General features: G+C 34.2%; 62 protein-coding genes, 6 tRNA genes, 2 pseudogenes and 2 riboswitches. Of the genes and pseudogenes, 51 read left to right on the top strand and 19 right to left on the bottom strand.

Annotated elements, in window-relative coordinates; all coding sequences use genetic code 11:
* The first annotated feature begins 28 nt into the window (after positions 1–28).
* Together CS937_RS11160 and CS937_RS11155 are read left to right on the top strand one after the other, a co-directional pair.
* A complete protein-coding gene (locus CS937_RS11160; protein ID WP_099158526.1) occupies positions 29–1,345 on the top strand; it encodes a DEAD/DEAH box helicase in 1,317 nt (438 codons plus the stop codon).
* A 53-nt stretch (positions 1,346–1,398) separates the two neighbouring features.
* A complete protein-coding gene (locus CS937_RS11155) occupies positions 1,399–2,292 on the top strand; it encodes a deoxyribonuclease IV (RefSeq protein ID WP_099158525.1) in 894 nt (297 codons plus the stop codon).
* Positions 2,293–2,392: 100 nt separating this feature from the next.
* On the opposite strand, the gene CS937_RS11150 is transcribed toward CS937_RS11155, so the two are convergent.
* Positions 2,393–2,677, bottom strand: coding sequence for a DUF2624 domain-containing protein (locus CS937_RS11150; protein WP_099158524.1), 285 nt, complete (start codon positions 2,675–2,677; stop codon positions 2,393–2,395).
* A 184-nt stretch (positions 2,678–2,861) separates the two neighbouring features.
* Between CS937_RS11150 and CS937_RS11145 the strand changes: the two genes are divergently transcribed.
* On the top strand, positions 2,862–3,272 hold the full coding sequence (locus tag CS937_RS11145; RefSeq protein WP_099158523.1) for a DUF4190 domain-containing protein: 411 nt from the start codon (positions 2,862–2,864) through the stop codon (positions 3,270–3,272).
* A gap of 32 nt (positions 3,273–3,304) precedes the next feature.
* Here the strand turns inward: CS937_RS11145 and CS937_RS11140 are convergent, their stop codons facing one another.
* Positions 3,305–3,628, bottom strand: coding sequence for a hypothetical protein (locus CS937_RS11140; protein ID WP_099158522.1), 324 nt, complete (start codon positions 3,626–3,628; stop codon positions 3,305–3,307).
* A 79-nt stretch (positions 3,629–3,707) separates the two neighbouring features.
* On the opposite strand from CS937_RS11140, the gene CS937_RS11135 reads away from it, so the two are divergent.
* The 16 genes from CS937_RS11135 (at position 3,708) to phoU (ending at position 16,214) form a co-directional block, all read left to right on the top strand.
* A complete protein-coding gene (locus CS937_RS11135; RefSeq protein ID WP_099158521.1) occupies positions 3,708–4,364 on the top strand; it encodes an NfeD family protein in 657 nt (218 codons plus the stop codon).
* 476 nt (positions 4,365–4,840) lie between these two features.
* Entirely contained in the window at positions 4,841–6,466 is a 1,626-nt protein-coding gene (locus CS937_RS11130) for a Na/Pi cotransporter family protein (protein ID WP_099158520.1), read from the top strand.
* Between the two features lie 243 nt (positions 6,467–6,709).
* Positions 6,710–6,784, top strand: a tRNA-Asn gene (locus tag CS937_RS11125).
* 3 nt (positions 6,785–6,787) lie between these two features.
* Positions 6,788–6,864, top strand: a tRNA-Met gene (locus tag CS937_RS11120).
* Positions 6,865–6,892: 28 nt separating this feature from the next.
* Positions 6,893–6,968 (top strand) — tRNA-His (locus CS937_RS11115).
* A gap of 13 nt (positions 6,969–6,981) precedes the next feature.
* A tRNA-Ile gene (locus tag CS937_RS11110) sits at positions 6,982–7,058 on the top strand.
* Between the two features lie 10 nt (positions 7,059–7,068).
* Positions 7,069–7,161, top strand: a tRNA-Ser gene (locus CS937_RS11105).
* Between the two features lie 43 nt (positions 7,162–7,204).
* Positions 7,205–7,277: transfer RNA gene (locus CS937_RS11100), tRNA-Phe, on the top strand.
* A gap of 182 nt (positions 7,278–7,459) precedes the next feature.
* The gene (locus CS937_RS11095) at positions 7,460–8,071 is read left to right on the top strand and encodes a superoxide dismutase (protein WP_099158519.1); all 612 of its coding nucleotides are present in this window, start codon (positions 7,460–7,462) and stop codon (positions 8,069–8,071) included.
* A 116-nt stretch (positions 8,072–8,187) separates the two neighbouring features.
* A complete protein-coding gene (locus tag CS937_RS11090) occupies positions 8,188–9,459 on the top strand; it encodes an MFS transporter (protein ID WP_099158518.1) in 1,272 nt (423 codons plus the stop codon).
* A 73-nt stretch (positions 9,460–9,532) separates the two neighbouring features.
* The gene (locus tag CS937_RS11085) at positions 9,533–11,647 is read left to right on the top strand and encodes a peptidoglycan D,D-transpeptidase FtsI family protein (RefSeq protein WP_342748202.1); all 2,115 of its coding nucleotides are present in this window, start codon (positions 9,533–9,535) and stop codon (positions 11,645–11,647) included.
* Between the two features lie 212 nt (positions 11,648–11,859).
* Positions 11,860–12,804, top strand: a complete 945-nt coding sequence (locus tag CS937_RS11080) for a PstS family phosphate ABC transporter substrate-binding protein (protein ID WP_099158516.1) — start codon at positions 11,860–11,862, stop codon at positions 12,802–12,804.
* Positions 12,805–12,899: 95 nt separating this feature from the next.
* Entirely contained in the window at positions 12,900–13,829 is a 930-nt protein-coding gene (pstC, locus tag CS937_RS11075; protein WP_099158515.1) for a phosphate ABC transporter permease subunit PstC, read from the top strand.
* 1 nt (position 13,830) lies between these two features.
* Complete coding sequence (pstA, locus tag CS937_RS11070) at positions 13,831–14,709, top strand: phosphate ABC transporter permease PstA (protein WP_099158514.1); 879 nt, start codon at positions 13,831–13,833, stop codon at positions 14,707–14,709.
* Between the two features lie 41 nt (positions 14,710–14,750).
* Positions 14,751–15,533 (top strand): phosphate ABC transporter ATP-binding protein PstB, encoded by a 783-nt coding sequence (gene pstB, locus CS937_RS11065; RefSeq protein WP_099158862.1) that lies wholly within the window; start codon positions 14,751–14,753, stop codon positions 15,531–15,533.
* A 24-nt stretch (positions 15,534–15,557) separates the two neighbouring features.
* The gene (gene phoU, locus CS937_RS11060) at positions 15,558–16,214 is read left to right on the top strand and encodes a phosphate signaling complex protein PhoU (protein ID WP_099158513.1); all 657 of its coding nucleotides are present in this window, start codon (positions 15,558–15,560) and stop codon (positions 16,212–16,214) included.
* A 48-nt stretch (positions 16,215–16,262) separates the two neighbouring features.
* On the opposite strand, the gene CS937_RS11055 is transcribed toward phoU, so the two are convergent.
* Together CS937_RS11055 and CS937_RS11050 are read right to left on the bottom strand one after the other, a co-directional pair.
* The gene (locus tag CS937_RS11055; protein ID WP_099158512.1) at positions 16,263–16,799 is read right to left on the bottom strand and encodes an endolytic transglycosylase MltG; all 537 of its coding nucleotides are present in this window, start codon (positions 16,797–16,799) and stop codon (positions 16,263–16,265) included.
* 19 nt (positions 16,800–16,818) lie between these two features.
* Positions 16,819–17,037 (bottom strand): hypothetical protein, encoded by a 219-nt coding sequence (locus tag CS937_RS11050; protein ID WP_099158511.1) that lies wholly within the window; start codon positions 17,035–17,037, stop codon positions 16,819–16,821.
* A 313-nt stretch (positions 17,038–17,350) separates the two neighbouring features.
* Here CS937_RS11050 and rpmG point away from each other — a divergent pair, with 313 nt between their 5' ends.
* The 4 genes from rpmG (at position 17,351) to CS937_RS11025 (ending at position 21,317) form a co-directional block, all read left to right on the top strand.
* Entirely contained in the window at positions 17,351–17,500 is a 150-nt protein-coding gene (rpmG, locus tag CS937_RS11045; RefSeq protein ID WP_099158510.1) for a 50S ribosomal protein L33, read from the top strand.
* A gap of 321 nt (positions 17,501–17,821) precedes the next feature.
* Positions 17,822–18,379 (top strand): 5-formyltetrahydrofolate cyclo-ligase, encoded by a 558-nt coding sequence (locus CS937_RS11040; RefSeq protein WP_099158509.1) that lies wholly within the window; start codon positions 17,822–17,824, stop codon positions 18,377–18,379.
* Between the two features lie 15 nt (positions 18,380–18,394).
* Positions 18,395–19,408, top strand: a complete 1,014-nt coding sequence (locus CS937_RS11035; protein ID WP_099158508.1) for a ThiF family adenylyltransferase — start codon at positions 18,395–18,397, stop codon at positions 19,406–19,408.
* A 355-nt stretch (positions 19,409–19,763) separates the two neighbouring features.
* Positions 19,764–21,317, top strand: a complete 1,554-nt coding sequence (locus CS937_RS11025) for a rhomboid family intramembrane serine protease (RefSeq protein ID WP_099158506.1) — start codon at positions 19,764–19,766, stop codon at positions 21,315–21,317.
* 43 nt (positions 21,318–21,360) lie between these two features.
* Here the strand turns inward: CS937_RS11025 and CS937_RS11020 are convergent, their stop codons facing one another.
* Positions 21,361–22,212: a hypothetical protein gene (locus tag CS937_RS11020; RefSeq protein WP_099158505.1), complete on the bottom strand. Its 852-nt coding sequence runs from the start codon at positions 22,210–22,212 to the stop codon at positions 21,361–21,363.
* Positions 22,213–22,340: 128 nt separating this feature from the next.
* Here CS937_RS11020 and CS937_RS11015 point away from each other — a divergent pair, with 128 nt between their 5' ends.
* The 3 genes from CS937_RS11015 to CS937_RS11005 all read left to right on the top strand — a co-directional run bounded on the left by CS937_RS11015 (position 22,341) and on the right by CS937_RS11005 (position 26,202).
* Positions 22,341–23,798, top strand: coding sequence for a spore germination protein (locus CS937_RS11015; protein ID WP_099158504.1), 1,458 nt, complete (start codon positions 22,341–22,343; stop codon positions 23,796–23,798).
* A gap of 82 nt (positions 23,799–23,880) precedes the next feature.
* Positions 23,881–24,081 (top strand): YqgQ family protein, encoded by a 201-nt coding sequence (locus CS937_RS11010; protein WP_099158503.1) that lies wholly within the window; start codon positions 23,881–23,883, stop codon positions 24,079–24,081.
* 231 nt (positions 24,082–24,312) lie between these two features.
* A complete protein-coding gene (locus CS937_RS11005; RefSeq protein ID WP_099158502.1) occupies positions 24,313–26,202 on the top strand; it encodes an LTA synthase family protein in 1,890 nt (629 codons plus the stop codon).
* 98 nt (positions 26,203–26,300) lie between these two features.
* Here the strand turns inward: CS937_RS11005 and CS937_RS11000 are convergent, their stop codons facing one another.
* Positions 26,301–26,471, bottom strand: a complete 171-nt coding sequence (locus CS937_RS11000) for a DUF2759 family protein (RefSeq protein WP_099158501.1) — start codon at positions 26,469–26,471, stop codon at positions 26,301–26,303.
* A 171-nt stretch (positions 26,472–26,642) separates the two neighbouring features.
* Between CS937_RS11000 and CS937_RS10995 the strand changes: the two genes are divergently transcribed.
* Positions 26,643–27,263, top strand: coding sequence for an MBL fold metallo-hydrolase (locus CS937_RS10995; RefSeq protein WP_176555819.1), 621 nt, complete (start codon positions 26,643–26,645; stop codon positions 27,261–27,263).
* A 195-nt stretch (positions 27,264–27,458) separates the two neighbouring features.
* On the opposite strand, the gene CS937_RS10990 is transcribed toward CS937_RS10995, so the two are convergent.
* The 9 genes from CS937_RS10990 to comGA form a co-directional block, all read right to left on the bottom strand.
* Positions 27,459–27,698, bottom strand: a complete 240-nt coding sequence (locus CS937_RS10990; RefSeq protein WP_099158500.1) for a DUF2626 domain-containing protein — start codon at positions 27,696–27,698, stop codon at positions 27,459–27,461.
* A gap of 84 nt (positions 27,699–27,782) precedes the next feature.
* On the bottom strand, positions 27,783–28,481 hold the full coding sequence (locus CS937_RS10985) for a helix-turn-helix transcriptional regulator (protein WP_099158499.1): 699 nt from the start codon (positions 28,479–28,481) through the stop codon (positions 27,783–27,785).
* Positions 28,482–28,624: 143 nt separating this feature from the next.
* Positions 28,625–28,996, bottom strand: coding sequence for a hypothetical protein (locus CS937_RS10980; protein ID WP_099158498.1), 372 nt, complete (start codon positions 28,994–28,996; stop codon positions 28,625–28,627).
* A complete protein-coding gene (locus tag CS937_RS10975) occupies positions 28,968–29,384 on the bottom strand; it encodes a competence type IV pilus minor pilin ComGF (protein WP_176555818.1) in 417 nt (138 codons plus the stop codon). Before CS937_RS10975 ends, CS937_RS10980 begins: the two co-directional genes overlap by 29 nt.
* Positions 29,365–29,706 (bottom strand): type IV pilus modification PilV family protein, encoded by a 342-nt coding sequence (locus CS937_RS10970; RefSeq protein WP_099158496.1) that lies wholly within the window; start codon positions 29,704–29,706, stop codon positions 29,365–29,367. The genes CS937_RS10975 and CS937_RS10970 overlap by 20 nt, the downstream gene beginning before the upstream one ends.
* On the bottom strand, positions 29,693–30,127 hold the full coding sequence (gene comGD / locus CS937_RS10965; protein WP_099158495.1) for a competence type IV pilus minor pilin ComGD: 435 nt from the start codon (positions 30,125–30,127) through the stop codon (positions 29,693–29,695). Before comGD ends, CS937_RS10970 begins: the two co-directional genes overlap by 14 nt.
* 8 nt (positions 30,128–30,135) lie before the next feature.
* On the bottom strand, positions 30,136–30,450 hold the full coding sequence (comGC, locus tag CS937_RS10960) for a competence type IV pilus major pilin ComGC (RefSeq protein WP_099158494.1): 315 nt from the start codon (positions 30,448–30,450) through the stop codon (positions 30,136–30,138).
* Between the two features lie 12 nt (positions 30,451–30,462).
* Entirely contained in the window at positions 30,463–31,518 is a 1,056-nt protein-coding gene (comGB, locus tag CS937_RS10955; RefSeq protein ID WP_099158493.1) for a competence type IV pilus assembly protein ComGB, read from the bottom strand.
* Positions 31,481–32,488 carry a competence type IV pilus ATPase ComGA gene (gene comGA / locus CS937_RS10950; RefSeq protein ID WP_099158492.1) on the bottom strand — a complete coding sequence of 336 codons (1,008 nt, stop codon included), beginning with the start codon at positions 32,486–32,488 and terminating at the stop codon, positions 31,481–31,483. The genes comGB and comGA overlap by 38 nt, the downstream gene beginning before the upstream one ends.
* A gap of 121 nt (positions 32,489–32,609) precedes the next feature.
* Here comGA and CS937_RS10945 point away from each other — a divergent pair, with 121 nt between their 5' ends.
* Positions 32,610–33,101: a shikimate kinase gene (locus CS937_RS10945; protein WP_099158491.1), complete on the top strand. Its 492-nt coding sequence runs from the start codon at positions 32,610–32,612 to the stop codon at positions 33,099–33,101.
* A 65-nt stretch (positions 33,102–33,166) separates the two neighbouring features.
* Entirely contained in the window at positions 33,167–33,346 is a 180-nt protein-coding gene (locus tag CS937_RS10940; RefSeq protein WP_099158860.1) for a YqzE family protein, read from the top strand.
* A gap of 26 nt (positions 33,347–33,372) precedes the next feature.
* Here the strand turns inward: CS937_RS10940 and CS937_RS10935 are convergent, their stop codons facing one another.
* Entirely contained in the window at positions 33,373–34,176 is an 804-nt protein-coding gene (locus CS937_RS10935; RefSeq protein ID WP_099158490.1) for a YqhG family protein, read from the bottom strand.
* Positions 34,166–35,827: a DEAD/DEAH box helicase gene (locus CS937_RS10930; RefSeq protein WP_099158489.1), complete on the bottom strand. Its 1,662-nt coding sequence runs from the start codon at positions 35,825–35,827 to the stop codon at positions 34,166–34,168. Before CS937_RS10930 ends, CS937_RS10935 begins: the two co-directional genes overlap by 11 nt.
* A 178-nt stretch (positions 35,828–36,005) precedes the next feature.
* A riboswitch (glycine riboswitch) is annotated at positions 36,006–36,107 on the top strand.
* A 3-nt stretch (positions 36,108–36,110) separates the two neighbouring features.
* A riboswitch (glycine riboswitch) is annotated at positions 36,111–36,222 on the top strand.
* Between the two features lie 67 nt (positions 36,223–36,289).
* Here CS937_RS10930 and gcvT point away from each other — a divergent pair.
* The 3 genes from gcvT to gcvPB are packed head-to-tail and all read left to right on the top strand — an operon-like array spanning position 36,290 to position 40,208.
* Positions 36,290–37,396 (top strand): glycine cleavage system aminomethyltransferase GcvT, encoded by a 1,107-nt coding sequence (gcvT, locus tag CS937_RS10925; protein ID WP_099158488.1) that lies wholly within the window; start codon positions 36,290–36,292, stop codon positions 37,394–37,396.
* A gap of 12 nt (positions 37,397–37,408) precedes the next feature.
* Positions 37,409–38,758 (top strand): aminomethyl-transferring glycine dehydrogenase subunit GcvPA, encoded by a 1,350-nt coding sequence (gcvPA, locus tag CS937_RS10920; protein WP_099158487.1) that lies wholly within the window; start codon positions 37,409–37,411, stop codon positions 38,756–38,758.
* On the top strand, positions 38,751–40,208 hold the full coding sequence (gcvPB, locus tag CS937_RS10915; RefSeq protein ID WP_099158486.1) for an aminomethyl-transferring glycine dehydrogenase subunit GcvPB: 1,458 nt from the start codon (positions 38,751–38,753) through the stop codon (positions 40,206–40,208). The genes gcvPA and gcvPB overlap by 8 nt, the downstream gene beginning before the upstream one ends.
* A 55-nt stretch (positions 40,209–40,263) precedes the next feature.
* On the opposite strand, the gene CS937_RS10910 is transcribed toward gcvPB, so the two are convergent.
* A complete protein-coding gene (locus CS937_RS10910) occupies positions 40,264–40,635 on the bottom strand; it encodes a rhodanese-like domain-containing protein (protein WP_099158485.1) in 372 nt (123 codons plus the stop codon).
* Positions 40,636–41,052: 417 nt separating this feature from the next.
* Between CS937_RS10910 and CS937_RS10905 the strand changes: the two are divergent.
* The 4 genes and pseudogenes from CS937_RS10905 to CS937_RS10890 all read left to right on the top strand — a co-directional run.
* Positions 41,053–41,853, top strand: a pseudogene (locus CS937_RS10905) (ribonucleotide reductase N-terminal alpha domain-containing protein); the annotation flags it as partial.
* A gap of 316 nt (positions 41,854–42,169) precedes the next feature.
* Positions 42,170–43,936 (top strand): annotated as a pseudogene (locus CS937_RS10900) (vitamin B12-dependent ribonucleotide reductase); the annotation flags it as partial.
* A 155-nt stretch (positions 43,937–44,091) separates the two neighbouring features.
* A complete protein-coding gene (gene mntR / locus CS937_RS10895; RefSeq protein ID WP_099158484.1) occupies positions 44,092–44,505 on the top strand; it encodes a transcriptional regulator MntR in 414 nt (137 codons plus the stop codon).
* 114 nt (positions 44,506–44,619) lie between these two features.
* On the top strand, positions 44,620–45,510 hold the full coding sequence (locus tag CS937_RS10890; protein ID WP_099158483.1) for a patatin-like phospholipase family protein: 891 nt from the start codon (positions 44,620–44,622) through the stop codon (positions 45,508–45,510).
* A gap of 58 nt (positions 45,511–45,568) precedes the next feature.
* Here CS937_RS10890 and CS937_RS10885 read toward each other — a convergent pair whose 3' ends face one another.
* Positions 45,569–45,943, bottom strand: a complete 375-nt coding sequence (locus CS937_RS10885) for an SA1362 family protein (RefSeq protein ID WP_099158482.1) — start codon at positions 45,941–45,943, stop codon at positions 45,569–45,571.
* Positions 45,944–46,268: 325 nt separating this feature from the next.
* Between CS937_RS10885 and CS937_RS10880 the strand changes: the two genes are divergently transcribed.
* The 15 genes from CS937_RS10880 to CS937_RS10810 all read left to right on the top strand — a co-directional run bounded on the left by CS937_RS10880 (position 46,269) and on the right by CS937_RS10810 (position 56,850).
* Positions 46,269–46,778, top strand: coding sequence for a YqhR family membrane protein (locus CS937_RS10880; RefSeq protein WP_099158481.1), 510 nt, complete (start codon positions 46,269–46,271; stop codon positions 46,776–46,778).
* A gap of 80 nt (positions 46,779–46,858) precedes the next feature.
* Positions 46,859–47,290 carry a type II 3-dehydroquinate dehydratase gene (aroQ, locus tag CS937_RS10875; protein ID WP_099158480.1) on the top strand — a complete coding sequence of 144 codons (432 nt, stop codon included), beginning with the start codon at positions 46,859–46,861 and terminating at the stop codon, positions 47,288–47,290.
* A 16-nt stretch (positions 47,291–47,306) separates the two neighbouring features.
* On the top strand, positions 47,307–48,368 hold the full coding sequence (locus CS937_RS10870) for a M24 family metallopeptidase (protein ID WP_099158479.1): 1,062 nt from the start codon (positions 47,307–47,309) through the stop codon (positions 48,366–48,368).
* A 103-nt stretch (positions 48,369–48,471) separates the two neighbouring features.
* A complete protein-coding gene (efp, locus tag CS937_RS10865) occupies positions 48,472–49,029 on the top strand; it encodes an elongation factor P (protein WP_099158478.1) in 558 nt (185 codons plus the stop codon).
* Between the two features lie 159 nt (positions 49,030–49,188).
* A complete protein-coding gene (spoIIIAA, locus tag CS937_RS10860) occupies positions 49,189–50,169 on the top strand; it encodes a stage III sporulation protein AA (protein ID WP_099158477.1) in 981 nt (326 codons plus the stop codon).
* Positions 50,114–50,626: a stage III sporulation protein SpoIIIAB gene (gene spoIIIAB, locus CS937_RS10855; protein WP_099158476.1), complete on the top strand. Its 513-nt coding sequence runs from the start codon at positions 50,114–50,116 to the stop codon at positions 50,624–50,626. The genes spoIIIAA and spoIIIAB overlap by 56 nt, the downstream gene beginning before the upstream one ends.
* 27 nt (positions 50,627–50,653) lie before the next feature.
* Positions 50,654–50,860, top strand: a complete 207-nt coding sequence (gene spoIIIAC, locus CS937_RS10850; RefSeq protein ID WP_099158475.1) for a stage III sporulation protein AC — start codon at positions 50,654–50,656, stop codon at positions 50,858–50,860.
* A 6-nt stretch (positions 50,861–50,866) separates the two neighbouring features.
* A complete protein-coding gene (gene spoIIIAD / locus CS937_RS10845) occupies positions 50,867–51,259 on the top strand; it encodes a stage III sporulation protein AD (RefSeq protein ID WP_099158474.1) in 393 nt (130 codons plus the stop codon).
* Positions 51,260–51,295: 36 nt separating this feature from the next.
* Complete coding sequence (gene spoIIIAE / locus CS937_RS10840) at positions 51,296–52,477, top strand: stage III sporulation protein AE (RefSeq protein WP_099158473.1); 1,182 nt, start codon at positions 51,296–51,298, stop codon at positions 52,475–52,477.
* 11 nt (positions 52,478–52,488) lie between these two features.
* Positions 52,489–53,109, top strand: a complete 621-nt coding sequence (gene spoIIIAF, locus CS937_RS10835; protein WP_099158472.1) for a stage III sporulation protein AF — start codon at positions 52,489–52,491, stop codon at positions 53,107–53,109.
* A complete protein-coding gene (spoIIIAG, locus tag CS937_RS10830) occupies positions 53,106–53,747 on the top strand; it encodes a stage III sporulation protein AG (RefSeq protein ID WP_245835732.1) in 642 nt (213 codons plus the stop codon). The genes spoIIIAF and spoIIIAG overlap by 4 nt, the downstream gene beginning before the upstream one ends.
* Before the next feature lie 13 nt (positions 53,748–53,760).
* Complete coding sequence (locus CS937_RS10825; protein WP_099158470.1) at positions 53,761–54,321, top strand: SpoIIIAH-like family protein; 561 nt, start codon at positions 53,761–53,763, stop codon at positions 54,319–54,321.
* Between the two features lie 243 nt (positions 54,322–54,564).
* Positions 54,565–55,065 carry an acetyl-CoA carboxylase biotin carboxyl carrier protein gene (gene accB, locus CS937_RS10820; protein ID WP_099158469.1) on the top strand — a complete coding sequence of 167 codons (501 nt, stop codon included), beginning with the start codon at positions 54,565–54,567 and terminating at the stop codon, positions 55,063–55,065.
* 12 nt (positions 55,066–55,077) lie between these two features.
* A complete protein-coding gene (gene accC / locus CS937_RS10815; protein WP_099158468.1) occupies positions 55,078–56,436 on the top strand; it encodes an acetyl-CoA carboxylase biotin carboxylase subunit in 1,359 nt (452 codons plus the stop codon).
* A gap of 15 nt (positions 56,437–56,451) precedes the next feature.
* Entirely contained in the window at positions 56,452–56,850 is a 399-nt protein-coding gene (locus tag CS937_RS10810) for an Asp23/Gls24 family envelope stress response protein (protein WP_099158467.1), read from the top strand.
* The last annotated feature ends 16 nt before the right edge of the window (positions 56,851–56,866 follow it).

The raw sequence follows: 56,866 nt of genomic DNA, 5'->3' as shown, positions 1-56,866 counted from the left end.
CACTATTCAAAAAAAGGAGTATTTTAATATGGAAAACAATAACTTTAGTCAGTTCTCTTTCCACCCGATTTTAAAGGATGTAATTGAACGACTGCAATTTTATAACCCGACTGCGATACAGCAAGAAATAATTCCAGCTATTTTAAATGGTCAAAGTGTAATAGGGCAGTCTCATACCGGATCTGGTAAAACACATGCATATTTGTTGCCATTGTTTAATCAAATTGATGCTAGCAAACGGGAAGTGCAATTTGTTATTACAGCACCTACCAGGGAGCTTGCAATGCAAATTCATGAAGAAGTAAAGAAAATCATTCATTATGCTGATAAGGATCAAAAATGGATTTCCAAACTATTAGTCGGTGGAACTGATAAGCAAAAAATGATGGAAAAATTGAAAGAACCGCCACATATTATTGTTGGCACACCAGGAAGGATATTGGATTTGGTTAAAGAGGAAGCTATTTCTATTTATTCGGCCAAGTCTTTTGTCATTGACGAAGCTGATCTCATGTTAGATTTAGGATTTATCAATGAGGTTGATCAATTACTGGTTCGTTCTAGAAAAAATATTCAATTACTCGTCTTTTCCGCAACAATTCCACAGCGATTGGAACATTTCTTTAGAAAATATTTAGAAAATCCGTTACATGTAAAAATTGATGACAAGCTTTCTCCAGAAACAATGGAACACCGATTAATTGCATTAAAACATCGTAAGGAATCTGATATTATTGTTGAAATTTCAAAGTCCATTCAACCTTATTTGGCAATTATTTTTACCAATGGAAAACAAATTGCTAATGAATTAGCTGCTGAGTTACAACAAAAAGGAATGGATGTAGGATTAATCCACGGCGGATTATCTCCGAGAGAGCGAAAACGTGTATTAAAGGACATTCAAAACTTACGATATCAATATATCGTGGCAACCGATTTGGCTTCGAGAGGAATTGATATAAAAGGAGTAAGCCATGTTATAAACGCGCAACTGCCGAAAGAAGAAGAGTTTTACATTCATCGTGTAGGGAGAACAGCACGTGCTGGAATGGAAGGTACTGCCATTAGTTTGTATGATGAACAGGATATTAAACTTATTGAGAAATTAGAACAAAAAGGATTAGAGTTTACTTATTATGATGTTAAGAATAATGAATGGCAAGAGGTAAAAGCCTGGAATGAAAGAACTTTAAGGGCAAAAACGGAAACAAACATTGAAAAAGAAGCTTGGAAACAGGTTAAAAAAACTAAAAAGGTAAAGCCTGGTTATAAGAAAAAAATGATAAGACAGAAAGATGCAATTAAAAAACAACTTTCAAAAAAGGAAAAGTATAAGAAGAAATAATCGCCCATATATGATAACATCACAGTAGTTGTAGTTTAGAGAGGGGAAAGAATATGTTGAAAATAGGATCACATGTATCAATGAGTGGAAAAAAAATGCTTTTAGGATCAAGTGAAGAAGCTGTTTCTTATGGTTCCAACGTATTTATGATTTATACTGGTGCTCCGCAAAACACTCGCAGAAAACCGATTGAAGAGCTTAATATAGCAGCAGGAATTGAGCATATGGATAAAAATGGAATTGTTGATGTTGTCGTTCATGCTCCTTATATAATTAACATCGGGAACTCAGTAAAAAATGCAACCTTTGAATTAGGGGTGAACTTTTTACGCAATGAAATAGAACGTACGGAAGCTTTAGGTGCTAAGCAAATTGTACTTCATCCAGGTGCACATGTTGGAGCTGGGGCAAGTGACGGAATTGAAAAGATTATTGAAGGTTTAAACGAAGTGTTGGAAAAGGATCAAAATGTTCAAATTGCTCTCGAAACAATGGCAGGAAAAGGTTCTGAAATTGGTCGTACATTTGATGAATTAGCGAAAATCTTCGATGGTGTAACACTCAATGAAAAGTTATCAGTATGTCTTGATACGTGTCATATTCATGATGCGGGATATGATGTTGTAAATGATTTTGATGGTGTATTAAATCAATTTGATAAAATTATCGGTCTTGATCGTTTAAAAGTAATTCACGTTAATGATAGTAAAAATGAACGTGGGGCTCATAAGGATCGTCATGAAAACATCGGATTTGGTCATATTGGATACAAAGCTCTTCGTTATGTCATTCATCACCCGCAATTGCAAGAGCTTCCAAAAATATTGGAGACTCCATATGTTGGTGAAGATAAGAAAAACAAAAAACCGCCATACAAATTTGAAATTGAAATGATAAAAGGCGATACCTTTGACGAGGATTTAAAAGAAAAAATTGTAAATCAATAAAATAAAAGGAATAACGTCCACTATCGTCGTTATTCCTTTTATTTTAATAAAGGAATACGATTTTCCATTTGAAAAAGCAACAATCTTCTAGAAAACAGTTTTAATAAAAAAGGTGCTCTAAACCATAGGATTTAATAATTTCCTCAAATAATTTTTGTGCTTTTTTTGCAGTTTGAAGATCAGTAATACGAGCTAATTCTTTTAACATTATTACTCGATCTTGAGCACTGAATGGGTTAATTTGGTTGTTTTTTAAGTATTTAGTGATATTCTGTGCTTCATTTTTGGATAAGTTAAAACCATATTTCTTACTATAATGAAGTAGCTCGTCTGGAGAAAGTTGCTTCATTTTTTTACCTATCATTTCTTTTATGAAAGTAGACATTCATCATTCCCCTTTAATTCCATTACTGATTTATTCTATGCTGTAATGGATTAAAAAGAAGCTTGGACAGGTGAAAAAAAACAGTACAACATTGTGTTTTTCCATAAAATAACACCGTTATTATAGAAAAGTATCCATAAACTATAAACGCACCTCAATTAAATGGGAAGAGAGGTATCTGTTTATGGATGAATATGGACGTACTACGAACAATGTTAACAGGCCAACATCCAAAAGTGAAAATGACACACAAGATTTTGCTGCAACAAATTTAAATGGACAGCGAGATTCGACTATACAACCATCGAGGTTAAACGATGAAGAAACAGCTGCCGAAATGACTGCTGATGATTTCGATCGACCGGTAACAATGGAAGATGATGATTCAAATACACATGCAAACAGTACGTTTGGATGGATTGCTTTAGCATTATCCATTGTATCATTTTTCGTATGGCCGATCGTTCTTGGTGGAGCAGGGATTATTGTAGGTTTCATTGCTAAAAGCCGCGATGCAGACACGCTAGGTAATACTGCTATTATCGCAGGTGCTGTATCCATTATCATTACACTCTTTATATTGCCATTTGTATAAAAATAGAGAGGCTGACTATTTTGTTAGCCTCTCTATTTATATAGTGGAAAGTAGTAATAATTACCAACTTTTAATTCGTGTGGACTAACCTCATTGTTAATTGCCTTAAAATCAGACAATATTTTAGTTATATCCAATGTTTTGTTATTGTTATTTACCTCTTCCATAATTGATAAAACTGTATCCCCTGATTGTACTTTAACCTTAACCACCTTATATTTTTTAGATGTTTGCTCTATTTCAATTGGTTTATTAAGTTCAAGACTTTCTTGTGTTCCACTTGTTAAATCTTTATAAACGCTTATTATTAACAATAGAATTACTAAGAAAATTCCACATTTTTGTAAAAAGTTCATATTATTTTCTCCTTTTAATGAAACTCTGAACAGTATTAATGCGTATAACTAAATAAGTAAAGGGTGAAGGAGGGGGATTATGGATATATTGTCTACTGATTGGATAGGTTTTATCATAACTGGGTTTGGAACGCTATTTCTAATTGGAGAAATATTAGTGAATATGCGTGGATTTTTTGCTCTTATTGGAATTGGTTTTATTACAGTATATTTTTCCGCATATTTAGAAGGCTCCTTTATCATTATGATTATTATTTATTTTATAGGTTTATTACTCATAATCATTGACGGAAAATTGTTAAATGATGGAACACTTGCAACGCTTGGTTTAGCGAGTATGTTACTATCAGTGGCTTTAGCAGCACCAAATATTTATGCAGGTATTTATGCCGTGATTGGTGTATTAATTGGTGGCTTTTCTGCATTCTTTTTCTTGAAGGTTTTTAAACGTCGTGATATGTGGTCAAAATTAACGTTAAGAGATCAATTAACGGAAGAAGCCGGCTACAACTCCATGAACAACGAATATAAAAAATTGGTAAACGAGACCGGAAAAACGTTAAATGATTTGCGTCCAGTCGGTACTGTTTGTATTAATAATAAAGATTATAGCGCATTATCAAACGGTCGCTGGATTCCTAAAGGTAGTCTGGTTCGAGTGGTACAGGTAGACGGTACAAAAATACTTGTAGAAGAAATAAACGATAAACAACAAGGCAATACTCTTGAAACGTAAAAGACAATCAAGAGTATTGTTTTTTTGGGACGGCTGTTCTCTAAAAAATACACATGCTTAATCTTTTTACATAGTTGATATAATCGAAGTAAGTACTATATTGATTTCGCACTTTCGATTTCCCCGCAGCCCGTATACACTATACTTTTCGGGGCGGATGGAGAGCTCTCGCCCTAGGAGTATCCGTGTATACGGACTGCTTGTAACAGGGTGCGTGTAGTATTTTCCCGTAGCGGTCGCAGCGTATCAAATATGATTTTGTGTTATGTCGCAGTTTCTGGCGAACAAGACTTTGTAAAAACAAACAATGTATGAGATTAATTATTGGGTAGAGAATATATTACAGAACGCTTTTATGATCAATTGTAAATTTAATGTTAAGAATGTTATACATACCTTTACAAAATGTTTATATGTAATTAATAATGAAAAAGTATACGACAGAATTCTACACAGATGAAGGGATGGTATAATCATTGGATATTGATATACAGAAGCTGATTTTTGAGTTTATTGGGGGCTTAGGTATATTCCTCATAGGTATAAAATTCATGGGGGAAGGCTTGCAGAAGTCAGCTGGCGATCGACTAAGAGAAATTTTGGATAGATTTACAAGCAATCCCTTTTTAGGTGTACTTGCAGGTATGATTGTGACCATACTTATTCAAAGTAGTTCAGGCACAACGGTGTTAACTGTAGGTCTAGTAAATGCCGGGTTTATGACATTAAGACAAGCTATCGGCGTCATTATGGGTGCAAATATTGGTACGACGGTTACCGCATTTATTATAGGTATTGATTTAGGCGAATATGCGTTACCAATCATTGCAATTGGCTGTTTCTTAATATTTTTCTTCAAAAATCAAAAAGTTACTTCTTTAGGTCAAGCTATCTTTGGTTTTGGTGCACTATTTTTTGGCTTAGAATTGATGAGTAGTGGTATGTCTCCACTTAGAGAATTAGAATCATTCCATGAACTTACTTTAAACATGAGTTCAAATCCAGTATTAGGTGTTGTAATTGGTACTTTGTTTACTGTGATTGTCCAAAGTTCTAGTGCAACAATTGGTATCCTTCAAGGGCTGTTTTCAGAGGGAGCAATTGATATCAGAGCGGCGGTACCAGTATTGTTTGGGGACAATATTGGTACAACAATAACTGCAGTTTTAGCTGCGATAGGTACTAGTGTCGCGGCAAAAAGAGCAGCATTTACTCATGTCATTTTTAATCTTGTCGGTACAACTATTTTTCTAATCTTGTTAGGTTTGTTTACAAGATATGTTTCCTTTTTACAAGCCCAGTTTAACTTAAATGCAGAAATGACTATTGCGTTTGCGCATGGCAGTTTTAATTTAGCAAACACTATTATTCAATTTCCGTTTATTGGAGCATTGGCATGGATTGTTACGAAAATAATTCCGGGTGAAGATGCCATTGTAGAATATAAACCAAAACATTTAGACCCAATTTTTATTCAACAATCTTCTACCTTAGCCTTAGACCAAGCCAAGGCAGAAATTATTCGTATGGGTGAGTATGCAGTTAAAGGACTAGAGGAAACAAATCTTTATTTAACTACGCAGCAACAAAAGCATTCAGAAGTAGCTACACAGGTTGAGGGTGCTTTAAATAATTTAGACAGAAAAATTACCGAGTATTTAGTAGAGGTTTCTGGTGGGTCAATGTCAGAATTAGAAAGTGTTAAGCATACCGCACTTATGGATTCTGTTCGTGATATTGAACGGATTGGTGATCATTTTGAAAATATTATAGAGTTAATTGATTACAAAATATCCAATAAAGTATATTTAACAGATCAAGCTAAAGAAGATTTAAATAATATGTTTGATTTGACCATATTAACTGTAAAACAAGCTGTTAAAGCCTTAGATAAAATGGATAGAGAAGAGGCCCTGGCAGTTATTCAAAAAGAGGACCAAATTGATAAAATGGAACGAAACTATCGGAAAAAACATATTATTCGTATGAATGAAGGGTTATGTGATGGATCAGCCGGAATTGTATTTGTTGATATCATCAGCAACCTGGAACGTATTGGAGACCACGCTGTAAATATAGCGGAGGAAGTTTTGGGTGATTAATTAGTAAAAATTATGGTCTTTTCTCGGATTTTGACGAGGGAAGACCATTTTTGATTTTTATGTAAATTATATTTTTGATATTTTTTATTGAAATCTATTAAGGAAGATGCTATAGTATTTATTGTTGTTTCATTTACATAACGTTTTCGAAAAATTGATTGCAAAAAGTTATTGACATTTGTTGTCAGACATGATAAATTATATTTCGTCGCTTGTTAATAATAAATCATTTTAAATCACTATTCCACAGTAGCTCAGTGGTAGAGCTATCGGCTGTTAACCGATCGGTCGTAGGTTCGAATCCTACCTGTGGAGCCATATGGCGGTGTAGCTCAGCTGGCGAGAGCGTACGGTTCATACCCGTGAGGTCGGGGGTTCGATCCCCTCCGCCGCTACCATACTTAATTTTAAATAAACAATATAATGGCGGTCGTGGCGAAGTGGTTAACGCACCGGATTGTGGCTCCGGCACTCGTGGGTTCGATCCCCACCGGTCGCCCCATAAAAATATTGAAGGACCCTTAGCTCAGTTGGTTAGAGCTATCGGCTCATAACCGATCGGTCGCAGGTTCGAGTCCTGCAGGGTCCACCATTAAAAACTCGGAGGAATACCCAAGTCTGGCTGAAGGGATCGGTCTTGAAAACCGACAGGGGTGTCAAAGCCCGCGGGGGTTCGAATCCCTCTTCCTCCTCCATACATAATAGATGTCAGTGTAAAATTACTAACGAATATATTACGGCTCTGTAGCTCAGTCGGTAGAGCAAAGGACTGAAAATCCTTGTGTCGGCGGTTCGATTCCGTCCGGAGCCACTTTCATTTGAACAAGCGAATGCTTGTTTTTTTTATTATCGGAAATATAATTATGATTTTCACTGTTCTTACTGTAAAAAAATGCATATAATTTGCAAGTATAATAAAGCTCTGATAATCTTGCTTTAAAAGGGGAAATGCTATACCCTTTTAATCTTATTTTTTAAGGGAGGAAGTTTAAAATGGCAAAATTTGAATTACCAGAATTACCATACGCATATGATGCTTTAGAACCATCAGTGGACAAAGAAACAATGAATATTCACCATACGAAGCATCACAATACTTATGTAACAAAACTTAACGGTGCACTTGAAGGACATGCAGACCTTCAAAGTAAATCTCTTGAGGATCTTGTGAGTAATTTAGATGCAGTGCCTGAAAATATTCGTACAGCTGTACGCAATAATGGTGGCGGACATGCGAACCACAGCTTATTCTGGAAAGTTCTTTCACCTAATGGTGGCGGCGAACCATCTGGAGAATTAGCTGATAAAATAAACGGTAAATTTGGTAGCTTTGATAAATTCAAAGAAGAATTTGAAGCTGCTGCAACTGGACGTTTTGGATCTGGTTGGGCATGGTTAGTTGTAAACAATGGAGAACTTGAAGTAACAAGCACTCCTAACCAAGACACTCCTTTAATGGAAGGTAAAACACCTATCTTAGGACTTGACGTTTGGGAACATGCTTATTATCTTAAATACCAAAACAAACGTCCTGAATATGTTTCAGCTTTCTGGAATGTAGTTAACTGGGATGAAGTGACAAAAAATTATAATAATGCAAAATAAATAATGATTTTAAAAGCGTATGGGCATTGCTCATGCGCTTATTTTGTTTTAAAAAGCTTCCGTATATCTTATGATGATTTGCCAACACTAAAGTTATACAGAAGGGGAGCTTAATAATGGGAAAAGGAATAGAATACATAACTGGAAAAGTTGATATAACAAGAGATTTGGTTTTTTTATTAGTGATTGGAGGACTCTATTCATTAGGGATTTTTCTATCCAATACATTTGTAAATATTTATTTATGGAAACAGTCTGGTGACTATATTACGATTGCAATGTACAATTTAGGTATATTTTTGTTTCAACCAATTACGTTTATTCTCGCTGGTAAAATAGCGAAGAGGATTGATCGAGTAATCGTACTGCGCTTAGGGGTAATATTTTTATCTCTATTTTTTTTGAGTGTTTTAATCATTGCTGACAAAGCTTCAACTTATAATTTTGTGCTAGGAAGTCTTCTTGGCGTAGGATATGGATTCTATTGGCTTGCATTTAATGTCTTAACCTTTGAGATAACTGAACCCGAAACGAGAGATTTTTTTAATGGATTTTTGGGGATTTTACAATCATTTGGCGGTATGGTTGGTCCACTATTAGCAGGGATTATTATAGCTAACATGTCCGAAAACTTTGGGTATAAAACAATTTTCACCGTTTCCTTTATATTATTTATAGGTGCTGTTGCCTGTAGCTTTTTACTAAAAAGACGCCAAGCTGAAGGGGGCTTTCATTTTAAGCGAATTCTGATAGAGCGTCATCACAATAAAAATTGGAGAAAAATCCTTCATGCACATATTTTTCAAGGATTACGAGAAGGGATTTTCGGATTTATCATTGCTATTTGGGTCTTCTTGGTTACAAAAAGTGAATTTGCTTTAGGTATGTTTAATTTATTCTTGTCAGGTCTTTCGTTTGTGTTTTACTTTGCAGTTACAAAATTTATTAAACCATATAGAAGAAAGAAGGCAATATTGGCGGGAGCATTAATTCTTTACTTTTCCATTTATATTATTTTGTTTCATATAAGCTATGCGAACCTAATTTTTTACGCTATTCTAATTGGTATTGCCTATCCAATAATAAATGTTCCGTATGCATCACTTACATACGATGTTATTGGAAAGGGCTGGAAGGCAAAAGAATTACGTGTGGAATACATTGTTGTTAGAGAATTGTTTGTTAATATTGGTCGTGTTTCATCTATTCTTATCTTTCTTATTACAGTATCTCTATTTCAAGCTGAAAAGGTTATTCCTATTTTATTGGTAACATTAGGCACAGGTCATTTGTTTATTTACTTTTTCATTAGAAATATTTATTTAGGAAGCTCTCCCAAAAAAGAAGTAATGATAAAGGAACAAATGACTGACGAAAAAAATCGCTAAAATCTGTTAGAATTTATGATAATACATGATATAATAGGAGGTAATGTGCGTACTGAATGGGGGGAGATTCTTGGTGAATAATAAGAAAAAGAAGAAAAAGGCACAGCTTCCCTTTCGTTTAAACATATTATTTTTTGTGGTCTTTTTGTTATTTTCTGTTTTAGTACTTCAATTAGGAGTTGTCCAAATCCTAAATGGGGAAGGCTTTCAAAAAGAAATCGATCGAACAATTAAAGATACGACAAAAATTCCTGTACCTCGTGGAAAAATGTATGACCGAAATGGAAATGTGGTAGTGGACAATAAACCATTGTATGCCATAACTTATACGCCAGCTAAGGGCGTTGATGCAACGAAACGATTGGAAGTTGCTGAAAAATTGTCAGAATATATTTCCATGTACAATAAAGAGAATAAAGAAGAGGTACTAGAAACTATCACAGAACGGAATAAGAAAGAATATTGGTATCTGCTACATCAGGAAGAAGCAAAAGATCGTTTATCTGCAAAAGAAGCAGAAGGTATGGAACCAGCTGAACAATACAATACAATTTTAGACCGAATCACTAAGGAAGAAATTAGCAACTTTTCAGATAAGGATAAAGAGATTATGCTTATCAAAAAGGAACTTGATAAGGCACAAACGCTTACACCTCAAGTTGTAAAGAATGAAAATGTCACACCAGAAGAATATGCCCGCGTCGCTGAGCATTTAAGTGAACTTGAGGGAATTAATGCAACGACAGATTGGGATCGTATATATCCGTTTGATGAAACCTTTAGTAATTTCTTCGGTACAATAACATCACAAGAACAAGGGATATTAGCTGAAAAAGAAGAATACTATTTATCCCATGGATACAAACCGAATGATCGGGTTGGGAAGAGCGGTTTAGAAGAGCAGTACGAAAATGTATTAAGAGGTAGAAAAGAGCAAATCCTGTATACAACAAATAAGGAAGGTAAGATAATTGATTCCGAAGTAGCTGTTGAGGGTGAGCGTGGAAAAGATTTAGTTTTAACGGTTGATATGGAACTGCAAAAACGGATTGATAAAATTGTTCTTGATGTTTTAAAAAATGAAAAATCGGAACATCCATACGGAAATAGACATTTAAATGATGCGATGGTAGTTATGATGCGACCACAGACAGGAGAAATTTTAGCAGTTTCAGGAAAGTATTATGATGAAGAGGATAAAGAGTATAAGAATGCTGCATTAAGAACATTGTATTCTTCCCATCGTCCTGGTTCAGCAATAAAGGGTGCTACTGTGTTGGCAGGTCTACAGTCTGGAGTAATAAAGCCTAATAAAACCTTTGTTGATAAGCCAATTTATATTGGTAAAAATTCGGACGGAAAAACGTCATGGACAGGTAACTTAGGGGCAGTAAATGATATTACAGCACTACAAAAATCATCTAACGTATATATGTTCTACATTGCCATGCGTATGGGCGGTGACTTTAATTATGTTCCATATGACAATCTATCGTTTGATTGGGAATCCAAGCCGTTTCAAAGATTACGTAATTACTATAGCCAGTTTGGTCTAGGAGTGAAAACGGGAATTGATTTTCCATATGAAGCTTCTGGATACAAAGGGGTTAATCCACAAGCAGGTAATTTTTTGGACTTTGCGATTGGGCAGTATGATACATTTACAGCTATGCAGTTGGCGCAATACGTTTCAACAATTGCTAACGATGGATATCGAGTGCGCCCGCATTTAGTGAAGGAAATTCGAATGCCTACACCTTATGAAAATAATTTAGGTCCTGTTTATAAAAGTATAAATACCGATGTGTTAAATCGGATTGACATGAAACAAAGTTATATTGAGCGTGTCCAGGAAGGATTTCGCAGAGCTTTTCAGGAACCTGGTGGAACAGCATATAGCTGGTTCAGTGATAAGGATTATAATCCAGCTGGAAAAACAGGTACAGCAGAGAATAGTGCGGAAGGCGACTATACAGAAAATTTAACACTAGTTGGGTATGCACCATTTGATAAACCGGAGATTGCATTTTCTGTTATTGTACCGAACACTGGAGGAAGTAAGTATGGTCATCCTAATGATGATATAGGTGAAAGAATACTAGATGCATATTTTGATTTAAAAGAAGAACGTGCAAAATCAAGTGACAATGATAATAGTGACAAAAAAGATGAAAAAACGGAAGAATAAAAATTATAAATTTGCCAAAACCTTTTGTATAAATAGGTTTTGGCTTTTTTTGTGTGTAAATATGCTATATGTTGATTCAACCATCTTTCTTTAACTTTACGTTATCTTTACATGTAGTTAATAGGTAGTTAATACTAGTAAGCTACTATTGGGTTGTAGAGGGGAAGAGATAGTCCCTTTTCTAACAATCAAAACATTTGGGGGTAATTATTTTGAAGAAAACAAAGCTATTTGTATTAACAGCATTAATGCTGCTATCACTTGGAGTTCTTGCTGCATGTGGTAATGGAGATGGAAGTAGCAGTGCTGAAGAAGAACAAAAAGTTGAAGTTGACGGATCATCTACTGTTTTTCCAATTATGGAGGCTGTTGCTGAAGAATATTCAGCTGAGAACCCAGATGTGAAAGTTCCAATTGGTGTGTCAGGAACAGGTGGAGGCTTTGAAAAGTTTATCGCTGGTGAGACCGATATTTCTAACGCATCACGTCCTATCAAGGAAGAAGAAAAGAAATTGTTAGAAGAAGAAGGAATTGATTACACAGAATTTAAGGTAGCTCTTGATGGTTTATCCGTAGTTGTAAATAAAGAAAATGATTGGGTAGACCAACTTACTGTGGAAGAATTAAAAAAAATGTGGACTGAAGGAGAAGGCGTAAAAACGTGGGCAGATGTTCGAGAAGGTTGGCCGGAAGAAAAAATTGAATTTTTCAGTCCAGGATCTGACTCAGGAACATTTGATTATTTTGACGAAGTAATTTTAGACGGTGCACAAATTCGAAAAGACGCCTCATTGTCAGAGGATGACAATGTACTTGTACAAGGTATCTCAGGAACGAAAAATGGAATAGGCTACTTTGGTTATGCCTATTATTTAGAAAATAAAGATACACTAAAAGTAGTACCGATTGTTAATAGTAAGGGAGATGCAATTACACCGAATCAAGATACGATTCAGTCTGGTGAATATGAACCATTATCTCGACCATTGTTTATCTATGTGAAACATGGATCATTGAAAAATGATACAGTATATGATTTTACAAAGTATACACTTGAAAATGCTGGTTCTATGGCTGAGGCTGTTGGTTATGTAGCGTTACCAGATAGCGCATATGAAGAGGCATTGAAAAAGATTGAGGAAATAGCAGGGAAGTAACTTTTAATTGTAGTTTAATAGTAAATGGATTACTGAGGAGAGTTCATGTTGGGCTTCTCCTCAAATTCCTGTTTTTTTACTATAGGAGGAAAATTATGTCAAAAACTATCCGCGATATGATTAAAGAAAATAAGAAAAGAAGTTTTTTGCCAAAATACTCGGAAAAGGTAGCGCCTATTATTTTTGGAATTTGTGCTGTGATTTCTGTTTTTACAACGATAGGTATAATTTTCACGTTAGTAATAGAAACAGTTACTTTTTTTAACCGTGTATCTTTTATGGAATTTATAACAAGTACTGAATGGTATCCTTTTAGCGAGAATGATTCAAGTTACGGTATTATTTCATTAGTATCTGGAACGTTATTAATAACGGTTATAGCAATGCTTGTTGCGATACCAATTGGAATTTCCTCCGCAATTTATTTAAGTGAATATGCAAGTGAAAGAACAAGAAGGGTAATTAAACCAATTTTAGAAGTGCTTGCTGGTGTACCAACTATTGTTTATGGATTTTTTGCATTAACATTTGTCACACCTCTATTAAAAGCAATTATTCCTGGCCTTTCCATTTTTAATGCGTTAAGTCCAGGTATTGTAGTCGGGATTATGATTATCCCAATGATTGCTTCTCTTTCAGAGGATGCCATGAGTTCTGTGCCAAATTCGATGCGTGAAGGTGCTTTAGCAATGGGGGCTACCAAATTGGAAGTTGCATTAAAAGTCGTTCTTCCAGCAGCACTTTCAGGTATTATTGCATCTTTTGTCCTGGGAATATCCCGAGCAATTGGAGAAACGATGATTGTTGCAGTGGCAGCTGGTTCCACGCCAAATTTGACGCTGGATGTGACAGATTCGATTCAGACAATGACAGCATATATTGTCCAGGTAAGTTTAGGAGATGCTTCCTATGGATCAACTATTTACTATAGTATTTATGCTGTTGGGATGACATTGTTTGTATTCACATTGCTTATGAATCTATTGGCACAGTATATCTCTCGCCGTTTTAGGGAGGAATATTAAAATGAATTTAATTGATAAACAACTTGTTAAAAATAAAATGGGGCGGCGTTTAATCAGCAATAAGCTAATTAAGCAGTTATTTTTGATAGCTACGTTATTCGGCATTGTAATTTTAGGTACACTGTTATACCGCGTTTTTACACAAGGGGTCGGATATCTAAATTGGAGATTTTTCATTAACTTTGCTTCTAGATTCCCAGAAGAGGCGGGTATTAAAGCTGCGATTGTTGGTTCACTCTGGTTAATGGTCATTACAGCACCTGTATCATTAATATTAGGTGTTGGTACAGCTATCTATTTAGAAGAGTATGCAACAAAAAATAAGTGGACACAGTTTATTCAAATGAATATATCAAATCTAGCAGGTGTCCCTTCGATTGTTTTTGGGTTGCTCGGTCTTACTGTTTTTGTAAGATTACTAGAAATGGGAAGGAGTATTATAGCTGGTGGTTTGACGATGAGTTTGTTGATTTTGCCAATCATCGTTGTTGCTTCACAAGAGGCTATTCGGGCGGTACCCAAAGAGCAATATGAAGCATCATTTGCTATGGGTGCATCTAAATGGCAAACAATTAGAAGAGTAGTATTACCAGCAGCAATTCCTGGTATATTAACTGGTGGAATTTTAGCCTTATCAAGAGCGATTGGTGAAACTGCTCCATTGTTAATGATTGGTGCATTAACGTTTATTGCTTATTTACCAGAAAATATTTGGTCTGGGTTCACAGTAATGCCCATTCAATTATTTAATTGGACTTCTAGACCGCAAGAAGAATTTCATTTTGTTGCGGCCGCGGGTATTATCGTTTTATTAGTTATGTTGTTAATTATGAATTCAGTAGCAGTATTCATACGAAATAAATATTCAAAGCGTTATTAATAAAGGGGGATATTGTTTTGATTACTGTCAAGGAAAGACCGATGACTAGTAAGTTTGGAATGAAGGAAGATAAGACTATTTATTCTGTTGATAATTTTAATTTATGGTATGGTGAAGACCAGGCACTAAACGAGATTTGTATGGATATACCAACAAATAAAGTAACTGCCATAATTGGACCATCTGGTTGTGGAAAATCTACTTTCATCAAAGCACTTAACCGTATGGTGGAATTAATTCCATCTGTGAAAATGACGGGAAGTATTGATTATAATGAACAAAATATTTTTAATCCGAAATATAATGTTGAAGAATTAAGAACGAGTGTCGGAATGGTATTTCAAAAACCAAATCCATTCCCAAAATCTATCTATGAAAATGTTGTTTATGGACCTAAAATACACGGAGTTAAAAAGAAAAGTATTCTGGATGAGGTGGTAGAAAAGAGTCTTCGGGGTGCAGCACTTTGGGATGAGGTGAAGGATAGATTGCATGAAAATGCTTTTGGGTTATCCGGTGGACAACAGCAACGACTTTGTATTGCAAGGTGTTTAGCGATAGAGCCTGAAGTAATTTTAATGGATGAGCCAACATCGGCACTTGATCCGATATCAACGTTAAAGGTTGAGGAATTAGTACAAACGTTAAAGAAAGATTACAGTATTGTCATTGTAACACACAACATGCAGCAAGCAGCCAGAATTTCAGATAAAACAGCTTTTTTCCTTAATGGGGAAGTTATTGAATATAACGATACAGATCAAATCTTCTCAAATCCTGCAGATAAACGAACAGAGGATTATATCACAGGTCGATTTGGATAAATAAAAGCGAAGAGGAGGATTCTGATGGTTGCCAGAGAACAATTTCAACTAGATTTAAAAAGTATAAAAGATGAGATAATCCAATTAGCAATGCTAACGGAGGATGCTTTAATCAAAGCTGTGGATGCTCTATACAATCAAGATATTACTTTAGCAAATCAAATTATTGCGAATGATAAACTTGTCGATAAAAGAGAGCTAGATATTAATAACAAGGCTGTATTACTCATAGCTAAACAACAACCAGTCGCAAAAGATTTGCGCAGGTTAATTATTGCTTTAAAAATTACTACTGATCTTGAGCGGATGGGGGATCATGCAAAAAATATCGCTGAAGCTACCATAGAACTTGGTGAACACTATCTATTAACTGTCCATCCTGCTGTAAAAGAAATGCGTGACATTGCTATTGAAATGGTTAGAGTCGCAATTAATGCAATTAAATACGAAGATATATCAGTTGCCAGAAAACTGTCAAAGATGGATGATAGTATGGATGAATTATACGAGACTATCATTAGAGAAATGCTTGAAGAAACTGCAACAAACCCGGAAAAAGTTCAATATGTAATGCAGATGGCATTTAGTGCAAGGTATATCGAACGTTTTGCGGATCATATCACTAATATCGGGGAAAGCATTTTGTTTTTGGTTAAAGGTGAATCATTCGATCTAAATTAAAAAAGCTGTATTGTAGTAGTGATCTCACTACTACAATACAGCTTTTTGTTATTTTGTAAGTTCTTCAGCAATTTCAAAACTACTCATAGAGCTTGTCAATTCAAACTCACCAAGCTGAATTTTTGTGCTATACCCTTCATCTTCTAAATACTGAGTAAATTCATTTGCATCCTTAATGATGCCATTTTCAGCTAAACGAGAACTGATTGTTGAAGATGCCATACCTGACTCAATTTTAAGCGTATATTTTTTCACTGCTTCATTTTCAGCAGGAGTTTCCTCTTCTTTTTCATTTTCCTTTTCCTTTTCAGAGGTTGCATCCTCTTTTTGATCAGTGTTTGCGTCTTTTTCTTGTTTTTCGGTTGATTCTTTGTTATCTTTTATTTCTTTTTTGTCATTTACTGAAAGTGAAATATATTCCGATTCAGTAATTACACGATAGCCATCTTCTTCAATAGCAGTTATCATCTCATCTGTATTCATTTCATTTGATTTAGCCTTGGAGTCTTCAAAAAAATAAAATACCAGTAAAATGATACTAGTTGCGAATACGCCAATTGAAAATAAACGAACAGGTTGTTTCATTGATTGTACTCCTCATTTGTTAATTTTGGTTTTTTTCATGTGTTGGAAGGATATCTTCTGTTAATAATTCCTCTTCCAAAATCTTAATTTTCTTCTTCATTTGATATGTATCCTGCATGGTTGAGATTGAAAATTGTTCTAATTGATTTTCTATTTCCTCAAATTTATCATTCATAAAGAACGATAGTACAAACAATACGATAGCAACAGCAATTAATGTGATTAAAACATATATCATAGTTTTACCTCCAATTCATTTTACACATTAATAGTTATAACATAGAATAATAGTAAAAACCATTGTCAAAAATAGGCTTCATTATTTTACTAACTATTTAATTCATCAATTAATATCATTCGATAGATTCTTTATCATTATGGGGGGCGTATTCGAAAAGTATAAATATGGTTAGATAATAAATGGATAAATCCAATTGGTTATTTTTTTACGGTATTTCTTGATTGAATGCTAAAGATCTGCTATTATAATTAAGTCTGAAGTGAAATTATTATGCTAACAAAGCAGTTTTCATAGTTTGGAGGGAAAAATCATGCGCGTAAACATTACATTAGCTTGTACTGAAACTGGTGATCGTAATTATATTACTACAAAAAACAAGCGTACTAATCCTGAGCGAATTGAGCTTAAGAAATATTGTCCACGATTGAAAAGACATACTTTACATCGTGAAACAAAATAATCGAAATGGGATAAAACTCTTATCAATTAATTGGTAAGGGTTTTATTTTTTTTAAAAGGCTCTTTTCGCCTAGTTTGTTGCTATTCATAGAAAATACGACATTATTTTAGCTTGGACTACCGTTTCGGAAATACACTACATGCACCAAAGGCTCGCCAGCCGCCTAAGGTGCGCGACTGCCCGGAGCGGAAATCACGTTGCTGTTTCATCGCAGTTTATGTTAACTAGTAAATAAGAAATTCAGCATGAAAAAGTAAAAATCTTATAGAAAACTTACTTTTAAAATGGAATATTTGCTACTATTATTATAGGGGGCGATGAATGTTGGACAAATTACAATTACGTAAATCAGCAATAGCTAAACTAAAAAAAATAAAAGAAAATGAAAAACGAGCAATAGAACAAAAATTAAAACATTATTTAACAACATCTGCTGCATGGGAAAATGCAACTACTATCGGAATCACCGTTTCACAAGGATTCGAGTGGAACACTAAACCATTAATTGAGGAAGCTTGGGAACAAGGAAAAATAGTGTGTGTACCAAAATGTGAACCGAAAGAAAAGCTACTTACATTTTATCAATTGAAATCATATGATCAATTAGAAATTGTTTATTATAATTTATTAGAGCCAAAACCTAAAGAAACTAAAAAAGTGGACAAGAATGACATCGACTTACTAGTTGTACCCGGTTTAGTTTTTGCTAAAAATGGAATTCGAATCGGCTTTGGTGGTGGGTATTATGATAGATACTTAACTAATTTTCTAAATCAAACCATTTCCTTGGCAAGTATACATCAACTTGTTGATTCGTTGCCATTTGAATCGTTTGATATTCCAGTGAATCAGTTGGTAACAGAAAATGGAATTATATAGGAGGAGGCTATTATAATGAACCGGGAGCGTTATTCACGACAAATGTTATTTTCACCGATAAAAGAATCAGGTCAGGAATTACTAGCAAATTGTACGGTGCTTGTTGTTGGTGTTGGAGCTCTAGGAACGGTGATATGCAATCATCTTGTTCGGTCTGGTATAGGTAGACTTCGAATTGTTGATCGGGACTATGTTGAATTAAGTAATTTACAACGACAAATGTTATTTGACGAAAATGATGTTCGTGATGCATTACCGAAAGCAATTGCTGCCAAGAGGAAATTAAGTAAAACGAATCGTGATGTTCATATCGAAGCACTTGTTGATAATGTTACATATGAAAATATTGAAGAACTTACAGAAGGCATCGATTTAGTATTGGATGGGACAGATAATTTTACAACACGATATCTGTTGAACGACATTTGTTTCAAGAAAAATATCCCTTTTTCTTATGGTGGAGTGGTTGGTTCGAGAGGGATGACGGCATTGTTTATTCCGAATGAAACACCTTGTTTACGTTGTATTGCCAAACCAGGATCAGATGATGGACAAACCTGTGATACAGTAGGGGTTATTTCTCCAGCAGTTGATATTGTTTCATCTATGCAGGTTGTGGAAGCATTGAAATACTTAACGAATAATAAACAAAACTTAAGAGGAACTTTAAAAACGTTTGATGTATGGTTTAATAACCAATATGACATGAAGTTTCCGAAGCCAGATTCAAATTGCCCAACCTGTCAGACAAAAGAGTACCCGGCATTAAAGAAAAGTTTACAGGATCAAGAAACGGTTTTATGCGGTCGGAATACGGTGCAAATCCATCAAAAGGAAAAAATGGAGCTTACGAGGCTGGAAAATCAATTAACGAATATTGCTAGTATTCAACGTACACCATTTTTATTAAAAGCAAGAATAAATGAAGATATTACATTTGTAATATTTCCGGATGGTCGAGTTCTAGTTCAGGGCACGGAGGACAAAATAAATGCTCGTTCACTTTACGATCGGTATATTGGGTCTTAATGTATAAATATAAGCTTTTAGAAAATAACTAATAACATCACTTTTAATAGAAAAGGGTGTTAGTATGCGGTTCATTTTAATTGTTACATTTATAATAACGGCAATATCGGTAATTTACAAATGGAGGTATCGGGTGGTAAATACCATTTTAGCAATTAGTTTTCTCCGTAGAATTGTTGTCTCTATAACAATGAACATGCCAAAAATCAAAAAAAACATAATACCAAATCTGTTCAATAGTCAAACAAGTCATTAACATACAAAAAAGAAGTTGTCGTTGGCAACTTCTTTTTTGTTGTCTTTTTCAAGAAATTATCCCACTGTTTTGTTATGATGTTGGTAGGGAGGAAAGTACATGTATTTATCTGAGCAATATCTGATGTATAGAACTGCATATCTGTTAGTAAAAAATCATCATTTTGAAGTTTTACATATAAATAATCAAGAAGAGGAGATATGGTTAGAAAAATTCGAGAATAAGACCTCACATATTGTTAGACTAGTTCATAATGGATTTAGTTGGACAAATCATTTAAAAAAGGACATTGCGTTGGTCTTCCAAAAAACGAAAGCCATGGTACGATATCTGCAAGGTAAACATATAGAAATACATAATGTTTATGTTTCATCACATGCACCAGTCGATGATTGGGAATTACTAAAAAAGCCGTTGCAGTTAAACGAAAAGAATCCTATTAAAATGAACGTTTATTATCTTGAGGAGAATGAAATAGAAAACGAAAGATCAAGATTATTTAAATCATTAGATTTTTCCGCTACGACTGATTCTGAGAATATAACGGATAGTGAAAAAGAACAAAAAATAATTGAATATAAGAATGAATTAGGTAATAATTTTTATCATAAACAAAAAGAAGCAGAGACCGTATTTTCATTTGGTAAACCATTTCTTACTTATTTGTTGTTACTAATAAATATAGTAATGTTTATCATGCTTGAAATGAAAGCAGGTGGGAGTCAATCAACGGAGAACTTGGTGAATTTTGGAGCAAAATATAATCCGGCTATTATTGATGGTGAATGGTGGCGGATTATTACATCAATGTTCTTACATATTGGACTTTTACATTTATTTATGAACATGCTTGCAGTATATTATTTAGGGAATACGTCAGAACGAATCTACGGATCATGGCGGTTTCTTGTTATATATTTTTTGGCGGGTATTGGCGGGGGACTTGCTAGCTTTGCATTTACATTTAATGTATCAGCTGGCGCTTCGGGTGCCTTATTTGGATTATTCGGTGCGTTACTTTATTTTGGTCTATTATATAAGAAAATTTTTCTTCAAACGATGGGGAAAGGATTGCTTATTTTGATTGGAATTAATATCGTGTTTGGATTTTCTTTTCCTCAAATTGATAATGGTGCACATATTGGTGGGCTAATCACAGGTTTTGTTGCATCAGCAATTGTTGGGTTGCCGAAAAAAAGAAAAATGTTCACACAAATTTGCGCGTTTGTTTTATATGTTTTGATTACTGGCGGATTAATTATTTTTGGTGTACATAATAATATAAATAGTGCGAACTACCAATTAGTTAAAATCGATGAACTACTACAACAAGAAAATTATGAGGGTGTAGTTGAAAGAGCGACAAAAGGTCTCGAGCATCCGGAGGAACTTGAAGCCCAATTGTTATTTCAACGTTCATATGCATATATTGAATTGAATAAAACTAATTTGGCGATAGAGGATCTTGAACATGTCGTTGAAATTAAAAATGACATGCCTGAAGCCTATTACAATCTTGCAATATTGTACTCAAACCGCGGTGATAAACAATTAGCTAAAGAAGCGGTGGAAAAAGCATATCAATTAAAGCCTAATGATGATGAATATATTCGCTTTTATGAGCAGATCACGGGTGAAAAACCAAAAAGTTAAACCAAGATCGAGTCTGTTGTTCTTGCTTTCAAATGAGACAGACTCAATATTGTTGGATAAGTCGTTCTTTTTTACCATTTACTTCATATAAAACCAGTAAATGTGTATTCTTTTTATCAAACAAAACAATTGGAATATAACTTGATAATTTATTATCAGCTGGCGATGTAGCTGGCAAAATGTAGTTTTTATATAGTCCTTCCCATAACTGACCAATGATTTGATCTGTTTGTTCAGCCGTCATATTAGGCAAATTTTCCTCGTTATATTTGTATAAATTTGTTAATGGAATCGTGATATAATCTTCTTTGTTTATGTCAAAGTGATTCATAAGCTTGTTCCAGTGGTAAATCAATTGCTGTTTTGTTGTAAGGTCTAATAGGTTCTTCCATTCAGTTTCAAATTCGCTTTTAGGTATTTTAAACGATTCAAGCGGTGTGGTAGGTGAATCAACTACGTACAATTCATCATATGACATTTGGTGGATACTTTTAATTTTGTCGTCAGGGTAATGAACTTCCCCGTGATGAAAGGAAATTGCCTGAAAGTAGCTGCTGTCTTCATTTGAAAGTTTCTGATTTAATTGAATTGTATCCTCGTTTTGCTTCCATTTACTTAATACTCCTTTTAGTCTTCCGTTGTCAAATAGTAAAGAAGCGTCCTGTCTTAAATAAACTTTTTTATCGCTTTTGGAATTACTTGTCCACGAAATATCATAGGAGTTGTTGCCTTGCTGTGAATAGAATTCTATATTTGTAGTTGTATCGACGAAGGTAGTTTCTTGATCAATAGGAAAGTATGTTATAGCAGGAACAGAACTTAATTTCCCTATATAAAAAAATCCAGCTAGTACTACAAATGTTATAAGTATAAAAATGAATAATTTTTTATTCATTATTTGTCCATCCTTTTTAAATCTCGACTTAATTAAGATTTATGACAGTATACAAGTCTTTATGAATAGATTTCATGCTACTCGAACAAACTATTTTTGTATACAAGTCGAAATAACAGGTGACGATAATGAATAAAGAGAAAAAACCTTTGTTTTCTTCGTACGATAAAAATGTTGAATACATGAAAGATAGACTAGCTGTCGATAAAAGTTTTGATGTTATTAATTTAGACTTAGAATATGCTGGGCGCAAAATGGCTATGTTTATGATTGATGGCTTTGCTAAAGATGATATTATGCACTATATTATGAAACTTTTAGCAAAGCTTGAACCGGAACAACTGGAGCCAGATCCGTTAACAAAATTGTTTAAAACCTATATTCCTTACATAGAAATTGGTAAGCAAACGGATTTAAATAAAGCATCGGATCAAGTTCTTGCTGGCCCCGTAGCATTGCTGGTAGAAGGTACCGATGAAATAATTATGATTGATGCTCGAACCTATCCCGTTCGTGCTCCAGCAGAACCAGACTTGGAACGGGTGGTACGGGGTTCGAGAGATGGATATGTTGAAACAATTGTCTTCAATACCGCATTAACGAGAAGAAGGGTTCGTGATCGTTCATTAAGGATGGAATACCTTCAAATAGGAAGAAGATCAGAAACCGATATATGTATATGTTATTTAGAAGATATTGCTGATCCTGATCGTGTTTCGGAATTAAAAGATGTATTAAAAAAAATTGATACTGATGGGCTTCCAATGGCTGAAAAAACCATTGAGGAATTCATTAGTGGCAGGCACTGGAATCCATATCCAACGGTACGATATACGGAAAGGCCAGACACAGCTGCGGCACATATATACGAGGGACATGTATTGATTATTATTGATGGTTCACCAAGTGTGATGATAACTCCAGCAACATACTGGCATCATTTACAGCATGCGGAAGAATATCGTCAAAAGCCATTAATAGGTGCGTATCTCCGCCTAGTACGTTTTGTCGCAGTGATGGCTTCTATTTTTATATTGCCACTTTATTATTTGTTTTCCTCAAATCCGGATTTATTACCAAACGGATTGTATTTTATAGGCCCGGCTGAGGAAGGGGTAATCCCGTTAATTGTACAATTTCTTATTGCGGAGATTGGTATAGATATACTTAGGATGGCTGCCATTCACACCCCTTCTTCCCTGGCCACAGCATTAGGTTTGGTTGCAGCAATTTTAATTGGACAGGTTGCTGTAGAAGTGGGTTTATTTTCAAATGAAGTAGTTTTATATTTATCGGTAGCAGCAGTTGGAACATTTGCTACACCAAGCTATGAGCTAAGTTTAGCTAATCGAATTGTTCGAATGTTATTGTTGATTATAACAGCTTCGTTTGGTGTTATTGGATATGTAGTCGGTATTACGGTTTGGATATTATTCCTAACTAGAATGACATCGTATCATACAGCATATTTTTGGCCATTTATGCCATTCTCATTTCGTGCGTTTCGAGATATCCTTATTCGATCCCCGATTCCACTTAAAAACAGGAGACCAGCATTTTTACACCCAAGAGATCCAGATCGCTGAGCCGATCTGGATTCTAAATTTTGGGCCAACTCATTATTCCCTTCATACGCTTCCTTTGATATAATAATAATTGGTGATTTATATGAAAACAGTTTATGATGTCCAACAATTATTAAAAAAATTTGGAACATTTATTTATATTGGTGATCGGATTGCTGAGTTGGAATTAATGGAAATGGAAGTAAAGGAATTGTACGAGTCTCACCTCATAGGTCCAGAGGAATATTCAAAGGCAATTTTGCTTCTAAGAAAAGAAGCTGTACAATTGCAAGGCAACAAGTAAAATTAGAAGCATTAGAAGTTTTTATTCATATATATTAAGGCATATCATAAATATACTTTAATATATATGAAGGGATGTTTATTAAAAAAAATATGATTATATGAAACTTTTATTCTTGTTAAAACGTCATATAGATAGAGAGAGCAGGTTTATTAGTAGTCAGAAATAGTGAATGATATTTAGAAAGAGAAAAACTTTGGAAAAGATGTTTTAAGTTAGGAGGAACGGATGATGAACATAAAACAGACTAAAATCCCATTATATATAATTGCTACTTTGTTGTTTGGCGTAAAAACATATATTATATACCGCTTTATGTTTAGTATTGAATTAGATAATTCGATGCAAGAATTAATTTTGTTAATTAATCCATTCGTGTCGGCATTTTTAGTTTTTGCCTTAAGTGTTTGGTTCAAGAAAAAATCACGACAAATGAAATTTTTGCGATATACTGCATTAATTGGGACAATCATCTTATATTTTAATCTAGTATTCTATCGTTCTTTTACAGACTTTATTACGATTCCACAATTATTTCAAGCGAGTAATATGGGTGACTTGGGATCAAGTATTCTGACGCTGTTAAAAGTGTACGACATTCTATTTTTTGCTGATGTGGCTATAATTTGGTATCTAAGTAAGAAAAAACAAGATGCAATGACAGTTAGTTACCCAAGAAGTGGTAAAGTTTTTGCACTTGCAATGTCATTTGTGTTAATTGCGGGTAACTTTTTCTTGGCTGAAATGGAAAGACCTCAACTTTTCACACGTGCATTTGATAGAGAATATCTTGTGAAAAATATTGGGTTATTCAACTATCATATTTACGATATTGCTGTACATTCTAAAGTTAAAACACAACGTGTATTTGCAGATGGAACCGAATTACCTGAGATAAAAAAATATATTGATGGAATTCAAAGTAAAGAAAAATCAGATTTATTTGGTGCGGCAAAAGGTAAAAACGTCATTTTTATTTCTGCAGAATCCCTTCAAGGCTTTACCATTAATAATGAGGTAAATGGGGAAGAGATTACACCATTTTTAAATAGTCTAGTTGAAGATAATGATACGTATTACTTTGAAAATTTTTATCATCAAACAATGCAAGGTAAAACATCAGATTCTGAGTTTTTAACAGCTAATTCTCTATATCCATTGTCAAGGGGTGCCGTATTTTTCACACATGGTCAAAACGAATATCATGCACTTCCGGAAATGTTAAATGAACAAGGTTATTATACTGCTTCGTTTCACGCAAATAATAAGAGCTTTTGGAACAGAGATCAGATGTATGGAAGTTTAGGATTCGATCATTTTTATGGAGAAGAAGCGTATGAGGTAACAAAAGAGAATTCAATTGGATGGGGGTTAAAGGATAAACCGTTTTTTGATCAGTCGATTAAGTATTTACAAACAATTGAACAACCTTTTTATACTAAGTTTATTACCTTAACAAACCATTTTCCGTTTGATCTAAGTAAAGAAGATCGTTCGATTGAGCCATATGATTCAAATTCAAATACCTTAAATAATTATTTTCCAACTGTAAGGTATATGGATGAATCAATAGAACAATTTTTTAATCGGTTAAAAGAAGCTGGTATATACGAGGATTCCATTATTGTAATTATGGGAGATCACTATGGAATAAGTGAAAATCATAATAAAGCAATGAGTAATTATTTAGGGAAAGAAGAAATAACACCGTATGATCATGTACAATTACAACGTGTACCATTCTTTATTCATATTCCTGGCAATGGAAAAGGTAAGGTAATGTCCGAAGTATCAGGTCAAATTGATATTAAACCGACATTGTTGCATTTACTCGGTATTGAAACTACTGATGACATTTATTTTGGTAATGATTTATTCTCTGAAGACCGTAAAGGTTATGTCGCTTTAAGAAATGGTGACTATATCAGTGATAAATATATTTCAACAAGTGGTATATGCTACAATCGTGAGACAGGGGAACCTGTTGAGCAAAGTGCAGGAAAAGAAACTGAAAATCCATGTGCACCAATTGAAGAAAAGGTAGCCAAAGAACTTGGATATTCTGATGACATTGTATATGGTGACCTGTTCAGATTTGTTGATTTTAGTAAAAGTAAATAATGTATTAAAGGCTGATTCTATTGAAACAGCCTTTAAAATTAAATTAAATTAAAAAAGCTAACCTTTAAGAGTTAGCTTTTTTTCAGTCATTGTTTAGGTCAACCAGTGATTTCGTATATTAGAGTAGCAATCGAGAAAAATCCAAATGCTAATGCAGAAACAGCTGAAAAACCTAATGCAAACATATTTTTTAATTTAAGTTGACGAATTACAGAAATCACAGATAACAATGCAACAATCAGTAATAAAATTGCTAGTACTATTCTCATACTTTTGTTTCCTCCTTAACGTATTCCACTGTTGATATAGGAATTGCATTTATATTATTATGTAACTAAACATTACTATTTATTATTTTATAGCATTAAAATGGTTTTGTCGAGCGTGTTCAATATGATTTTATGAACAATTTATTACTAAATGATATGGGGGTTTTTTACTTGAACATAAAAGGAATGTCGGTTGGTCCAATAGGCACAAATTGTTATATCGTATATGATGAGAAAAATGCGGTTGTAATAGATCCTGGTGGCGATGCAGAGATAATTATGTCATTTTTGGAACATGAACACATTAAACCACAAGCAATTTTGTTAACTCACGCTCATTTTGATCATATAGGTGCTGTAGATACATTACGAAACCATTTTAATATTAATGTATATTTGCACGAAAATGAGATGGACTGGTTATCAGATTCTGAATTAAATGGTTCAAAGTTGTTTATGGGGCAGCCGTTTGTAACTAAGAAAGCAGAACATGTACTAAAGCCCGGGAAGTTATGTATATCTACCTTTATTTTTGAAGTAGTTCACACTCCTGGTCATTCTCCTGGAAGCGTCAGTTTTATTCTACATGATGAATCGTCCATTATAGGTGGTGACGTTTTATTTCTTCATGGAATTGGGAGAACTGATTTGCCTGGAGGGGATATGCGTCAATTAGCTGCAAGTATTCGAAATGAATTCTATAGACTAGATGACAATTATGTTGTATATCCAGGACATGGGGCTGAAACGACAATAGGAGAAGAAAAACGAAATAATCCCTTTGTGAAGTAATATAAAAAAACCCTTCTTTATAAGAAGGGTTTTAGGGGGGATGTGCTCTGCTCTTTTGTTGGTTAGGGATAAAAGTTAAGCTACTATTATTACTATAAATGCATATTATAAACATGTCAATAGTGTATTCTGAAAAAATAAAAAAACCCTGCATAAAAAAGTTTATGTAAGCAGGGTTTTTGTCGCGCTTTTGGATTATTCAAAGCCTGGAACAAGTATAAAGTTTGAATACCATGTAAAGCCAACCATAAATACTGTTAAATAAGCTCCGAATAAGTACATATACATGCGCTCAGATAATTTTAAATAACTTACTGTAAGGAAAAAAGCTGTTTGAACTAGGAATAATAATGCTGTTTTTTGCATATCGCCAATAAAAAACATTACTGTGAAAATCCCTGTCCAAAAAGCAAGCACTCGAAACATTCGATCCATGCTTTCCCCCTCCTTCTAGGTAACCTTATCATTTCTTATCATTGTTATTATAAACGAGGAAATGAATATTGTAAATGAATCTTACTAAACAATTGAAAGTTTTGCCACATACGTACAATTTGAACAGCCTTCATACATATTTTCTTTCACAATTAATTCAACATCGTTAAAAAGTGCTTCAAGCATTCCTTTTAAAAATGCATTGTGCATTTTACAAACCATCGTATGATTATGATTAGCCACTTCTTTAAAGGGACAATTGTTAATACTGAAAGTGATACTATTTGATTCTTGGTTATAACTGAATTTTGGATACATACCTAACATTGTTCCAGTATCCTCTAAAATGTGTAGTTTCTTATCAATGGAAAGATTTTCAGGAAAATGAACCGACTCTACACGCTTGATAATATTTAAACCATATTTTTTCCCAGTATTATATAATGCATGCTTACCGGCTTCTCCTAATTCGACGAATGCATCGATAGCTATAGAAGAAAGTAATTTATAATCCCGATGTGGAAAATGTAATTCAATAACTTCATCTGAAAGTCGATACAATCTGCTTGGTCTTCCGCCTTTTCCAGTTTTTTGTGAATAGGATACTACCATATTTATGTCTTCCAGTTTTGACAGATGTAATCTTGCTACATTTGGGTGAATTTCAAATTGAGTTGCTATTTCACTAACATTAACTTCATCGTGTTTTTGAATGATGTACTGGTAGATAGAAAATCTTGTTGGATCGCCTAAAACGCTTGAGATTTGTAATGCCTTTTCCACATGAACCCACCTCACTATAGTTGTTATCTTTATTATAGTAAATATTTTTCTGGTGTGGGTGAAAAGATCTATTTGTTAAAAATTATACACATTCATTCGTCATATCGTAGTTTAACTCACGTAGTTAATTTTATTCAATTGTTTTATTCTAAAGATAATATATCCGTTGTAATATATGATTTTTTATTAGTATGAATAGTAAAGGTCAGCTCATATTTTTTATCAATTAAGTGGACATAAGAGATGCTTACATTACCATCAGGGAAGGTGTAATGTACTTGGTTCCTGTCGGGATCGGTTTCAATTGCAAAAAAGTTTTGTTTAAATTTAGTTCGACCCATTTGAAACAATGTTTCAATTTTTAGTTGTTTTAGCTGATTATCTGTAATTTGTAAATCACTTTTGTAAGTGTTAATAGTAGTTGTTAAAACGATCAGAACAACTGCTGTTAAAAATAGGACATAAGGTAAAAAAAATCCATTTTGTTTAGCGATAAAAAATGATTGATTTTTCATAGTTGTCTCCTTGTATGGAGGTAATTGTAAGATGGATACCATAAGGTAAAGGTTTTAATTCAAAATTCTTAATATCATGAAGATAAATTTCATGTCCCTGACCGTCAACCTGCCGTCTGATAATGTCGCCATATTGTTCAAAGGATACGACAGTTCCATCCTTCATATTAAGATTTATCCTATTTGAATCGATGGTGAAATCTGTTGCTTTAATAACATCGTCTCTTAAAAAATTAAAAAACTGAAGGACGGAAATTTCATCGTAATTTGAAGAATAGGTTATTGTTTTGGGTATATATCCGACAAAAGGGAGGGTCATAAAGAATATAGTAATTGTGACAAGCAGCGTAATGAAAGTAAAACCTTGTTCATTTTTGTTGATATCCATATAAACAATACTTTTCAGTCGATTGTTTAACATTTTGCCACTCTGCACATCCTTTAATTAAGTTGTTTTCGTTTGTAAAATGAAATAGAACTTTTTTCTTATCAATCATTTCTGAATAGGTTGAGGGGATGGTGGCTTTGTTGTTCCATAAATATAGTTGCAGTTCGTCATGTAGATGGTTTGCTAATAAACGACGCTGGCTTAAGATTTCAAGTTCAGTGTTCAGTAAAGATGCTATTGGTATTAGCGTTGTTGCAATCATAAAAATGATACTGAAAGCTACTAGTACCTCGATTAGTGAAAATCCTCTATTGTTTTTCAATGTAGCAGCGCCCCTTACCTAATGGAAATACAATTCGATATTTCGAAAGTTTTGTTTGAATGTATAAAGAGCCTGATTGCTTGATTGTTCCATTTGAATTAAATGCAATGGGCTTTGTCATAGTTCTTTTTTGAACAATCCAATCGGACGGAATGGTTCTCTTAACAAGAACTTCACTGCTGTTTCCTTTTGTGATTTCATAAGTATTATTATCTAGTTTAAACGTTAAACGTATATAGTCGGTTGTTGTGTAAGATATATTTTGCATATAGAGTAGATCAAATTCAAATGTATTAAAAAATTGTTTTTCCTGTTGTTTATCAAGGGTTGAAAACATTATTGGTGCACTTAAAAGAATAAATAGTCCCCATATACTAAGTGCAAAAATAACTTCAAGTAGGGTAAACCCGTTTTTACTCATTGTTGTTCCTATTCAATTGCAGTAGATACACCGACTGTTCCGTCTGTTATAATTAATGGATCGTCGTTCGGACAAGTCATTTGTTTTTCAGATATATAGCCGGCACTTTTTAATACATCTAAATTGGTAGGATTATTACCTTTGTCAATTTTGTACGAATCAACTTGCCCTTGAACTACAGAAACTAATGCCTCACAACCTTTTGTATAAACCTTTTTACTTTTATCGCTTAAATTAGGTACTATTAATATTATTAAAACCGAGATAATTAATAGTACAATTAACATTTCTATCAGCGTAAATCCTTTTTGATTTTTAAACATATAAATTCTCCTTTATATAGTCTTAATTAATTGAAACATTGGCCACATCAGAGTTATATAAATGAAAACAATGAACCCAGCTAGTACAAGAAAAAAAGCTGGTTGAATATATGTAATTACTTTCATTATTTTTCGGTGCAGTTCTTCTGTGACAAGTTCAGCGTATACAGACAAATCCTTCTCCAAAGCATTTATATCTGCATTTTTTTGAAATATCATTGCGACTTGTTTTTCTAACAATTGGAATTGCGATAATAAACTTGATAGTTGAAGACCTTTTTGCAATTCTGCTGTCATTAATTTTGAATAATAAGATAGGATAGGTAACTTCGTTTGCTGTGACATAATCGTTAAAATTTCTTTAATGGGGATTCCAGTTTTTAATAGAGAGCTAAAATGCGTAGCGAATAGAAAAGACGTCTGTATTTGTTTGTATTTACGATAAATCGGGATGGAACTATAGACTTTAATTTGCTTATGAATACTTATTTTATGTTTGTGTAACTGCCAAAAACCACCTCCTACAATAGCTAAAATAATTATTACCACCACAAAACTACTTAAAAAATCAATGATTACCATAGAAAAATATACGGTTGATGATGTTTCTGAATTTGCTTGGAATAAATCTAGAAATGAAGGGAGAACCGATTGTTTGATGAAATATAGAAGGATAGAAAATACAAAAAGTAATATGATGGGGTAACGTGCCACTTGTTGAAATTTTTGTACATACAATAAACGTTGTTCAAACATATAGATACATTTTTCAATGGTAGCATAAACATCGCCATTTGCTTGTACAAAAAATAAATAGGAGGTGACAATAGGATTAAATTTGGCTTTGTCAAAAGCCTGATCAAGCGACGATCCATTTTTTAAAGCTTCTATAACGTTAGATGCCGGTTTTTCCAGATTTTTATCCCATTTAATTACTTCTAGTGCCTCGATTAGGGTATAGCCGTTTTGTAATAGCCTGGACAAACGTTTTAAAAACAGTAGTTGTAACTCTTTTCTAATGGTTTTGGGCTTAATATGAGTTGTATACTTTTTTAGATATAAAGCCATATGCAAATGCCTTCTTTCTTAAGTGCTGAAATGTTTGAAAATGGTCCATAGTCTCAACATCTTCTCCATTCAATGCACTCTCTAACAAGTCATCATCCAAAAATTCTAAAATGGCAGCTCTTCTTGTAAGTTGGTTTATTGTAATAGGTAGTAATTGTAAAGCGGCAACTGAAATTAGTGATTGTTTTAAATCGGTTATCGACAGTCCCATTTCCAACAATCGATGTATTGTACCATGTGCATTTTTCGCATGAAGTGTGCTTAAAACGAGATGACCTGTAAGGGATGCCTCAAAAGCAAAACGCGCAGTTTCCCGGTCACGAATTTCACCAACCATGATAATATCAGGGTCATGTCTTAATGCTGCTTTTAATCCAACTTGATAGGTTATTCCAGCTTTTTCATTAACTTGAACCTGTAGAATATTTGTGATTTCTTTTTCGATTGGATCCTCTAATGTGATCGTTTGGTAAGAATCTTGCTGTAAGATCGTTTGGAGTAATGCATAAAGGGTTGTGGTTTTACCACTTCCTGTTGGCCCTGTAAACAGGATGATACCCGCACGGTTCAAAAGTAAATTTTTAAGTTTTTTAAGTTGATTTGGAAAAAGAAATAATTGTTCAAGTGAAAGGTTTTCATTCTGTGGAAGGATACGAATGGCCAGGCTTTCCATATGGTTTACAGGGAGTGTTGATAAACGAAGGTCATAATGTACAGCAGTTGTTTTAAAGGTTATAGTACCATTTTGTGGTTTTCTTATTTCCCCTATGTCCATACCTGATGTAAACTTGAAATAAGCTAATAGTAATTGATATTGAGAAGAAAGTATCTGTTTATGGAATTTTCGTTTACCGTGTATTCGAAAATAAATATCAGTATGATTTTCATAGGGATAAAAATGAATGTCAGAAGCTTGTGCTTCAAACGAAGAAAGAAGAAGTTTTTGCGAAAGAGTTGTTGCGGGGGTCAATGAAGTAACACCTCCATATTTAATTTTGATTTTGTTATAATTCCTATATTCGACATTAAATAACAAATTCCTTCTTTTTTAAAAAATTATTTATAAAAATTCTTTTGGGGTGAAATAAGACATGAAAACAATTTATTTAATTGGCTTTATGGGCAGCGGAAAAAGTTCAATAGGGGAGAGACTAAGTTTAAATTTAAATATTCCTTTGATTGACACAGATGTTACGGTCGAAGAAAAATATAAGCAGTCAATAGCATCAATATTTAAAGAGGAAGGAGAAAGTACGTTTCGTATATATGAATCAGAAGTGTTAAGACAAACTCCAAATTCTAATGCTGTCGTGTCAACTGGTGGAGGCATTGTAGAAAAAGAAGAGAATACTAATTATATGAAATCTGGCATAGTGATTTATTTACATACATCCTTTAATGAAATTAAGAAGCGTTTAGAAAATGATCAAAAAAGGCCGCTTTGGAACAAAGGTGTGGAAGAAAAGAAAAAATTATATAATTGGAGGACTAACCTATATAAAAACTGTGCTGAACACATCATCACTACCGATAACAAAACGATGGAAGTTATTACAAATGAAATAATCAAAAAAATCAATTGAACGAAAGTATAGCTTGATAACAAATGGAAACGCTAGAACTATAACATGCAAGTGAGGTGATAGCTATTTCTGGTAATGATTATGTGAAATACATGACAGAGCAGGTAGTGACATATATTGATACGCCTCGTGATGAACGAAAATCACGGAAAAAACAACAAAACAGTAATGTTTCATCATTTTCGAATAAATGGCTAGGTGTCCTACCATTCGCCTTAAAAATGTTTATGAAGAAAGCTGAGTAGCAGGCTCTCGTTATTGGGAGCCTGCTTTATTGAATTGTAAGCGTTGGATCATCAGTAAGATAAAAAATCCCTCCATTAATTACATTAAATAAAACATGTGGTTGATATCGATTTGTAATTTCATTTAATTCTTGTTCCATTTTGTTGTCTAAATTTTCCTCATCCATCCTATCACTATAAAAATGCTTCAGTAAGTCAATTTCCTCATTTAACGTTTTTAACGATTCGTCTGCCCATTCGTATGTTTGATTTTCAATGTAATTTTCAAGAACCGCTTCAATACGTTTGAATCCACTTTTCACCTTTATTAATGGTGATATAGTAAAACAATAATCAGATATAGTCATTTGAAGCGGAATAGTCTTTAAATACTCCATCATTTCTGTTTTCATCATCCCATTTACTAAATGTAAACCAATGGATATAATCTCATCTCTCTTTTGTTTTCCTATATAGCTTATTTTAATATTAATGACTAGCCAAGGATATAATGCAGTTTTTTTAGTAGTATCAATCTTTTGAAATAGTTTTGTGAACTTTTCATTGTCATGAAGGTGAGCAAACAATTGTTGTAACCTTGGGCTACCAAAATGGATCCATTCACCTTTATCATCACGCCTATCAGGGTTGGTAATTAACGTTAATTTCATTGGCTCTCCAGCAAATCCAGTACTTTTAACATAATGCCAGTAGAATGGTCTATTCATTAATGCTCTGTCCATTTTTTCCGTTAACTGTACCGTTAATATTCCATCCTGGTTATGAACTAATTCACAGTTATGCGCTGTAAAATAATTTTGTAAGAAATCATGTAAATGTTCAATTGCCATATTGTTTTTCCTCACTAACTGTAGAATCATGTGTGTACTTAATAATAGAAGAGAGATTATCTAACTTAATTTTAGCTTCACCTGTTGACGTTGATTCCGAAAAAATAGTTTGTAGTTCAGTTTCGATATCGGTTATGTTTAGTTCAGCTAATATCATGTCTAAATTACCAATTACTTGTTCAAATAATTTAATTTTTTCATATAGCAAATTCATGATATGTTCTTCAACAGTTTCACGAATTGCCATATTATAAATGTGAACATCTTTTTCTTGTCCATAACGATGGATACGACCAATACGTTGTTCAATGCGCATTGGATTCCATGGCAAGTCATAATTTATCAGGTGATTACAAAATTGAAGGTTAATCCCTTCTCCGCCTGCTTCTGTTGCGATCAATACTTGTGCATGGTTTTTAAACAGTTGTTTCATCCAATCCTTTTTACCGCTTTTAAATCCACCTCTAAAAGGTACCGATGTTATATTATTTTGCTGTAAATACCATTGTAAATAAAGTTGAGTTGCTCGGTATTCGGTAAAAATAATGACTTTTTCATCCGAATTCCTTTGAATTATTTCTACCACTTTTTCTGCTTTTGAATGATTAGGAAGTTCTTCGATTTTGCTCATCAGGGAACGAAAAATTTCACTATTAGCATTTTCATTGTCAGCCATTTTCTTTAGTGATAAGAAACATGCTTCACGTGATGAACAAATTTCTCTCAGTAATGTAATCTTAGTAAATGTTGCAAATGTTCCGGTTAGCTGATCTAATTCTTGGTAAAATGCTTTTTCTTCTTCTGTAAAATCCAGCCAGACTGTTTCGATGTTCCGACTTGTATTACTTAATTCGGTGCCTTTTCTAGTGTTACGTATCATTACTTTTTGAACTAATTGCTTCAAGTATGCATCTTGTTTTATGTTTTTGCGATCCTTGCCATATTGTTCTAAAAATGTTTCATAATTGCCTAAATGACCTGGTTTCAAAATTGATACCAAATTAAAGATTTCAATTAATCGGTTTTGTACAGGTGTTGCGGTTAATAATAGACAATACTTCTTCTTTAATGCTCGTACAAACTCATAATTTTTGGTTTTATGGTTTTTAAGTTTATGCGCTTCATCAATTAGAATAAAATCGTAATTGATGTCTAAAATTTGTTCCCTATGTGGAGATCTTTTTGCTGTATCAATGGAAGATATAAGTATGTCAACTTGCTCCCAATTGTAGCTTTTCCGATATGGGATTGCAGGAATGTAAAATTTCTCATTTAGTTCTTTTGCCCATTGACTGACTAATGATGCTGGAACTAAGATCAATGCTTTTTTTACCAGTCCTCTAATCATATATTCTTTTAATATTAAACCTGCCTCGATTGTTTTTCCTAATCCAACTTCATCGGCTAGAATAGCGCGGCCATTCATTTCCTCTACAGCTTGCTTGGCTGTCTGAATTTGGTGTGGAAGAAAATCTACATGTGGTAAATAATCCAAAGCACGTAAACCATTAAAAGTTGGTGTCATCGAGGTCGCTTCTGCTTGGTAGTTCATTTGAAAAAGCTCCCAACTGGAGAAGGGTCCTTCATTATCAAGATTGGTCAAAAATTCTTCGATAAATGTAGTGTCTTTTTTTAGTTGAATTTTGCTCATTATTTGTACTTCCTTTATAACAATGACGTGTTTTTTATGAAATAAAAAAGTTAAAATGTTTCTGTATTTAGTTCTATTTTTCCTATGTATTGTGTGATATACTAAATCCAAAATAAATAGATTTTTCGCGAGTATTGATACATAGTATAACCAAATACATATATTTTCATTAAAGCGAATGATTACAAGGGGAGAGATTACTTATAAAATCTAGTTTATAAGTAACGCCGAAGGAGCAAACAAATGTGAATCTCTCAGGCAAAAAGACTCTTGTAGGACGCAACTCTGGAGAGTGTTTACGTAACTGTAAACCACCAACGAAGCAAGCACAAATCTTGGAATTATGATTGAATGCGATTTCAAGTAGTGCGCAACTTTCAGGTTGACGGACAGAGATTTCATGGGTATCAGTGAAATCTCTGTTTTTTTATGGACAAAAGTAAATAGAAGGAGTGGATTAATGTGAGTGAATTAAAACGAACCCCATTATTCCCTGAATATGAAAAGTATGGGGCGAAAACAATTGATTTTGGTGGATGGGATTTACCTGTTCAATTTTCAAGTATTAAACAAGAACATGAAGTCACTCGAACAAAAGCAGGTTTATTCGATGTTTCTCACATGGGAGAGATTGTTGTAAAAGGGAAAAATAGTCTGAATTTTTTACAAAAAATAATGACCAACGATGTTTCAAAGTTACAACCTAAACGTGCGCAATATACTTTTATGTGCTATGAAAGTGGTGGCACTGTTGACGATTTAATTGTTTATATGCTTGAAGAAAATCATTATCTACTTGTAGTAAATGCAGCCAATACGGAAAAAGACTACGAGTGGCTGGTAAAAAATAATACAGAAAAAGTTACCATTACTAATGAATCAGCAAATTATGTGCAGTTAGCTCTTCAAGGTCCATTAGCAGAAGAGATTTTACAAACATTAACAGAAACAGACCTTCGTGAAATTAAATTTTTCCGTTTTGAAAATCCGGTTTATTTTTCTACTATTTCGTCCAGCGCTATTGTTTCAAGAACGGGATATACTGGTGAAGACGGTTTTGAAATCTATATTGATACTGCAAGTGGTCAAGAATTGTGGCAGCTGCTATTGGAAGCAGGTAAGGTTAGTGGCCTAGAGCCTATCGGACTCGGAGCTAGAGATACATTGCGTTTTGAAGCAAATTTGGCATTATATGGACAGGAGCTATCGAAGGATATTACTCCTATCGAGGCAGGGCTTGCATTTGCTGTAAAATTAAATAAAGATACAGATTTTATTGGGAAAAATGTACTTCAAAAGCAAAAAGAAGAAGGACCAGCAAGAAAACTTGTAGGCATTGAAATGATCGATAAAGGGATTCCGCGGCATGGTTATGAAGTTTTGTTAGATGAAGAGAAAATTGGATTTGTTACTTCTGGGACGCAATCACCAACATTACAAAAAAATGTTGGGTTAGCACTAATAAAAACCGAATTTGCTCAAATCGGAACAGAATTAGTTGTACAGGTTCGTAAACGTCAATTAAAAGCAGTTGTTGTTGAGACACCATTTTATAAACGTTCAAAATAGGGAGGGAACATAATGGAATTTCGTTATTTGCCAATGACTGAAGCCGATAAAAAAGAAATGTTGGAAACAATCGGCGTAGATACTACAGATGAATTATTCTCTGATATTCCAAGTAAAGTTCGGTTTAAGGGAGATCTTAATCTTAAAAAGCCTACTAGCGAAGTAGAATTGAAAAAGGAACTTTCCAATCTTGCAAGTAAAAATGCTAATTTAAAAGAATATCGTTCATTTTTAGGTGCAGGTGTGTACGATCATTTTATACCTTCAGTTGTTGACCACGTTATATCACGGTCAGAGTTTTACACAGCTTATACACCATATCAGCCTGAAATTTCGCAAGGGGAATTACAAGCTATTTTTGAATTCCAAACAATGATTAGTGAACTAACGGGAATGGCGGTAGCTAATTCGTCCATGTATGATGGTGGAACTGCACTCGCTGAGGCAGTAAATTTAAGTGCAGCAACAACGAAAAAGAAAAAAATTCTCGTATCAAAAGCTGTCCATCCAGAATCACGAGCAGTAATCGATTCATATGCTAAAGGGCCAAATTTGGAAATTGTTGAGATAGATCAAGTAAATGGGCGCACAGACTTAAAGCAATTAGCGAATGAGTTGGATGAAAATACAGCAAGCGTCGTTATCCAATACCCTAACTTTTTTGGACAAATAGAACCATTAAACGAGGTAAAAGAAATAATTGATCAACAGAAGAAGACGATGTTTATTGTTTCTAGTAATCCACTAGCATTAGGATATTTAACACCTCCAGGCGAGTTCGGAGCAGACATTGTTGTAGGTGATACACAGGTATTTGGTATCCCAGCACAATTTGGTGGACCACATTGTGGATATTTTGCAACTACTACAAAACTTATGCGGAAAGTTCCTGGTAGATTAGTAGGACAGACAAAGGATGAAGATGGGCAGCGTGGTTTTGTATTAACGTTACAGGCTCGTGAACAGCATATAAGGCGAGATAAAGCTACTTCAAATATATGCTCGAACCAAGCGCTGAATGCATTAGCTAGTTCTGTAGCAATGAGTTCGATTGGAAAACATGGACTGAAAAAAATGGCTATGCTGAATATGCACAAGGCACGTTATATGAAACAGAAATTATCAGAGGCTAATTTAGAGGTTATGACAACGGGAACTTTTTTCAATGAATTGGTTGTTAAATTGTCTGGATCTGTTACGGAATATAATACTCAACTCCTGCAAAAAGGATTTATTGGAGGCTATGATCTAGAACAAGCTTATCCCGAATTAAAAGGACATATGTTAATTGCGGTTACAGAAATTCGTACAAAAGAGGAAATTAATACTTTTGTTAAAGAATTGGGGGATATCAATGGCTAATCAAGATTTTCCATTAATATTTGAACGTAGTAAAGAAGGTAGAACCAGCTTTAGTCTACCTAAATTGGATGTACCAGAATTTGATTTAGCCAGTGAATTTGATGAGCCGTTCATTCGCAAAACAGCTCCAGATCTACCGGAAGTGAGCGAACTAGAGATTATGCGGCATTACACTGGATTATCACGTCGTAATTTTGGTGTGGATTCCGGATTTTATCCATTGGGATCCTGTACAATGAAATATAATCCTAAGATAAATGAAGATGTAGCACGATTAGATGGTTTCAGTCATATTCATCCATATCAAGACCCAAAAAGCGTTCAAGGTGCATTAGAAATGATGTATGATTTACAAACATCATTAAAGGAAATTACGGGTATGAATGAAGTTTCATTACAGCCAGCAGCAGGTGCGCAAGGTGAATGGACTGGATTGATGATGATTCGTGCTTTTCACGAAGCGAATGGCGATACTGGACGAACAAAAGTAATTGTACCTGACTCAGCGCATGGTACAAATCCAGCATCAGCTACAGTTGCGGGGTTTGATGCAATTACGGTTAAATCAAATGAAAGAGGATTAGTAGATTTAGAGGATTTGAAACGGGTCGTTGGTAATGACACTGCTGCATTAATGTTAACAAATCCTAATACTCTAGGATTATTTGAAACTGAGATACTAGAGATGGCAAAAATAGTTCATGATGCAGGTGGTAAATTATATTATGACGGTGCAAATTTAAACGCAATTATGGGTTATGCACGACCTGGTGATATGGGGTTTGACGTTGTGCATTTGAATTTGCATAAAACGTTCACTGGCCCACATGGTGGTGGAGGTCCTGGATCAGGTCCAGTTGGTGTATCGAAAGAACTGACACCATACTTACCAAAACCATTACTTGTTAAACAAGATGATTTGTATAAATTCGATTTTGATCGTCCAGATTCAATTGGGCGAGTTAAACCATACTATGGTAACTTTGGTATTAATCTCCGTGCATATACGTATATTCGTACGATGGGTGGGGAGGGACTTAAAAAGGTTAGTGAATATGCAGTTTTAAATGCTAACTATATGATGCACAAACTTGAACAGGAATTTGATCTACCATATCCACAACATTGTAAGCATGAATTTGTTCTATCTGGAAGAAGACAGAAGAAACTTGGGGTGCGTACACTAGATGTTGCTAAACGATTACTTGATTATGGTTACCATCCACCAACAATTTACTTTCCATTAAATGTGGAGGAAGCGTTGATGGTTGAACCAACAGAAACGGAATCAAAAGAAACGCTGGATGGCTTTATTGATACGATGCTGCAAATATCTGATGAAGCTAAAAACGATCCAGAAACTGTACAAGAGGCACCACACAATACTATTGTTAAACGGATGGACGAAACAACTGCAGCTAGAAAACCGATTTTGAGATATAATAAATAATGAGAAGAGGATGTTCCAAGCAAGGTCAATGCTTAGAACATCCTCTATTTTTTAGTTATTTTATTTTTACCTTTCCTGTCCACTTTTTAAAGCCGCCTTTTAACTGATTTAGATCATCGTAGCCCTTTTTTCTAAGCAGTTGAGCAGCCCTTACTGATCTTGATCCGCTTTGACAGTATAAATAAACAGGTTTGTCAGGTCTAATTTCAATTAGACGCTGCCGCATTTGTGTTAAAGGGATATTTCGTGCACCAAGAATGTGCCCTTTTTTAAACTCCTGTGGTTCTCTAACATCAATTAATTGCGCTTTGCGGTATCCCTCGCGAAATTGTTCTTCTGTTAATGTTTTTAAATATGCACGTTGTCTAAAATACCGAAATAAACCAAAACCAAAAAGAATTACAAGCACTATAATTAAAAATTCCATGATTTGTCCCCTTTTTATCTATTGTTTCCTACTATATTATAGGTTCGATTGTAATTTTTTTCAAAGGATTTTTATTTTTTATTTTGATCGATCAAAATAAGTCTTTTTATCTAATTTTATAGTTCGTTTTTTAAAATAAAAAATATGAACTGTTGGTTTGTAGCATTTTGCAGTGTATACAACAAAAACTTATAATGCAACTAACAAAAAAGTTGATTTATATGTGAATAGTAATCGTTATCTTCTTAATACTTCCATTTACAAACGAAATTGGGCTTTTTCTATAATTGACAAATAGGAAATAGTTTGATCAAAACACAATATATAGTATTTTTTAAAAAACGTAATACAATATATTGTTTAAATTTATGATAATATGATATGGTTATAGTAGTTAAAATTATAACATAAGGAGCGATGAATTTGTCGATTGTTGTTGAAGATAAGAATAAAATTGATATTATGAAACTAAACAAAGACATTGAACTTTTTCCTCAAGTACATCCAATTACTGATGATATGAAACTAACGCATAAGGGTGTTTCCCGTCTAGTAATGCTAGATCGTTATGCGTTCAAGGACACCGAGAAAACTACACTTACTGAAGGAGACTTTGTTGTATTAACAGTTAAAGCCGATCCAAAATTCCCTGCAAGAGGATTAGGGTTTGTAAAGGCGATTGACTGGTTGAACAAGGTAGCAGATATTCAAGTTGACTCTGAATTTGTTTCAGTCCTAGACAATGAGGAAGAGCTTGAAACGGGAGTTATAAAACGTTCGTTAGATGTTATCGATAAACCATTGGAAATTTTTTATGAACAGATTGCCAGAAGAAATGCTACAGGGCTTTCAACAGTAGAAAAAACGGAAGAAAAGCAAAAAGAATGGTTTGATAAGTTTAATGACGAACTTTCAAATTTAAACTTTATACCTGCTGGACGTGTTTTATATGGTGCTGGTGCTGAAACAGATGTTACTTATTTTAATTGTTACGTAATGCCGTATATTCAAGATTCGCGTGAAGGAATCTCGGATCATCGGAAACAGGTGATGGAAATCATGAGTAGAGGTGGCGGTGTTGGTACGAATGGATCTACATTACGCCCTAGAAATACTCTTGCAAAAGGTGTTAACGGAAAATCATCTGGATCCGTATCTTGGTTAGATGATATTGCTAAATTAACACATTTAGTTGAACAGGGTGGATCAAGACGTGGTAAATTATATTAAGTGCTTCGTCTATAAATAAACCTCGTGAATTGCTGGGAACTCTTTGATGACTTGTTGGCTACAACGTAACCGGAAACGGTAGACGTGAATGCTTAAAAACAACAAGTGGATAAAGACAATCAGCAGCCGAGCTCCGTATTGGAGAAGGTTCAACGACCATCGAAAGTACGTCAAATGACGGAAATGAGTAGAGTAGAAATCAAGTGATTTCGAAGTGCGAGGACACTTTTTTAAGTGTAAGATATGGTCTGAACTCTAAGGTGACTTAGAGAGTTGATGTAACGAATCAACGTAACACACTTTGGCCCAAATGATTATGTTAGTTGATTCTCATCCTGACATCATTGAATTTATTATTTCAAAAATGCAGAATCCGAGAATTTTGCGCTATTTAATCGAGAACACAGAGGATGAGCAAATTAAACAACTAGCAAAAGAAAAACTTAAATTTACACCGTTGACGGATACGGAAATTGATTTATATCAAGGTATTGTTAATTATAAATCAATGCCTGGCTTAGGTGGTTTTACACAAGCTGCTATTCGTGAAGCGGAACAAAAGCTGCAATCAGGTGGAACGTATACTGTTCATAATGCTGAATTTTTAACCGGTGCGAATATATCTGTTTGTTTAACAAAAGAGTTTATGGAAGCAGTTGAAAACGATGATATGTACGAGCTTCGTTTTCCAGATGTAGAAAATTATACGAAAGAAGAAATGCAAGAGTACAATGAGAACTGGCACAATGTAGGCGATGTCCGTAAATGGGAAGAGATGGGATACGGTGTCCGCGTATATCGTAAGGTTAAAGCCAAGGAATTATGGAATTTGATTAACGTCTGTGCAACGTACTCAGCAGAACCAGGCATATTTTTTATCGATAATGCAAATGACCAAACAAATGCAAAAGCATATGGACATCAAGTAGTTGCAACGAACCCGTGTGGTGAACAACCTCTCGCACCATATTCTGTTTGTAACCTGGCAGCGGTAAACCTGGCTGAAATGGCTAACAAAGATATAAAAACAGTTAACTTTGAGAAATTAAAGCAAACGGTGAAAACTGGCGTTCGGATGCAAGATAATGTTATCGATGCTACACCTTATTTCTTGGAAGAAAATAAAAAACAAGCTCTCGGTGAACGACGAGTTGGACTTGGTGTTATGGGATTACATGATTTATTAATCTATTGTGAAACAGAGTATGGTTCTGAAGAAGGAAATGTGTTAGTTGATCAAATCTTTGAAACCATTGCAACTACTGCTTATCGGGAATCGATTGAAATTGCAAAAGAAAAGGGGAGCTTCCCATTTTTAGTTGGACAAACTGAGACTGAAACAAATGATCTACGAGATGCATTCATAAATACTGGCTATATGAAACAAATGCCTGAAGATATAAGACAAGGTATTTTAAAACACGGTATTCGAAACTCACATTTATTAACTGTTGCCCCAACAGGATCAACAGGGACAATGGTTGGAGTCAGCACAGGATTAGAACCATATTTTTCCTTCTCTTATTTTAGAAGTGGAAGACTTGGTAAATTTATCGAGGTAAAAGCGGATATTGTTCGGAAATACCTTGATAATAATCCTGATCAAGATCCTGATAATCTGCCTAAGTGGTTCATAACTGCAATGGATTTAGCGCCAGAGGCACATGCAGATACACAATGTGTAATTCAACGCTGGGTGGATAGTTCTATTTCCAAAACTGTAAATGCACCAAGAGGTTATACAGTAAACCAGGTAGAAAATGTGTACCGGAGATTGTATAGCGGTGGTGCTAAAGGTGGTACAGTGTATGTGGATGGAAGTCGAGACACCCAGGTGCTAACCTTAAAAGCAGAAGAAAATTCATTTGATGAAAAGACTGAAGAAACGAACACAACAGAAAAACCACGTGTGGTATTAATGGATACCATTCAGGAATTAGATAAAACAAATGTTACAATTGGTTCAGAAGTAGGAGATACATGTCCTGTATGTCGAAAAGGAAGTGTAGAGGACATGGGTGGTTGTAATACATGTACCAATTGTGGTGCGCAATTGAAATGCGGTTTATAATATATTCTTTAACGAGAAGAGCTAATCTAAAATGGTTAGTTCTTTTTTTTCGTATGAAAGGTAATTGCTTGTCTATTGTCGTCAAATCCTGTATGATTTAATGAGAAACAATGTTGCGTTAGATAAAAAATTATTCTTTGAAATGAGGAGATTTTATGCCTACCCCTAGTATGGAGGATTATATAGAACAAATTTATAATTTAATTGAAACAAAAGGATATGCTCGTGTTTCTGATATAGCAGAAGCATTAACGGTTCATCCATCTTCTGTAACGAAAATGGTTCAAAAATTGGATAAAGATGAATACTTAAATTACGAAAAATATAGAGGGTTTATTTTAACTGCAAAAGGCAAAAAAGTTGGAGAACGATTGGTTTTTCGTCATGAACTATTAGAAGAGTTTCTTGATATCATTGGAGTAGATAATCAAAATATTTATGACGACGTGGAAGGTATTGAGCACCACCTAAGCTGGAATTCCATTGATCGGATAGGTGACTTGGTACAGTACTTTAAAACTGATCAAATGCGAGTAGAAGATTTGAGACAGATTCAAAAAGAAAAATAATAGTAATAAAAAAAACCATTCCATTACAAACGGAATGGTTTTTTTCAAAATGGTGTTCTATTCTACATATAATGTGCTTAAAAATGTATAAAGACCGCATAAGGGAGAGAACTGATGAAAATTGATGCAGTATTTTCAGGTGGTGGGGTCAAAGCATATGCGTTTTTAGGTGCATTACAAAGTATAACGAATAAAGGCTATACAATCGAACGAGTAGCTGGAACATCTGCCGGAGCAATTGTTGCAGCTTTTCTAGCGGCAAACTATCGTGCGGATGAAATAAATGATCTAATTAAAGGATTGGACTTAAAGTTATTGCTGGATCCACCTAAAATTAGTGACGTTATACCATTTAGTAAGTGGTTGTTTTTATACTTTCAGATGGGGATATATAAAGGGGATAAAATGGAAGGCTGGTTGTATGAGCGGCTGGCAGAAAAAAATATTTACACGTTTGATGATCTAAAACCAGAATATTTAAAAGTTGTTGTCAGTGATCTGACACTTGGAAAGCTTGTTGTTATTCCAGATGACTTGGAGCGTATATATGGCTTACATCCAAAGTATTTTTCAGTTGCGAAAGCGATTCGTATGAGTGCGGGTTTCCCATATTTTTTTATGCCAAAAAAGCTGGCAGGTAAAACGAATCAGAAAAGCATGATTGTTGATGGAGGATTGTTGAGTAATTTTCCATTATGGATTTTTGAAAATCGTAATGAATCCATTACACGTCCTATTTTAGGTGTGAAATTAAGTGGCGAGTTATCTAGTCAGCAACCAAGAAAGATCAAAAATGCATTGGAAATGTTTCATGGTCTATTTTCAACGATGAAACAGGCACATGATTCAAGATATATTTCAAAATCACAGAAAAACAATATTATATTCATTCCAGTAAAAGATGTGGAAACAACCAACTTTTCTATTAGCGAAGAAACCAAACTACGTTTAATAGAAACTGGTAAAACAAGTGCCGAACGCTTTTTAAAATATTGGCCGAAGTAGGGTATAAAACATTATATAAAAGATCAAAAAAATCGCATTTCTTATTAAATGCGATTTTTTAAAATGTAGCTCTATTTTTTCTTTTGTGCTTGTTCCCATCTATCACCCGAAGATGTGATGCACGTTTATTTAATTTTTTCTTCATTTGTACTTGTTGTGGACGCTTAGAGTTTGTGAAATTGGGTTTGTTATCGTGTCCATACTTTGACTTTGATTGTTTGACTGCTTTTTTATATTTTTTCATGTCACTAGAAGGAGCTCTTTTTCTGAGAAAAACGAAATAGATTAATGCGAAGAAAGCTAGACCTATTCCAATCATTATAAAAATATTCGTAATGAAATTTATGGTATTTGTAAACACCTGAGACAGCAGGCCAACTACAGCAAGACCGATGATTAAGTACATGATTAGAGAGAGTTTATTACGTAACATTCAGAATCTGTCCTCCTTTCAGTTGTAAACAGTTATTACTTTTATATACCACTCATAGCTATTTTTATAGCATCATTTTAAAATTTTTTTCAAATGAATTGTTACAATAGATTCTTTCCATTTTATCCTACGATTATTCAAATAAGAAGTCCTTTTCTTGATATTGTATCATAATTATCCTTTGTACTACTTATAGGAAATATCATATCACTAGTTTCATTTAATTAGAATATTGTTATTTATAATTATTGCGACATAAAAACACATTAAAGTGGATGATTTGTTTTACCACATTTGGTCATACTAAAGGTTGGAGGTGTAAACTGTGAGTGAAGATAGGCAGTTAGAACAAAATAAACGAGAAAAACCGATGACACTAGTAACAAGATCTCTAATTACTGGTTTTATAGGGGGGCTATTATGGAGTTTATTAGGGTTTGTCATGTATTATTTTAGCTTTTCAGAAGTAGCTCCAAAAACTTTTTTACTACGATCATGGTTAGTTGCGGAATGGACAGATAGTTGGTTAGGTAATGTTGTGTCAATTTTAATGGTAGGTGTTCTTTCCATTTTGACCGCATTTATATATTATGGATTGTTTAAGAAAATAAATTCAATGTGGATGGCTTCTGCATTTGGAATAGTTCTTTGGTTTATTGTTTTTTACGTGGCTCAGCCGATCTTTATTAATGTACCACAATTAACTGAACTTAGTGCTAATACAATTATATCAACCTTATGTTTATTTATCTTATATGGAACGTTTATTGGATATTCCATCTCTTATGATTACCATGACACAATATTAACGGAAGAACGTAAACAGACAGAGTAAGATCAATATCATTATTCAAAAATGACCATTTATGATAAAATTAAAAAGTCCGAATTATTTATAAAGGGTTGAGATCACAGATGGATCGTATTTTATTATTGAATGGTCCTAATATTAATATGTTAGGAAAACGTGAAAAAGAGGTTTATGGTCAATTTACTTTACAAGATATTGAACAAAACCTGGAACAATTAGTTTCTAGTCACGGTTTTAAGTTGGAAAGTTATCAATCAAATCATGAAGGGGAATTGATTGATCGACTACAACTAGCTAATGGTAACTATATTGGAGTGATTTTTAATCCAGCTGCATACACCCATACTAGCATAGCATTACGGGATACGATTAAGGCTATTGAAACCCCTGTCATTGAAGTACATATATCAAATGTACATAATCGAGAAGAATTTCGTCATACGTCTATGCTTGCACCTGTTTGTTATGGGCAAATTGTTGGTTTAGGATTAACTGGCTATCGTTTAGCAGCGTTAGCATTTATTGAGAAAAACTAGAAAGGGATGGGAGAACATGGAGAAACTAAATAAATTAAGAAAAGAACTAGACTCAAAAAGTTTAGATGCACTTGTTATTACAAGTCCTGTTAACCGCAGATATATTACTGGTTTTACAGGAACAGCTGGAGTAGCAATCGTAACAAAAAATGATGCTCGCTTTATTACAGATTTTCGCTATACGGAGCAAGCTAATGAACAAATAAAGGAATTCCAGGTAGTTGAACATAAACAAATAATTGTCCAAGAAATTAATGATCAGCTAAAAGATCTAAATGCAACTCGAATCGGTTTTGAAAAAGATCACATGACTTATGGTACATATGAACAATATCAAAAAGTAATTGACGGAGATCTAATTCCGGTAAGTGGATTGGTTGAGGAATTACGCTTGATTAAAACTGCTGATGAGCTTTCTATATTAAAGAAAGCAGCTGAAATAGCTGATGCAGCTTATGTTCATATTCAAAAGTTTATTAAGCCTGGCGTTAAAGAAATTGATGTGTCAAACGAACTTGAATTTTTCATGCGTAAACAAGGTGCAACGTCATCTAGTTTCGATATTATTGTAGCTTCGGGTAATCGGTCAGCGTTACCACATGGAGTTGCCTCAACGAAAGAAATCCAAAATGGAGAGTTAGTAACGCTAGATTATGGTGCATTATACCAAGGCTATTGTTCAGATATTACCCGGACACTTGCTGTTGGTGATATTAATGACGAATTAAAAACAATATATGATACTGTACTTGAGGCGCAATTAAGAGGCGTTGAAGGTATTAAGCCTGGTATTACTGGAAAAGAGGCGGACGCTTTAACTAGGGATTATATCACTGAAAAAGGCTACGGAAAGTATTTTGGACATTCGACTGGTCATGGATTAGGAATGGATGTTCACGAAAATCCTGGTCTTTCACACCGTAGTGAAACACCGCTTAAAGCTGGAATGGTTGTAACGGTAGAGCCGGGTATTTACGTTCCAGGTGTTGGTGGATGTCGTATCGAGGACGATGTAGTTGTGACTGAATCTGGAAATGAGCGTTTAACATTTGCAGCTAAGGAGTTAATTCAATTATAATAAGATGTTATGTTTTTTGGGGTGTTCAAAAACCAAATGATAAGCTCTGATGGCGTTTTTGAACATACATTATCAATGGCTTATTTTCAAGGAGGGTATTATTTTGATTTCCGTTAATGATTTTAAAACAGGATTAACAATTGAAGTAGATAATGATATTTGGCAAGTATTAGAGTTTCAACACGTAAAACCTGGGAAAGGCGCAGCTTTCGTCCGTTCTAAATTACGTAATTTAAGAAACGGAAACATCCAGGAGAAAACATTTCGAGGTGGAGAGAAAGTAAGCAAGGCGCACATCGAAAACAGAAAAATGCAATATTTATATGCTTCAGGTGATTCACATGCATTTATGGATACAAACAGCTATGAGCAGATTGAGTTACAATCGAAACAAATTGAAAACGAATTGAAATTTTTGAAGGAAAATATGGAAGTATCGGTTATTACCTATGAAGGCGAAATTTTAGGAGTTGACTTACCAAATAATGTTGAGTTAACAGTTACCGAAACTGAACCTGGCATTAAGGGCGATACTGCAAGTGGGGGAACAAAACCAGCTACATTAGAAACTGGACATATTGTACAAGTACCATTTTTCATTAATACTGGTGATGTTTTAGTGATTAATACTACTGATGGTAAGTACGTATCAAGAGCATAAATTGAACAGAAATTATTTTAAAGGAAAGTCCTTTTCAACGGACTTTCCTTTTTTCTGCATTCACCCAAACAACCCTTTATAATCCCCATAAAACCTAGTCATAAATTGTTCTACCAAACATACATTTATAGTAAAGCTATTAAAAGGTGAGGACATGCTATGGAGGAAATTCTACGTTTATTTCCCGATCAAATAAAAAGTACAATAAAATCAAAAATCAGTGAAAGATGGGGTGTATTACAGGAAATACGTTTCCGTTTAAATCAACCAATAGAACTGATATTTGATAACAACCATATAGAATGGATAGACAAAATAGTTCCAACTAGAAAAGATAGTATTTATGTACTCAATCAAATAAGTCAGTTTTCACTTTACCGCATGGAAGATGAATTACGTGAAGGATATGTCACACTTGAAGGCGGTCATCGAGTTGGGCTAGCTGGGAAGGTAAATACATTAAACGGGTCTGTTAAAGCGATTCAGCATATTACTTTCTTTAACATTAGAATTGCTAAGGAAAAGATTGGTGCTGCATTATCAGTGCTTCCTTATATATACACACGCAAATATCTAAACACGTTACTAGTAGGTCCACCACAAACCGGGAAGACAACAATAATTCGCGATATTACTCGTCTAATTGCTACAGGATGGAATAATATACCGGCCAATAAAGTCGCTGTAATAGATGAGCGATCTGAAATTGGTGGTTCATTAAAAGGAATGCCACAGCACAATTTAGGGTTAAGGTCCGATGTAATGGATGCATGTCCAAAGGCAGAAGGTATGATGATGATGATTAGATCTATGTCACCGGACGTACTAATCGTGGATGAGATAGGAAGCTATAAAGATGTACAAGCTTTAATGGAAGCAGTACATGCGGGTGTAGTCGTAATTTGTACAATTCATGGTGAGAGCTTAGAAGAGTTGAAGAAAAGACCCTCATTACAGGAATTATTTCAGCACAATGTATTTGGGCGAATAATAGTTTTAGACAAGCATTCAACACCAGGGCATATTAAACGTATTTATAACCATAAGCAAGAAAATATACTACACAAAGTCGAGGTGACTCCGCATGAAGTGGATTGGAGCACTTCTTTTCATAGGCACAACAACTTGGATAGGATTTGAAATGAGTAAGCGGCTGAACAATAGGCCAAAGCATATAAGACAGTTAAAGAATGCGTTACAAATTTTAGAAGCTGAAATTTTATATAGTCAATTATCATTAAGGGATGCATTTGAGACAATAGCTAACCAAATACCACAACCGACACAATCATTTTTTAAAGCATTATGTGATGGCATGCAAAAAAGTGGTACAGATCTAGCAAGTTTATGGGGAAAAAGTATAGGTAAGTTAATGAAGGATTCTTCATTAGGAAATAACGAAAAAGAAATCTTGCTTCAATTTGGACGAACTCTTGGTCAACATGATTTCACACAACAGCAAAAACATATACAGCTAACGGTCAGTCACCTCAATCGAGAATTGGAAGAAGCAAGGGATAACCAATATAAATATAGCAAAATGGCAAAGAGCTTAGGATTTTTATGTGGACTATTTATAGTATTATTACTGATTTAATTGAATAGTAGAGAAAGGGGTACATCCATGCTGACTGATGCATCCATCTTATTTCAAATAGCTGGTATAGGTATTATTGTCGCGATAATTCATACGATTTTAAAACAAATGGGAAAAGAGGAGATAGCTCAATTTGCAACATTGGTTGGGTTTATCATCGTTTTAATAATCGTAATAAATGGTTTGTCTGATTTGTTTCAGCAGATAAAATCTGTATTCCTTTTTCAGGGGTAATTTTATATGGACATCATACAAATAGTTGTTCTAGGAATTGTGGCAAGTATTTTATACATTGTTTTAAAAGATCAAAACGCGTCATTTGCCTTCTTTCTAATAGTAATTACTGGAATTATTATTTTTTTAGCAATCATTCGGCAAATCGGTACTATATTTCAATTAATTGAATCGTTAGGTGAAAAAGCCAATATTGATGGCATGTACATGAAAACAATTTTAAAAATTATTGGTATTGCTTATATTGCAGAACTTGGAGCCAATATTACCAAGGATGCTGGGTTAGAAGCAGTAGCAGCTAAAATAGAACTTGCTGGTAAAGTCTTTATCTTATTACTTGCTATCCCGATCATAACTGCTGTCATAGAAGCAATTTTGAACTTTTTACCGGTTACATAATCTAGCAATTTATCTGAAAGGGGTATCTGTAGGTGAATGAAACTAGTTAAACGATCATTTGGCGTCCTGTTCATTCTGATTTTACTCTTTTTCGGGCATACAACTGTAACTGCAGCAGTTCAGATTGATGGAAAGGATCTGAAAACTAGCATTTTAGAAGGGGTTTCTCTAGAAGGAATTCAAAAGCATTGGAATGGGCTTGCCAATGAATATGGCGGGTATATTCCAGAACTTGAGAAAACCAGCTTAATTGAATTTATTAAGGAAAATGGATCCTTTTCATTAAAAGATACGTTCCACGGAATAGTGGAATATCTATTTCATGAAATTATTCTAAATGGAAAACTACTTGGTTTATTGTTGATGTTGACTTTATTTTCAGTACTGTTACAAACAATGCATACAGCTTTTGAACGAAATGCAGTTAGTAAAATAGCTTATTTCGTTGTTTACCTGGTATTAATTTACTTAGCATTAAATAGTTTTTATCTAGCTTTTTCATATACAAAGGATGCCATTGATTCGATGAGCAACTTTTTAATAGCATTACTCCCATTAATATTGGGGTTAATGACTACGTTTGGAAATATTATAACCGTTTCCTTCTTTAAACCGATTATCGTTTTTCTTATTTACGTAAGTGGTGTAGTCGTCTCAAAATTTATCCTGCCTTTATTGTTTTTATCGGCATTATTGTTAATTATCAGTACTTTAAACGAAAACTATAAAGTGACGCATCTTGCAAATTTATTTAAATCCGTGAGTTTAGGCGTATTAGGAGTCTTTTTAACCATCTTTGTAGGGGTTATGTCTGTTCAAGGAGCTGCTAGTGCTATTCAGGATGGAGTTGCAATGAAAACGGCAAAATTTGTTACGGGAAATTTTATTCCAATAGTAGGAAGAACGTTTACAGACGCTGCCGATACGATTTTAAGTGCTTCATTGTTATTAAAAAATGCAGTCGGTATTGTTGGATTACTTGTCATCGTTTTTTTAGCTATATTTCCTGCGATTAAAATTTTTGCTATTGCTTTTATTTATAAAATTGCTGCAGCAGTATTACAACCTATTGGTGATGGACCAATTATTACAAGCTTAACTATTATAAGTAAACATATCATGTTTATACTAGCTGCATTATTAGTCGTAACATTAATGTTTTTTTTGGCAATTGTGATACTTGTTGTTGCAGGTAATATTACGTTATTGCTGCGGTAAGGAGGGTACAAATGGATGCGCTAATACAGTGGGCAACTCAAATTGTAGTATTTTTATTATTAGCAATGGTAATTGATCTACTTATACCAGCAAATGTAATGAAAAAATATATTAAATTGGTAGTTGGGCTAATTTTAATACTAATCTTCTTAAAGCCGATATTTTTTTTATTTGATATTAATATCGAACAAGCGCTAGAAACGTCATTCCAACAACTTACTCAGGCAAAATCAAACACAGAGACGATAGAAAATTCCGTTGAAATGCAAAAAAATGAAATACAAGACTCTCAAACTGCATATATTTTAGAAGAAGCGGTTGTCCTACTAAAAGACCAAGCAAAAACCCCGTTGCTCGAGGGGTACCAGGCAGAGATCTCAGATATCGATTTTCCGGGTGACAAGCCTACATATGATGGAAAGGGACTAGATGAGGTCATTGTACATCTTAGAGAAAATGGAAATGGGGAGGGAGAAGTGAATACGGTTGAATCTGTTGAAATTAATACGGAAAGTCCAGTTGTAGAGGAAAACCAAGAAGTAGATGTAGAAGGTATAAAAAGCCTATTAGAGGACGTATGGGAGATTGATAAGGAAAAGATAACAGTGGTATGGGAAGGAGGAGCACCTTGAAGCAAAAACTAAAAGAGTTCTTCAAAGAAAAAAAGCTAGATAGTAAGATTAGAAATCCATCAAAAAAAACTGGCTACTTAATTGTTATTGGTTTAATTGGACTGCTTCTACTAATTCTAGGTAATGCATTTTCGACATCACAAAAAGAAGGACAGCAAGATATTGCTCCCGTAAAGCAGCAAACAGAGGAAACCGCTGCAAAAAGTACGTTTTCCGATAAAAAGTCTACAACATCTAATGTGAGTGAACTTGAAGGAAGCTTTGAAAAAGATTTACAGGAAATGTTAGAGAAAATTCAAGGTGTGTCTGAAGTAGAAGTAATGGTAAACCTTAATTCAACAAAGGTAAAAGTATATGAGAAAAATTTAATAACGGGACAACAAGTTACTGATGAGGAAGATAAAACCGGGGGCACTAGAAAAATAGAAGATAATACAAAGGAAACACAAGTTGTTTTAGTAAGACAAGGAGATAAAGAAGTACCTTTATTAATACAAACAAAAAAACCGGATGTAAGAGGGGTTTTTGTAGTCGCAAAAGGTGTTGATCATGCAACTGTAAAAAAGTGGGTTATAGAAGCCGTATCGAGAGTACTTGATGTTCCAACACATAGAGTTTCCGTAATGCCAAAAAATTAAGGAGGATGTAAAAATGTTGAAAAAACAAACTGTTTGGTTATTAACAATGCTTAGTCTGATGATTGTGTTGAGTGTCTATTACCTGACTTCTCCGGATGGTGATGAGATTGCATACGTAAATAAAGGCCAAGATGAATCAGAGGAAGCAACGGCAAATGAAGATGCTGGAGCTGAAGAGGGTGCAAGTGTGGAGGATATCGTTAACGAAGGCCAAAATGAATTATTTACAACAATAAGAATGGAACTCCAGGATGAGAGAAGTGAAGCAAAAGAAAGATTGAATGAAGTTGTGGCATCTAGTACAGCATCGGCAGAAGAAAAGAATCAAGCATATGAAGATATAGCTGCGATTGAAAATCGATCAACAAAGGAAACGATACTGGAAGAATCAATTTTGGCATCAGCTGAATCAAAATATCAAGATGTTTTAGTCCGTTGGGATGAAGGAAAAGTTTTTGTTCATGTAAATACAAAAGAATTATCAAAAACAGAAGCTAACAATATTATGCAGCTAGTAAGAGATGAATTTGGGGAAATACCAGTTCATGTGGACTTTGAGCATTCCGAAAGTTAAAAAATTGGCGAATAACGAACTCTTATCTGTTTAAGATAGGAGTTTTATTTTTGGTTAAAAAGTTTATAGCTTAGGTAAACTATTCGCAATGATTCATGAACATTGGTATAATTATTAGATGTAAACGTTTTACATAGTTTATTTTAATTAAAGGTTGAAGTTCATATTGTATTTATCGTAAAATGTTAAGAGGAGTTATTAGTACCTGTTATTAATTTGTATTAAACTGAAGGGGTGCCACGTATGTTAAAAGTACAAGAAATTCGCGAATTAATTAAACTTATCGATCAATCATCCATTGATGAATTCACTTACGAGACAAATGGTACAACTGTGTCAATGAAAAAAACAAGTGAAGATATTGGTGTGAAACCAATTACAAGAGTAGAAACTGTTGAACAACCGGTTGAAATTTCTAAAACAGAAGAGCCAAAGGTTTCAGAATCTGTCGAGGTAACGAAATCTGAAGCTGTTGAACCGGAACAGCAGTCTGTAGTTGATTATGATTATGAAATCGAGTCTCCAATGGTAGGAACGCTATATACTGCTGCTTCACCAGAGGCTGATTCGTATGTACAAAAAGGAAGTAAAGTTCAAAAAGATACAGTCGTATGTATTGTTGAAGCAATGAAATTATTTAATGAGATCGAAGCAGAAGTTAACGGTGAAATCGTTGAAATATTAGTGGAAGATGGCGAACTTGTAGAATATGGTCAACCACTATTTAGAGTAAAGACTAAATAAGGGGTGTAGCGTGTGATTAAAAAACTGTTGATTGCTAACAGAGGGGAAATAGCTGTTCGAATAATCCGTGCATGTAAAGAATTAGATATTGAGACAGTCGCTGTTTATTCGGAAGCTGATAAAGAATCGTTACACGTTCAATTAGCAGATGAAGCATATTGTATTGGTCCAACGTTAAGTAAAGACAGCTATCTCAATTTCACCAATATTATGAGTGTTGCTACATTAACAGATGTTGATGCTATTCATCCAGGTTATGGTTTTTTAGCAGAAAACGCGGACTTTGCTGAAATCTGTAAGGCATGTAATGTTACCTTCGTAGGTCCAACCCCACAAGCAATTCAAAAAATGGGAATTAAAGACGTAGCAAGAGAAACGATGAAAGAAGCGAATGTACCAATTGTTCCAGGATCTGAAGGTGTTATTGAAAGTGAGGAAGAAGCAATTTCAATTGCTGGAGAAATTGGTTATCCAGTTATTATAAAAGCTACTGCTGGTGGAGGCGGTAAGGGTATTCGCGTTGCCAAATCAGAAGATGATTTGATTAAAGGTATTCGCATTACCCAAAAAGAGGCAGAAACTGCATTTGGAAATCCAGGTGTTTATATAGAGAAATTTATTGAGGATTTCCGTCATGTAGAAATTCAAGTTTTAGCCGATCAGCATGGAAATGTAGTTCATTTAGGTGAGCGTGATTGTACTATTCAACGAAGGTTGCAAAAACTAGTTGAAGAAACGCCTTCTCCCGCACTGACACCTGAAATACGTGCGAAGATGGGAGAAGCTGCCGTTAAAGCTGCTAAAGCCGTCGACTATGTCGGTGCAGGAACGATTGAATTTATTTTTGATCGAACAAGTAAATCATTTTATTTTATGGAAATGAATACACGTATTCAAGTTGAACATCCTGTTACGGAAATGGTGACAGGTGTAGATTTAATCAAAGAGCAAATTAAAATTGCAAACAATGAACTGTTATCATTTAAACAAGATGAAATTACATTTAATGGCGCTGCAATCGAATGTAGAGTTAACGCTGAGAATCCATTCAAAAACTTTATGCCGTCACCTGGTAAGATTGACATGTATCTGCCACCGGGGGGATTCGGAGTACGGATTGATTCAGCTGCATATTCCGGATATTCTATCCCGCCATATTATGACTCAATGATAGCTAAATTAATCACGTACGCTCCTACACGGGAAGAAGCAATTAGTCGGATGAAACGGGCATTGGATGAATTCGTTGTTGAAGGTGTATTCACTACCATTCCATTTCATCGATTAATCATGGATCACAATGTTTTTGTTAAAGGTGATTTTAATACCAAGTTTCTCGAAGAAAATCCAATAGTAGAGTCAAAAAGCTAAAAGGAGAGTGAGAGTATGAGTGATCAACCTTTATTAAACGTAAGTGATGATACGAGTCTTGGAAAAGTGGAGATTGCACCAGAGGTAATTGAAGTGATTGCAGGAATTGCATCTTTAGAAGTAGAAGAGCTTTCAGCGATGCGTGGAAATTTTGCAACTGGTGTTGTAGAAAGATTTGGGAAAAAGTCTCACGGAAAAGGTGTCAAAGTAGAATTAACGGATAACGGCATATTGATTGATTTGTACGTTGTATTAAATTATGGTGTTTCAATTCCGCATGTTGCCCAAAAGCTGCAAACCAATATTAGACAAACATTAAAAAACATGACAGCATTGGAAATAGATGAAATTAATGTTCATGTAGTTGGTGTTCAAATGGACGCAAAGGATGAATCAGAAGACAAATATGAATAATTTTCAAGGCCAAAAG

Source organism: Virgibacillus ndiopensis, assembly GCF_900187325.1.
Lineage (GTDB): Bacteria > Bacillota > Bacilli > Bacillales > Amphibacillaceae > Virgibacillus_E > Virgibacillus_E ndiopensis.
Note: the sequence above shows the minus strand (reverse complement) of the source record. Positions and strands in the feature narration are given on the sequence as shown.

What these genes read in the sequence shown, in the direction of transcription:
- CS937_RS11160 (WP_099158526.1), top strand. Translation starts at nt 29, where the DNA reads ATGGAAAACAATAACTTTAGTCAGTTCTCTTTCCACCCGATTTTAAAG.
- CS937_RS11155 (WP_099158525.1), top strand. Translation starts at nt 1,399, where the DNA reads ATGTTGAAAATAGGATCACATGTATCAATGAGTGGAAAAAAAATGCTT.
- CS937_RS11150 (WP_099158524.1), bottom strand. Translation starts at nt 2,677, where the DNA reads ATGTCTACTTTCATAAAAGAAATGATAGGTAAAAAAATGAAGCAACTT.
- CS937_RS11145 (WP_099158523.1), top strand. Translation starts at nt 2,862, where the DNA reads ATGGATGAATATGGACGTACTACGAACAATGTTAACAGGCCAACATCC.
- CS937_RS11140 (WP_099158522.1), bottom strand. Translation starts at nt 3,628, where the DNA reads ATGAACTTTTTACAAAAATGTGGAATTTTCTTAGTAATTCTATTGTTA.
- CS937_RS11135 (WP_099158521.1), top strand. Translation starts at nt 3,708, where the DNA reads ATGGATATATTGTCTACTGATTGGATAGGTTTTATCATAACTGGGTTT.
- CS937_RS11095 (WP_099158519.1), top strand. Translation starts at nt 7,460, where the DNA reads ATGGCAAAATTTGAATTACCAGAATTACCATACGCATATGATGCTTTA.
- CS937_RS11090 (WP_099158518.1), top strand. Translation starts at nt 8,188, where the DNA reads ATGGGAAAAGGAATAGAATACATAACTGGAAAAGTTGATATAACAAGA.
- pstC (WP_099158515.1), top strand. Translation starts at nt 12,900, where the DNA reads ATGTCAAAAACTATCCGCGATATGATTAAAGAAAATAAGAAAAGAAGT.
- pstA (WP_099158514.1), top strand. Translation starts at nt 13,831, where the DNA reads ATGAATTTAATTGATAAACAACTTGTTAAAAATAAAATGGGGCGGCGT.
- pstB (WP_099158862.1), top strand. Translation starts at nt 14,751, where the DNA reads ATGACTAGTAAGTTTGGAATGAAGGAAGATAAGACTATTTATTCTGTT.
- phoU (WP_099158513.1), top strand. Translation starts at nt 15,558, where the DNA reads ATGGTTGCCAGAGAACAATTTCAACTAGATTTAAAAAGTATAAAAGAT.
- CS937_RS11055 (WP_099158512.1), bottom strand. Translation starts at nt 16,799, where the DNA reads ATGAAACAACCTGTTCGTTTATTTTCAATTGGCGTATTCGCAACTAGT.
- CS937_RS11050 (WP_099158511.1), bottom strand. Translation starts at nt 17,037, where the DNA reads ATGATATATGTTTTAATCACATTAATTGCTGTTGCTATCGTATTGTTT.
- rpmG (WP_099158510.1), top strand. Translation starts at nt 17,351, where the DNA reads ATGCGCGTAAACATTACATTAGCTTGTACTGAAACTGGTGATCGTAAT.
- CS937_RS11040 (WP_099158509.1), top strand. Translation starts at nt 17,822, where the DNA reads ATGTTGGACAAATTACAATTACGTAAATCAGCAATAGCTAAACTAAAA.
- CS937_RS11035 (WP_099158508.1), top strand. Translation starts at nt 18,395, where the DNA reads ATGAACCGGGAGCGTTATTCACGACAAATGTTATTTTCACCGATAAAA.
- CS937_RS11025 (WP_099158506.1), top strand. Translation starts at nt 19,764, where the DNA reads ATGTATTTATCTGAGCAATATCTGATGTATAGAACTGCATATCTGTTA.
- CS937_RS11020 (WP_099158505.1), bottom strand. Translation starts at nt 22,212, where the DNA reads ATGAATAAAAAATTATTCATTTTTATACTTATAACATTTGTAGTACTA.
- CS937_RS11015 (WP_099158504.1), top strand. Translation starts at nt 22,341, where the DNA reads ATGAATAAAGAGAAAAAACCTTTGTTTTCTTCGTACGATAAAAATGTT.
- CS937_RS11010 (WP_099158503.1), top strand. Translation starts at nt 23,881, where the DNA reads ATGAAAACAGTTTATGATGTCCAACAATTATTAAAAAAATTTGGAACA.
- CS937_RS11005 (WP_099158502.1), top strand. Translation starts at nt 24,313, where the DNA reads ATGAACATAAAACAGACTAAAATCCCATTATATATAATTGCTACTTTG.
- CS937_RS11000 (WP_099158501.1), bottom strand. Translation starts at nt 26,471, where the DNA reads ATGAGAATAGTACTAGCAATTTTATTACTGATTGTTGCATTGTTATCT.
- CS937_RS10990 (WP_099158500.1), bottom strand. Translation starts at nt 27,698, where the DNA reads ATGGATCGAATGTTTCGAGTGCTTGCTTTTTGGACAGGGATTTTCACA.
- CS937_RS10980 (WP_099158498.1), bottom strand. Translation starts at nt 28,996, where the DNA reads ATGAAAAATCAATCATTTTTTATCGCTAAACAAAATGGATTTTTTTTA.
- CS937_RS10975 (WP_176555818.1), bottom strand. Translation starts at nt 29,384, where the DNA reads ATGGATATCAACAAAAATGAACAAGGTTTTACTTTCATTACGCTGCTT.
- comGD (WP_099158495.1), bottom strand. Translation starts at nt 30,127, where the DNA reads ATGAGTAAAAACGGGTTTACCCTACTTGAAGTTATTTTTGCACTTAGT.
- comGC (WP_099158494.1), bottom strand. Translation starts at nt 30,450, where the DNA reads ATGTTTAAAAATCAAAAAGGATTTACGCTGATAGAAATGTTAATTGTA.
- comGB (WP_099158493.1), bottom strand. Translation starts at nt 31,518, where the DNA reads ATGGCTTTATATCTAAAAAAGTATACAACTCATATTAAGCCCAAAACC.
- CS937_RS10945 (WP_099158491.1), top strand. Translation starts at nt 32,610, where the DNA reads ATGAAAACAATTTATTTAATTGGCTTTATGGGCAGCGGAAAAAGTTCA.
- CS937_RS10935 (WP_099158490.1), bottom strand. Translation starts at nt 34,176, where the DNA reads ATGGCAATTGAACATTTACATGATTTCTTACAAAATTATTTTACAGCG.
- CS937_RS10930 (WP_099158489.1), bottom strand. Translation starts at nt 35,827, where the DNA reads ATGAGCAAAATTCAACTAAAAAAAGACACTACATTTATCGAAGAATTT.
- gcvPA (WP_099158487.1), top strand. Translation starts at nt 37,409, where the DNA reads ATGGAATTTCGTTATTTGCCAATGACTGAAGCCGATAAAAAAGAAATG.
- gcvPB (WP_099158486.1), top strand. Translation starts at nt 38,751, where the DNA reads ATGGCTAATCAAGATTTTCCATTAATATTTGAACGTAGTAAAGAAGGT.
- CS937_RS10910 (WP_099158485.1), bottom strand. Translation starts at nt 40,635, where the DNA reads ATGGAATTTTTAATTATAGTGCTTGTAATTCTTTTTGGTTTTGGTTTA.
- mntR (WP_099158484.1), top strand. Translation starts at nt 44,092, where the DNA reads ATGCCTACCCCTAGTATGGAGGATTATATAGAACAAATTTATAATTTA.
- CS937_RS10890 (WP_099158483.1), top strand. Translation starts at nt 44,620, where the DNA reads ATGAAAATTGATGCAGTATTTTCAGGTGGTGGGGTCAAAGCATATGCG.
- CS937_RS10885 (WP_099158482.1), bottom strand. Translation starts at nt 45,943, where the DNA reads ATGTTACGTAATAAACTCTCTCTAATCATGTACTTAATCATCGGTCTT.
- aroQ (WP_099158480.1), top strand. Translation starts at nt 46,859, where the DNA reads ATGGATCGTATTTTATTATTGAATGGTCCTAATATTAATATGTTAGGA.
- CS937_RS10870 (WP_099158479.1), top strand. Translation starts at nt 47,307, where the DNA reads ATGGAGAAACTAAATAAATTAAGAAAAGAACTAGACTCAAAAAGTTTA.
- spoIIIAA (WP_099158477.1), top strand. Translation starts at nt 49,189, where the DNA reads ATGGAGGAAATTCTACGTTTATTTCCCGATCAAATAAAAAGTACAATA.
- spoIIIAB (WP_099158476.1), top strand. Translation starts at nt 50,114, where the DNA reads ATGAAGTGGATTGGAGCACTTCTTTTCATAGGCACAACAACTTGGATA.
- spoIIIAC (WP_099158475.1), top strand. Translation starts at nt 50,654, where the DNA reads ATGCTGACTGATGCATCCATCTTATTTCAAATAGCTGGTATAGGTATT.
- spoIIIAD (WP_099158474.1), top strand. Translation starts at nt 50,867, where the DNA reads ATGGACATCATACAAATAGTTGTTCTAGGAATTGTGGCAAGTATTTTA.
- spoIIIAE (WP_099158473.1), top strand. Translation starts at nt 51,296, where the DNA reads ATGAAACTAGTTAAACGATCATTTGGCGTCCTGTTCATTCTGATTTTA.
- spoIIIAF (WP_099158472.1), top strand. Translation starts at nt 52,489, where the DNA reads ATGGATGCGCTAATACAGTGGGCAACTCAAATTGTAGTATTTTTATTA.
- CS937_RS10825 (WP_099158470.1), top strand. Translation starts at nt 53,761, where the DNA reads ATGTTGAAAAAACAAACTGTTTGGTTATTAACAATGCTTAGTCTGATG.
- accB (WP_099158469.1), top strand. Translation starts at nt 54,565, where the DNA reads ATGTTAAAAGTACAAGAAATTCGCGAATTAATTAAACTTATCGATCAA.
- CS937_RS10810 (WP_099158467.1), top strand. Translation starts at nt 56,452, where the DNA reads ATGAGTGATCAACCTTTATTAAACGTAAGTGATGATACGAGTCTTGGA.